This is a genomic window from Nocardiopsis ganjiahuensis DSM 45031, from assembly GCF_000341085.1.
GTDB lineage: Bacteria > Actinomycetota > Actinomycetes > Streptosporangiales > Streptosporangiaceae > Nocardiopsis > Nocardiopsis ganjiahuensis.
In genome coordinates, this window is the sequence record NZ_ANBA01000013.1 from 1 (window position 1) to 56,494 (window position 56,494).

Sequence of the window (56,494 nt, forward strand, 5' to 3'; positions counted from 1 at the left end):
CTGGTGCACAACAAGTGGCGGTTGCGGGTGATCGAGCGGGACCACCCGTCCCTGTTCATGGAGGCCCTGCTCGCCGGCGGCGTCGAGGAGGAGTAACCGTCGGAGCGGGCCGTCCCTGGTCAGCCCGTTCGCGGTTAAGTCACCGGCCCGCCACGGCGTCCGGATTTTCCGGCAAAGCCCGTTCGCATTGTTTACCCCGAGTGAATAGCAGTCACCCGCTGTCGACTTCGGTTCTGTTCGGCGGGTCGAATGGCGTCCCCCTTCGGGGTTGTCGGCCAGGGGCCGCCCGGAAGGGGTGGGCGCGGGCTCCGTCACGTGTGTGAACTCTCGTGCCCGGGGCACATACCCAGGTCCCTGGAGCGGCAGGGAAGGGTGCTCAGAGGTAGGCCCGGGGGCGGCGGAAGCCGTGGCAGAGGCCAAGATCACCGAGTCGAGGGCACCCCGCGTCAACCCTTGTGATCAGGGCGAAGGTAACCTGATGACAGGCCGCTAGGGCGTGTTCGAACACCTGGCCGCACCGGGCTCCGTTCGGGATTGTCCGCATCTGTGAAGTGCGGGCCGAAGAGGTGGGCCGGAGCGGATTCCGCAGGGGTCCGGCGCGCCCAGGGGACCGGTTCAGGAGGCGTGGACCGGCAACGGGAGAACCCCGTCGCCGTCCTTGACGTCTCAGGGCGATCACGGCGTTATCGACGTTCGGCAAAGTCTGTAAATCTTCACTGTGCGGTAATTCTGATCACGTCTGGGTATGTGTTGCATGTCACCTGTTCGTGAATCGGTGAAACTTATATGATTTTGCTTAACAGTCGTTTAACAAAACAGAACAATAACGAGTGAATCAAGAACGTGGCGGCGGATCGCCCCGCGTCTGACGCACCTCACGTATCCCCCGCCTGGAAAGGTTGACCTCGGGCATGAGCGATGACAAAGAGCGCACGGTGGAGCTCCACTACGAGGGCGGCGTGCTGAAGCTGCCGGTTTTCACCGGTACCGAGGGTGAGAGCACCATCGAGCTGAAGACCCTGCTGGGGTCGACCGGTATGACGACCCTGGACCCGGGGTTCGGCAACACCGCTTCGTGCAGCTCGAAGATCACCTATATCGACGGCGCCGCCGGCATCCTGCGTTACCGCGGGTACCCGATCGAGGACCTCGCGGTGCACAGCACCTTCCTGGAGACCGCCTACCTGGTGATCTACGGCGAGCTGCCGGAGCCCGGCCAGCTCAAGGAGTTCTCGGACAAGCTCCGCGACAACTCCGACATCCCGGCCGAGATGGGCGCGTTCATCGACGCGATGCCCCGCAACGGCCACCCCATGGCGCTGATCGCCAGCGCCGTGAACACCCTCGCCGCGTACTACGACGACAGCGTCGACCCGTCCGACGAGAACCAGGTCGAGCTCGCCACGATCCGGCTGATGGCCAAGCTGCCGACGATCGCGGCCCGCATCTACCGCAACTCGATCGGTGAGACGCCGATCGACCCGGACGCCTCGCTCGACTACGTCGACAACTTCATCCGGATGACCTTCGGCGACAAGGCTCCCACCGGTGAGCTCGGCGAGCTGTTCAACAAGGCCGTCGGCATGCTGCTCGTCCTGCACGCCGACCATGAGCTGAACTGCTCCACCGCCACCGTGCGCGTGGTCGGTTCCTCGCAGGCCGACATCTACGCCAGCGTCGCCTCCGGCGTCAACGCCCTGTCCGGCCCGTCCCACGGCGGCGCCAACCAGGCCGTTCTGGAGATGCTCGAGGAGATCCGCGACTCCGGTATCTCCATCGAGGACTTCCTGGAGAAGGTCAAGGCCCGCGAGATGCGTCTCATGGGCTTCGGCCACCGGGTCTACAAGAACTTCGACCCGCGCAGCAAGGAGATCAAGGTTCTGGCCAGCCAGATCCTCGACCGGCACGAGAACCCCGACGAGCTCTTCGCGCTCGCCCTCAAGCTCGAGGCCGCCGCGCTCCAGGACTCGTACTTCACGGACCGCAAGCTGTACCCGAACGTCGACTTCTACACCGGCGTCATCTACCGCACCATGGGCTTCCCGAGCAACATGTTCACCGTGCTGTTCGCCATCGGCCGCCTGCCCGGCTGGGTCGCCCACTACCGCGAGCAGCTGAACGACCCGGCCTTCCGGATCGCGCGCCCGCGTCAGCACTACATCGGCTCCGCCGAGCGCCGCTACCCCGGTCAGGGCTGACCCTCACCTGAGTACCTCGACCGCCCGCCCACGTCATCGACGAGGGCGGGCGTTCGTGCGTCCGGGGCCGGGGCGGCACGCGCTCAGGAGGTGTGCCCGGTTCCGTACCGGGTGCAGAACCTCCCTTTCCTTGCATTTTGCGTACTTTCTGTCATCGGTGTGCGACGTTGAGGGAAGTTGCAAAGGGCGGACCCGCACACGAGCGGGACCGCACGAGGGAGGGGGCCTGACTATGGTCCGGAACGCATTGGCCGGTGACATGCTCGGAGAGCTGAGCCGGAACTGGTGGGTCGTGGTCCTACGCGGTGTCGCAGCGGTGATCTTCGGCCTGCTCGCTCTCATCTGGCCGGGCATGACCATGGTCGCCCTGGCAGTGGTCTTCGGTGCCTTCGCACTCGTGGACGGTGTCGCACTGGCCTTCACCGCCTACCGCTCGGCGCCGGGGACCCGCATGCCCCTGGCCCTCCAGTCGGGGCTCGCGATCCTCGCGGGCCTGCTCGCCCTGATCTGGCCGATGGCCGCGGTGGTCGCACTCGTCTTCCTGATCGGTGCGTGGGCCGTCGTCACCGGTGTCGCCGAAATCGTCACCGCCGTGCGGCTGCGCGCCCGCATCAGCTCCGAGTGGCTGCTGATCTTCGTCGGTGCCCTCTCGGTCATCTTCGGACTCATGCTGTGGTTCTGGCCGCTGGCGGGTGCCGGGGCCATCGTCCTGGTCGTCGGTGTCTACGCGATCGTGTTCGGTGTGGTCATGGTGGTCGCGGGCTTCCGGCTGCGCGGCGCCGCCGACGAGGCCGTGTCCGCGGAGGAGCGCGGCACGGCGGCCGACGCCGGGGACCTCGGCGGGTCGGGTGAGTCCATGGACGCTGCCGGGGAGAACTCCGGCGCTGCCGCCGACACGACCGCCGGTACGGCCGCCGGGGCGACCGTCGCGGACCCCGAGGCCGGGGAGCGGCCGGTGAGCGCTTTCGACGAGGGTTACGCGGGCGGCTACACCGACGGCTACCGGGGAGGGCCGGGGGAGACCGAACAGAGGCCCGGGGACGCCGAGGACGAGACCGCCGCACCCAGGAGCGGCCGCCACCGGGCTCCGAAGGACAGTCCCGACGACCCGGGCAACCTGTGAGACCGGGCAGCGGTGAGCCCGGGCACCCGTAGGGGGCCGGAGGGCCTCATCCCTCGCTGACGAGGAGGGGGCCGAGCCGGTCGACCTGGCTTCCGGGGACGACCAGCCCGGCCTTCTCCTCCTGCCATGCCAGGAAGTGCGGGGTCAGCCGGTGCGCCGCCAGCGCGGCCTCGTCCGCGAACACCTCGTACACCCAGAAGGCGTGGGGGTCCTCGGGATCGCCGACGACGTCGAAGCGCAGGCAGCCGGGCTCGTCCCGCAGGGCACGGGCGGCGTTGCGGGAGATCCCGGCGAGGAACGCGTCACGGCTGCCGGGCCGGACCCGGATCGAGATGACCAGTGAGACGGGGGAAGCGGAGATGATCCGGCTCCGTTTCGGTAGGGGAAGCCCTGAAAAGCGTTGGACGGCCGTGGGAGGCCTGGTCTAGCGTAGAGGCCATGTACTTCCAGCAACTGATCTACGGCTAGGAGCCCGGCGTCCACGACGCCGCGCGCCGTCCCCAGGGGACCGGCGCCCCTCAGCCCTACCCGTAGACAGAACCTGGAGAAGTACTGTGACCCGTCGCCTTCACATCGCCATGGTCGGGGTCCCCGCCGTGAGCCACGTCCTGCCCAGCCTGGAGATCATCCGTGAGCTGGTCGACCGGGGCCACCGCGTCACCTACGCCAACGACCCCGTGGACCGTGTCGGTGACCTGATCGCCTCGACCGGTGCCGAACTCGTCCCCTTCACGACCACCCTGCCCACCGGGGACGAGGAGTGGACCGACGACCCGATCGAGGGCATGGACATCTTCCTCGACGACGCGATCAACTCCCTTCCCGTCCTGCGCGACTCCTACGGCAACGACCGCCCCGACGTCTTCCTGTACGACATCGGCGGCTACTCCGCGCGGGTCATGGCGATCAACTGGGGAATCCCCTCCGTACAGCTCTCCCCGACCTACGTGGCCTGGGCGGACTACGCGGACACCGTCATGGAGTGGCTGCGCACGCAGCCCGGGGCGGCCGAGCACCACGCCAAGTTCGACTCCTGGCTGGCCGAGAACGGGATCACGGAACTGGACCACTCGAACTTCGCCGGGGTGCCGGAGCGGGCCCTGGCGATGATCCCGCGTGAGATGCAGCCGTACGCCGAGACCGTCTCGGACGCGGTCACGTTCGTGGGGCCCTGCCTCGGCCGGCGTGCGGACCAGGGCGTCTGGACCAGGCCCGAGGGTGCGGAGCGGGTCCTGCTGGTCTCCCTGGGGTCGGCCTACACCAAGCTGCCCGACTTCTACCGCACGTGCCTGAAGGCCTTCGGCGACCTGCCCGGCTGGCACGTGGTGCTCCAGGTCGGCAAGTACGTGAGCGCGGAGGACCTGGGGGAGGTTCCGGGCAACGTCGAGGTCCGCTCCTGGGTGCCGCAGTTGGACATCCTCCGCCAGGCGGACGCCTTCGTCACCCACGCGGGGATGGGCGGTTCCAGCGAGGGCCTGTACACGGCCACGCCGATGATCGCGGTGCCCCAGGCCACCGACCAGTTCGACAACGCCGACCGCCTCCAGGAGATCGGGGTGGCCCGTCGGATCGACACCGGGGACGCCACGGCCGAGACGCTGCGCGCGGCGCTGCTCGAGCTGGCCTCGGACCCGGAGGTGGCCGAGCGCCTGGCCGGGATCAGCGCCCGGCTCCAGGACAGCGGTGCCTCCTACGCGGCCGACCTGATCGAGGCCGAGGCGGTCAGCGCCGCCGAGCGGTCCCGCGTCCGGTAGCCCCGGCGGGCCGGCGGCCCTTCCGCAACACCCTTCACCACCACGGCGGTGCGCCCCACCCCTCGCGGGTGCGGCGCACCGCCGTGCCCCCTCGCGACCGAACCCGAGTCCACCAGGAGGAACAACCATGGATCACCTCGTCGTCGTCACCGGTGGCCCGGGCTCGGGCAAGACGGCACTGATCGACCACCTGGCCGGGCGCGGGTACGGGCGCACGGTCGAGGCGGGGCGGGCGATCATCCGCGACCAGCGGGAGATCGACGGCCCCGGCCTGGCCTGGCGGGACGACGCCCTGTTCGCCGAGCTCATGCTGGCCTGGGACATGCGCTCGCACCGTGAGGCCGCCGGGCACGACGGGCTCGTGTTCTGCGACCGGGGCGTGCCGGACACGGTCGGCTACTTCCTGCTGCGCGGCCTCCCGGTCCCCGGACACGTGCGGGCGGCGACCCGCCGGTTCCGCTACCGCCGCACGGTGTTCGCGGCCCCTCCCTGGCCGGAGATCTTCACCGGGGACACCGAACGCCACCAGTCGCCGGAGGAGGCCGAACGGACCTACGAGGCGATGTGCGCGGCCTACCCCGACTGCGGGTACGAGCTCGTCACCCTGCCCCGGGTACCGGTCGCCGAACGCGCGAGGTTCGTCCTGGACCGCGTCGGGGAGCCCTGAGCCCTCCCGGCCCGGACACGTCAGGCCTCCAGCGACATGCCACGGGCGTTCAGCAGGTCGCTCAGGATGTCGGTCCCCGTCGGTCCCATTCCGTGCAGTTCCAGCAGGTCGCTCTCGCTCACTCCGTCCAGCTGTTCCAACCGTGTGTATCCGGCGTGGGCCAGGGCCCGCTGGGCCGGGGCGCCGATGCCGGGGAACTCTTCGTCTGCTCTGTCCATGTGGTTGTCGTACCCAGTGCATGGGATGCCTGAGATGACGTGTGTGTTGCGGTTGTGGCCGTTCATGGCCGTTCACGGCCGGAAAACGCGTAGTCCCTTGTGGTTCGGGGTGTGCCCGGCCACACTCTTGTCCTAGGTAAAGGGAGAGTGTGCGGTGGGACGGTCCGTCGGGGGGTGATTCGTCAGGTGGCGAGGGCTTCTGGGTCAGGTGTGCCGCCGATGAGCTGGGAGGGCATCGACCACGCGCTCAACCGTGTCCGCGGAGAGGCCGACCGCATCGCGCTCAACCTCGCCGACCTGGACCGACATGTGGGGCACCGGCTGCTCAAGGACGCCGACCTGGTCGGCGAGACCAGGAGCCGATGGGAGCGCGCCTCCTTCCACGTCCACAGGCTGTGGAAGGTGCACGGCGTCTTCGCGGCCGTGGTCGACCGGGCGGTCCGGATCCGTGAGAACGGCGGCGGGGACCCGCAGGGCGAGCTCTCGTTCCTGCTGACGGGCGAGTCCGTCCCCCTTCCCCTGGCCGAACAGCCCCTGCACGAGCGCGGCCTGCTCGACTCCGACACCGAACACGTCTCCCTGGCCGAGGCCACCGCGCGCATGTCCGCCGACTACGAGGAGGCCACGGAGGTCATCTCGGCGGCGGAGACCGCCTGGGACGCCCTGCACCCCAGGCTCGGGGAGCTGGAGGCCATGTGGCAGGAGGTCGGCACCCTCTCGGACCTGGTCGAACTGGGCGAGGAGGAGCACGAGGAACTCCGTGAACGGCTGTTCCGGGTGGGCGAGACCGTCCGCCGCGACCCGCTCGCCCTGGTCGTCGACACCCGCGTCGACACCTCGTCCCTGGACCGCCTCAGAGGGCTCCTGGACCGGACCAGGGGCGAACTCCGCGACGCGCTGCGGATGCGCGACTCCTACACCGAGAGCGTCGAGCGCCTGGTCTCGGCCATCGACGACGTCGAGCAGGTCGTCCGGCGCGCCCGGGAACTGCGCGCCCGGGTCGTCGCGAAGGTCTCCTCCCCGCCGGCCGTGGACGTCCCCGACCCGGTCCCGGATCTGCGCGACGCGGTGAAGGAGATGGACGTCCTGCGCTCCCGGGGCGACTGGCGAGGACTGGGCGCCCGGCTGGGACAGATCCAGCACGCCGTCCACCAGGCCCGCGACGACGCGCGCGGACGGGAGCACAACCTGTCCGGGCTCCTCCAGCGCCGGGCCGAGCTCCGCGGCCGGCTGGACGCCTTCCGGGCCCGCGCGGTCCGCCTGGGCCTGGCCGAGCACGAGCGGCTCACCGAACTCCACGGGCGCGCGCACTGGGAACTGTGGAACGCCCCCTGTGACCTGCGGGCAGCCACCGTGGCGCTCTCCGCGTACCAGCGGACGCTCCAGGAACTTTCAGGAACCGAAACCCCGGCGAGCAGAACCACACGGGGAAACGGAGCGTCAGACGGCGAGACTGATGGTGGTGTGAGCAGATGACCAAGTGCACTTCCCCCGGCTGCCAGGGCCAGATCGAGGACGGTTTCTGCGTCGTGTGCGGCCTGGAACCCGTCGAGGCGCGTCCTCCGGTCCCCGGAACGGGTGCCGGGGCGCAGCCGTCCCCCGCGAGTGGTCCGCACCCCGGGTACCGGGGTCCCTCCGGCCCCCAGGCGCCCTCGGGCCAACAGGGTCCCCCGGGGCAGCAGGGGCAACAACCGCCCGCCGGGTACCAGGGAGCGCCCGGACACCAGGGGCCGCCCGCCCCGCGTGCGCCGGGGAGCGGTCCCCAGGGGCAGGGCTTCCCCGGCCCGCCGCCCGGGGTGCCCCAGCAGTGGTCCGGCGTCCGGGGTTCGGGCCCGCAGGCTCCGGCTCAGGGATCAGGCCCCCGGGGGCCGGGTACCCAGGGCTCGGGCCCGCAGAGCTCCCTCGCCTCCGCCTCCACGCCCCCGAGCGGCTCCGGCCCCTCCTCCGCGGGAAGCGGCGGCCCCGACCAGTGGTTCTCCTCCACCCCTTCCACGCGGGACCCTGCGGGCAACGACATGTCCGTGCACTCCCACCCGATCAGCTCGGGCAACATCCGGTTGTCCGGCCGCTCCGGCCCGGGCAGCATCGCCGGATCCATCGGCAGCCCGACCACCGGGACCGGCGGCTCCAGCCGCGGTTCCAAGCGCGGCATGCTGGGCCTGGGCATGGTCCAGGTTCCCCTGGTCCCGGCCCGGGACCCCTCCGAGGCGATCATGACCAACCCGGTCGTGTCGGAGAAGAACCGCTTCTGCGGCAACTGCAGTGAGAAGGTCGGCCGGACCCGCGGTGAGAAGCAGGGCCGCACCGAGGGCTTCTGCCGCCAGTGCGGAACCCAGTTCTCCTTCACCCCCAAGCTGGTCAGGGGGGACATGGTCGGCGGCCAGTACGAGGTGCTCGGCTGCCTGGCCCACGGCGGCCTCGGCTGGATCTACCTGGCCAGGGACCGCAACGTCAACGACCGCTGGGTGGTCCTCAAGGGCCTGCTCAACGCCGGTGACGCCGAAGCGCACAAGGCGGCCGCGGCGGAGCGCGCGTTCCTCTCCGAGGTCGAGCACCCCAACATCGTCAAGATCATCAACTTCTCGCAGCACCCCGACCCGCGCACCGGGATCCCCGGCGGCCACATCGTCATGGAGTACGTGGGCGGCAAGTCCCTGCGGGAGCTGCTCATCGAACGCCGGGAGAACGGGGCCTCGGAGGAGGTCCTCCCGATCGAGCAGGTGATCGCCTACGGCCTGGAGTGCCTGCGCGCCCTCGGCTACCTGCATTCCAAGGGCCTGCTCTACTGCGACTTCAAACCGGACAACGTGATCCAGAGCGAGGAGCTGATCAAGCTCATCGACCTCGGCGGCGTCCGGCGCATGGACGACACGCTCAGCCCCGTCTACACGACCCCCGGCTACCGGGTGCCCGAGGACGAGCTCCGCGGCCCCGGACCCACGGTGAGCGCCGACCTCTACTCGGTGGGCCGCGCCCTGGCCGTGCTCAGCTTCCACTTCAGCTTCATGCGCAAGCACCCGCACAGCATCCCGCCCCGGCACGAGGTGCCCCTGCTCCAGCGGTACGAGTCCTACGACCGCTTCCTGCGCCGGGCCACCAGCCTCGAACCCGAGGCGCGCTTCCACGACGCCGGGGACATGGCCGACCAGCTCACGGGGGTGCTCCGCGAGGTCCTCTCCGAGCAGGAGGGCACCCCGCACCCGGCCGCCTCCGCGCTGTTCGGCGGTGAGAGCTTCGGCAGCGGTTCCACGGGAGGCGCGCACAACGCGGGCCGCCTGCTCAGCCCGCCGTCGCCCACCGAGGCCGCCGGACTGCTGCCCGCTCCGCTCATCGACCCGGCCGACCCGGCCGCCCAGCTCCTGCGCAGCTTCGCGGGTATGCCGCCGGCCGAGCTCATCCCGACCCTGCGCACGGCTCAGTCGCCGACCCCCGAGACCCTGCTGATGCTGGCCCGGGCCCTGATCACGGTCGGACACCACGGCGAGGCCCTGGACGCCCTCCAACAGTTCAGCTCGACGGTCCCCGGCGACTGGCGGACCATGTGGTACCTCGCCGTCGCCGAGCTGAGCACCGGCAGCTTCCAGCAGGCCGGGAACCACTTCGACGAGCTCTACAACCACCTCCCCGGGGAGGTGGCGCCCAAGCTGGGACTGGCCATGGCCTGCGAGCGCATCGGGGATCTCGAGACCGCGGCCCGCCAGTACTCCACGGTGTGGTCCACCGACCACTCCTACGTCAGCGCGGCCTTCGGGCTGGCCCGGATCAGACTGGCCCAGGGCGACCGGGCCGCGGCCATCCAGGTCCTGGACACCGTCCCCGAGCTGTCGAGCCTGTACATCCACGCCCAGACCGCGCTGATCTCCGCGCTCGCCACCGGTGCCACCGACGGCGCCGACTACGTGCGGGCCGGTGAGCGGCTCGGCCGGATCGGGCTGGACAGCGAGTCGGCCGACCGGCTGGCCGCCCGCGTGCTCGAAGCGGCCCTGACCTGGCTCCGCTCGGGCGGCACGCCCCCGAGCGGCCAGCGGCTGCTCGGCGGTGACCTCACCGAGGCGGGTGTCCGCACCAACCTGGAGCGGCGCTACCGGTCCCTGGCCCACCGCGCCAGCCGGACCTCGGAGCGCTACGAGCTCATCGACAAGGCGAACTCCCTACGCCCCGTGACACTGCTGTGAGGATCGAAGGAACGGCGATGACAAAGGTGCGGACCTGCCCTACCTGCGCCGACACGGTGTCAGAGGGAGACGTCTACTGCGAGGGTTGCGGACGGACCCTCCCGCGGGACGCGCGAGCCGAGGCGGACGCGCGGACCGGGACCGGGGAGGCCGGCGAGCCCGACCGCGTTCCCACCGCGCCCCAGGCCGGCCTGTCCGGGGTGTCGCCTGCGGAGGCGGAGACGACGGTGGTCCAACGGCCCGGTCTGACACCGGCCGACGGTGCGCCGACCGCTCCCCAGGTCAGCCTGCACGGTGCCGTCCGCGGCACGGAGGGCGCCGGGGACGCCGGGGAGCCCGAGGAGGTCGAGGACGGACCGGAGTCCGACTGGGACATCGTCGACGCCCAGATCACCCAGCCCGTCCGCCGGGACCCCGTGCCCGCCCGACCCGGACCCGCCGCGCCGCCGCCGGCCAAACTCGTCCCCGACTGGCCGCCGCCCGCCGTGGGCAGCAACCCGGTCGCCGTGGACAACCCCGACCTGTGCGTGTGGTGCCCGGGGAGGGTCGTGGACGGGTACTGCGAGAAGTGCGGTTTCCTCCAGCCCACCGGCCGGGACCACGTCGAGGTGCGCACCGGACGCGCCTTCGGCGTCAGCGACCGGGGCCTGCGGCACAAGCGCAACGAGGACGCGATGGCCATCCGGGTCATCGAGGACGACGCGCCCCGGGCGGCGGGGACCGTCGTGGCGGTCGTCTGCGACGGGGTCTCCAGTTCACCGCGCTCCGACGAGGCCTCCCGGGTCACCGCCGAGACCGGTGCGACCGTGCTCGCCGAACAGATGCGCCAGGGCGCCGACCCGCGTGAGGCCACCGGAGCGGCGATGATCCGCGCCGCCGAGGCGGTCGCGGCGATCGCCGACTCGCCCGCCTCCGCCCCGGCCTGCACCTTCGTGTCCGCCGTGGTGGACCCGGGCACCGGTGCCGTCACGGTCGGCTGGGTGGGTGACAGCCGCGCCTACTGGATCTCCGGAGGGCCCGCCGCCAGCGCCTCGGCCCTGCTCACCAGGGACGACTCCTGGAGTGAGGCCATGGTGCAGATGGGCGCCCTCACCAGGGAGGAAGCGATGCGCTCGGCCAACGCCCACGCGCTCATCGCCTGGATGGGCGCGGACTCGGGGGAGATCGACGCGCACGTCTCGACCGTCACCCCGACCGGCCCCGGCGCCGTCCTGCTGTGCAGCGACGGCCTCTGGAACTACTACCCCGAGGCCCAGGACCTGACCGAAGCGGTACCGGGAGCGACGGGCGCGCCGCTGGAGGCGGCCCGCACCTACGTCAGCCTCGCCCTGAGAGCCGGGGGCAAGGACAACATCACCGTCGTCGTCGTACCAGTGCCCACCGAGCAAGGGGGTCCCCGTGCCGAACAGGACTGACCGCTCCGCCGAGCCCGAGTTCCGCGTCGAGGTCGACCAGAACCCGTACCTGCCCATCGGCGGGACCGAGGTGCACGCCGTCGTGAGCGTGACCTCGAACAGCCCGGTGCTGGTGGGTTCGTCGGTGCGGGCGGCCGAGGTGATCATCATCGACACCTCCGGTTCCATGTACGGCGAGAAGATCAACGCGGCCAAGCAGGCGGCGCGCGCGGCCGTCGAGGCCCTGCGCGACGGGGTCCGGTTCGCCGTGGTGGCCGGGCACCGCGAGGCGGAGATGATCTTCCCCGAGAGCGCCCACCTGGCGGAGGTCGACGACTCGACCCGGGCGGCGGCGCTGGAGGCCGTGGGACGCCTGCGCGCCGACGGCGGCACCCGCATGGGCAGCTGGCTGCTCAAGGCGGCGGAGCTGTTCGACACCGCTGACGACGGCATCAGGCACGCCATCCTGCTCACCGACGGCCAGAACAACGAGATGTCCGACGTCTTCGAGGGGGTGCTCCAGCGGCTCGCGGGCAGGTTCGTGTGCGACTGCCGCGGCGTGGGCACCGACTGGAAGGTGTCGGAGCTGCGCCGGATCGACGCCGCCCTCCTCGGCGGAGGCCCGGGCATCATCGCGGACCCCGCCGACCTCGAGGCGGACTTCAGGGCGATGGCGCAGGCCTCCATGGGCAAGGCGGTGGCCGACGTGGCGCTGCGCCTGTGGACCCCCCGGAACGCCGTGGTGCGCTACGTCAAACAGGTGGCGCCGACCGTCCAGGACCTCAGCGAACGCGCGGTCGAGAGGGTCGCCCAGGCCGGGGACTACCCCACCGGCTCCTGGGGCACGGAGAGTCGTGACTACCACGTCTGCGTGGAGGTGCCGCCGGGCGATCCCGGCCGCCAGCTGCGCGCGGGCTGGGTCCGGGTGGTGATGCCCGGTGAGAACGGCGCCCAGGACCAGGTCCTCGCTTCCGGGAACATCCTCGCCGAGTGGACGTCGGACGAGGTCAGGGCCACCGAGATCAACCCCCGGGTGGCGCACTACACGGGCCAGGTCGAACTGGCCCAGGCGATTCAGGACGGGCTCACCGCCCGCCGCGAGGGAGACGAGGCGACCGCCACCACCAGGCTGGGTCGGGCCGTCGCGCTCGCACACGAGTCGGGCAACGAGGAGACCGCGAAACTCCTCGACCGTGTCGTCGACGTCGTCGACGCGGTCACCGGAACGGTCCGCCTCAAGCCCGGTGTCGACAAGGTCGACGAGATGACCCTCGACACCAACTCGACCCGAACCGTACGGACCCGTCCCCGCCAGAGCGGACCGGGAACCGGCGGTGCCCCCGGACCCGGGTAGGAGGGACCCATGCCGAGTTGCCCTTCAGGGCACCACTCCACGGCCGCCGACTTCTGCGACGTCTGCGGACTGCGCCTCCAGACGCTGTCCGCGACCGTGCAACCAGCCCCCGCCCCCTCCAGACCGAGACCGACGACCCGCGGAGGCCCGTGCCCGGAGTGCGGCACGTCCCGGGCCGGCCGTTTCTGCGAGGAGTGCGGCTACGACTTCGCCTCGCAGTCGGGCAGCCACCAGCAGCGGATCTCCGCGCCCGGCAGCGCGCCGATCGGTGTGCGCTGGAGGGCGATCGTCGCGGCCGACCCCGCCTACTACCAGTACATGGTCGACCAGGGGATGCTCGACCCGAAGCAGATCAGTTTCCCAGCGGGAGGCCGGCAGCGCAGGGTGACGCTCCAGGGCGACCGGGTGCACATCGGACGGCGCAGCAGGTCCAAGGGGTTCACGCCCGAGATCGACCTGGGCGGGCCCGGTGGAGACCCCGCGATCTCCCACATCCACGCGATCCTGCTGGCCCGCCCGGGCGACACCTGGTCGGTCGTCGATCCGGGATCGACCAACGGCACCACGATCAACGGGACGGCCAACCCCATCGCCCACAACGTGGAGGTTCCCCTGAATGACAGTGACCGGATCTACGTCGGCGCATGGACCGTCGTCATCCTCCAGAAGGGGTGAACCCCGTTGATGCCCCCCAACTCGGACCAGCTGGCAGGGAGCCCGGAACCGGGTGCCTCCTCGCTGCCGCCCCCCGTTCCCGCCGGACGTATCCGCGCCTGGTGGCCGCGCGTGCGCGCCTCGATGCGGACCACGCCCACCCGGGTGTGGGCTCTGTCGATCCTGTGCGCGCTGACCATCACGGGCCTGTTCGGTTCCGCGACGGTCACGCTCAACCAGGCCCGTGACGGGCTCCACGTCCTGGGCCGGGACGCCGGTCCGCAGGCCATGGCCACGACCGAGCTGTACCTGTCACTGGCCGAAATGGACGCCAGCGTGGCGGACGTCCTGCTCATGGGAACCGACCACGACCTCGGCTCCGGGCGCCAGGCGGCCCTGGACCGCTACGACACCAGCCGGACCGAGGCCAACGCGGCTCTGCTCCAGGCGGCGTCCCTCACCGAGGGCGACACCGTCGAGGAGCTCAACGTCCAGGCGGTCCTGGACGGCATGGGCGCCTACGACCAGAAGGTCAGCGAGGCGCGCCTGCTCAACGACGAGGCCCAGGCCCCGCCGGGGGAGGTGGACCCCGAAGCCCTGGAGGCGTACCGGGAGGCCACCCAGCTGATGCACACCGAGCTCATGCCCAAGGCGTTCAACCTGGGGCTGGACTCCTCGGCGATCGTGCGCGCCAACCACGAGGCCGGACAGTCCTCGGTGGCGCTCGGTCTCGTGTGGGTCGGCGTGGTGGGTGCGGCGACCGTGGCCGCGCTCATCGGGCTGCAGCTCTACCTCCGGGTGCGGTTCCGCCGCCGCTTCAACGCCCCGCTCCTGGCCGCGACGGCCGGGACGGTGGTGCTGACCCTCGGCGTCATCCTGGCGCTGAACAGCAGCGGGACCCACCAGAGCGAGGCCAGGAACGAAGGGCTGGCCGCCGCGATGGCGCTGGCCCGGGCCGGGGCGATCGCGACCGACATGCAGGCGGACCAGAGCCGCTACCTCGCGGACGAGGACCTCGCGGACAACTACCAGCAGGTCTACCTGGAGCGGGCGCAGCAGGTGCTGTTCCGCCCGGCCAGCACGTTGACGGACTACTACGAGGCGGTCGGTGAGGTCCCGGACGCCTATCCGGAACTGCCGGGGTCGAACGGGGAGGACCCCGACGACCCGGGCACCCTGGGCTACCTGGGAGAGAGCGCACAGGACTCGCTGCTGCAGGGGGAGGAGGACTCCCTCGCCGAGGTGCTCACCGCCTACAGCGCGCTCCAGGAGGAGGACCAGCGGATGCGCGCGGCGGCGGAGAGCGGTGACCTGGCCGGGGCGATCGACATCCGGATGGGGGTGGCCGACACCGAGGACGGGGTCTTCCGCGTCTACACGGATGCCCTGGGCGGGTTGATCGAACTGCATCGGGACGCGTTCACCGCCGGGATCGAGCGCGGCGACGCCGTGCTGTCCCCGTGGTCCTGGGGGTTGCCGGTCGGTGCCCTCGTCCTGTTCGCGCTGGTGGTGGCCGGGGTCCGTCCCCGACTCGCCGAGTACCGCTGACCCCGAGAGACAAGGAACAGGCCGATGTGGTTTCGACACCGTCGCGGCGTGGCCGCGGCAGCTCTGGGCTCCGTGGTGGTGATGGCGCTGTCCGCCTGCTCGGGGGAGCGGGCGGAGTCCCTGGTCGACGCGGACTCGCTGACGATCGGGGTCAAGGCCGACCAGCCCGGACTGGGGCTGGACGAGGGCGGCGAACTGGTCGGGTTCGACGTGGACGTGGCGAACTACGTCGCCGCGCACCTCGGGATCGACGAGGTGGAGTTCGTACCCATCACCTCCGCCGAGCGCGAGGAGAAGCTGGTCAGCGGTGAGGTGGACATGGTGGTGGCGACCTACTCCATCACCCCCGCGCGCAAGACCGAGGTGACCTTCGGCGGCCCGTACTACGTGGCCAAGCAGGACATCCTGGTGCGCGCCGACGAGGAGGAGGTGGCGAGCGTGCGCGACCTGGAGGGCCGCAGCGTCTGCCAGGGCGCGGGCTCCAACTCGGCCAACCGCATCACCGACGGCCTCGGCATCGACGTGCGGGAGCTCCAGGAGGCGGAGAGCTACAGCGCCTGCATCGAGCGGCTGAGCGACGGCACGGTGGACGCGGTGTCCACCGACAACCTGATCCTCGCCGGGTTCCTGGCCGAGGACCCCGACTCGTTCCGGTTCGTGAACAACCCGTTCACCGACGAGAAGTACGGAGTGGGCCTGCCGCACGGCGACGTGGCGGCCTGTGAGGCGGTGAACAAGGCGATCAGCGAGATGTACCAGGACGGGACCGCGGCCGGCCTGTTGGAGGAGTGGTTCGGTGAGACCGACCTCGAGGTGGTCGAGAGCGTCCCGCAGTTCGAGGGGTGTGACTAGGACGGCGCGAGAAGCAGGTGAGGGAGCCCGGGTGCCCGGTGTGACGGCTGGGGACACCGGGCGGTTTCCACCCGGATCGGCGGGGTTCTCCGGGTGGCCCAAGCGGGTCGAATGGCTGATACTGAACCGTATGTAGGGCATTGGGGGTAGAGAAGAGGAGTTGTCCCTTGACCATCGTCGAGTTCCTGAACGCGCGTTTGGACGAGGACGAACGTGCGTCCAAGGCCGTCCCCGTGGGTTCACGCGGCCGGGAGCGCGCGCTGGCCGAGGTGTCGGCCAAACGCAAGATCGTCCGCGGGTACACCGAGGCGCACACCGCGAGCATGCGCATCCTCGACACCTCCGCGCAGGCGGTGAAGGTCAAGGGGGACCCCTGGTCCGAACTGCTGGCCTGGCGGCTCGCGGTGAAGTACCTGGCCGCCGTCTACCGGGGCCACCCCGAGTACGACCGCACCTGGGAGGACTAGGTCTTGTTCCTTCGAAAGCATCCGCGGAACTCTCCCTAGGCGGGTTCCGGGAGGGCGAGCAGGAGCTCGACGGTCTCGGCCAGGTCCCTGCCCTCGACGTCGGGGCGCGCGAAGACCGACGGGAAGCGCCCCTCCAGGTGCGCCGACCACCCCGTCACCAGCCCCGCCCCGCGGCCGCCCGCCGCGTCCCATCCGTGCGCGGTGACCAGGCCCAACCGGCTCGGGGGAACCCCCAGGGCCCGCGCCGCCGCGAGGTAGGGCTCACGGGCCGGCCGCCACACCCCCGGCGCGTCCCCGTGCCCGGCCGGCGGGCTCTCCAGGGGGAGTCCGGAGCGCTCCAGCAGCAGCCGGACCTCCTCGCCGTCCCCGTGGCCGAGCACCGCCGTCCGCACCCCCGCCCCGCGTGCGGCCTCCAGCGCCGACGCGGCCTCCCGGCGGGGTTCGAGTTGGGTGAGACCGTCGATGATCAGGTCCTCCGCCGCCGGGACGATCTGGTTCCCGGTGATGTCCCGGAGGGAACCCCGGGCGACGTCCCCGAAGGTGCGCGCCTCACCCAGCAGGGACAGCGCGAACGCGTCCCGCAGCAGGTGGTCGCACCACCGGGGCATGAGAACCCGCGGGATCCCGGCCTCGCGGAAGCGCCACTCCAGCGGGCCGAGCGGGAAGAGCGTGTCGAGGACGTCGAAGACCAGGGCCGCGGGACGGACGGGTGCGTGCGGTTGAGGGGGCATGGGGTGCGCTCCAACTCCTGAGGGGTCGGTGCGTACCTACCCCGTCGGAGGCCCGGACGCTCGGATGCCGGACCTCAGGTCCCGGCGGTTCCGGTCTTCGGGCCCCCGGCCGCGGCCAGCTGCGGGATCTGCACGGCGGCCCAGGGGCTGATCACCCAGGGGGTCCGCTCGGCCAGCGCCACCACGTCCGCCCACGGCACCCAGGCGAACTCCGCGATCTCGGCGGGGTCGGGGGCGGGGACGTCCTCGGTCCGGGCCCAGAACACCGGGCAGAACTCGTTCTCCACGATCCCCTCGGCCGACACCGCCCGGTAGCGGAAGTCCGGCAGGGCCTCGGCGACCTCGGTCAGCCCGATCCCCAGTTCCTGGCGGACCCGGCGGCGCACCGCCTCCGCCATGGACTCCTCAGGGGCGGGGTGGCCGCAGCAGCTGTTGGTCCACACCCCGGGCCAGGTGGTCTTTCCCAGCGCCCGGCGGGTGACCAGCACCCGGCCGTCCGGGCCCAGCACGTAGCAGGAGAAGGCCAGGTGCAGCGGGGTGTGCTCCGTGTGCACGGTGGCCTTGTCCGCCACCCCCACGCGCTGGTGATCCTCGTCCAGCAGCACCACGAACTCACGCATCGACTCTCTCCACCGGTCCTTTTCGCTGTGTCGCTCCACCGGTTCCCTTCACCGGACCCTCGCAGCTCCCATGGTCGCCCGTCGCACGGACCGCTTCGCACCGACAGTCCGGTGCCGGAGTGCGCATAAAGTTCCTGAGGGCCCGGCAAGGCGGCCATCGGAACAGCGGCGGGATGCGGTGATGACGGAAACGGTGACGCGGTCGACGGTCGACGGGATCGACCCGGACAGGCTTCGGGTGTGCCTGGAGGTGCTGGCCGAGGCTGAGGGCCTGCCCATCGACCACGACGACTCCAAGACCCTCCAGCGGGGCACCGCCCGGTTGTTCAAGGCGCTCAAGGAACGGCGGCGCAAGGAGCGCAACGCCGCCCGGAGGGCCCACGACGAGGCGGTGTTCGCGGCCACGGCCACGGCCGCGCCGGACCGGATCGACGACGAGACCAACGGCCGCGCCCTGACCAGTCGCGCCCTGGCCGCCGACGGGGACGGCGCGGCGGCGGAGACCGGTGCGGAGGAGACGGACACCACCGGAGGCGAGGGCAGGCAGCTCGCCGGTGTCCTGCGCAAGGCCCGCCCCTGCTACGTCTGCAAGCAGAAGTACAACGAGGTCGACGCCTTCTACCACCAGCTCTGCCCGGAGTGCGCCGCCTTCAACCGGCAGCGCCGCGAGGCCCGCACGGACCTCACCGGGCGGCGCGCCCTGCTCACCGGCGGCCGGGCCAAGATCGGCATGTACATCGCGCTGCGTCTGCTGCGCGACGGCGCCCACACCACGATCACCACGCGTTTCCCCAACGACGCCGTGCGCCGGTTCGCCGCGATGCCCGACAGCGACGAGTGGATGCACCGCCTGAGCGTGGTCGGCATCGACCTGCGCGACCCCGGCCAGGTGGTGCGGCTGGCCGACTCGGTGGTCGAGCAGGGACCGCTGGACATCCTCATCAACAACGCCGCGCAGACCGTCCGCCGGTCTCCGGGCTCCTACGCGCCGCTGATCGCGGCCGAGGCCCAGCCGCTGACTGGGGAGGGCCTGCCCGAACCCCTGGTGCTCGGCGGGGTCCGGCCCCGGGAGCTGGAGGGCGCCGCCGAGTCCGAGGTGGCCGAGGCCGCCCCGCACACGCTGACCCCCGAGATGCTCACGTCGCTGGCGCTGACCACCGGCGCGGCCCACCCGGACCGGATCCGCGAGGGCGGGGCGATCGACGCGGGCGGTCTGGTGCCGGACCTGGCGCCGGTCAACAGCTGGACCCAGAAGATCGGCGGGATCGACCCCGTCGAGATGCTGGAGGTACAGCTGTGCAACGTGAGCGCGCCCTTCCTGCTGGTGGACCGGCTGCGTCCGGCGATGGCCGCGTCTCCCGCGCGGCGTACCTACATCGTCAACGTCTCCGCGATGGAAGGCGTGTTCGGCCGCGGGTACAAGGGCCCCGGCCACCCGCACACCAACATGGCCAAGGCCTCGCTGAACATGCTCACCCGGACCAGCGCCGAGGAGATGCTGGAGTCCGACGGCATCCTCATGACCAGTGTGGACACGGGGTGGATCACCGACGAGCGGCCGCACCCGGACAAGGAGCGGATGGCCGAGGCCGGGTTCCACGCACCGCTGGACCTGGAGGACGGGGCCGCCCGCGTGTACGACCCCATCGTCCGCGGCGAACTCGGCGAGGACCTGCACGGCTGCTTCCTCAAGGACTACCAGCCCTCGAACTGGTAGTCAGCGGGCGCGGAACGGCCCGGTGAACGGCCCGGGGGCACGCCCCGGGTCAGGGCTGGAGGACCAGGCGGACCGGGGATCCGGTCCGCCTCTCCAACTGCTCCACGGCCTTGGGCGCGTCCTCCAGGGTGAACGTGCCGCTGACGGAGCGGCTGAACTCCAGGCGGCCCGCCCGCACCAGGTCCACCAGCTGGGTCACGTGCTCGGGCTCCGAGCCGTAGTGGCCGAGGATCTGCTGCCGCAGGTAGCTGAACCGGGTGCCGTCCCTGACCTCCAACGGCTTGTCGGTCAGGCCGACCAGCACCAGGCGGCCGTGCTCGCCGAGCACCTGGACCGCCTGGTCGCGTACGACCGGCACCCCGGCGAAGTCGAAGGCGGCGTCGAGGCCGCGGCCGTGGGTGAGCTGGCCGATCCGGGTGAGGAAGTCCGGGGCCGTGGAGTCCAGGGCGACGTCCGCCCCGTACTCCAGGGCCCGCGCACGGGCGTGTTCGTCGGGGTCGGCCGCGATGATCGGGGCGGCGCCGACCATCCTCAGGAGCTGGACGGCGTGCGCGCCCAGGCCGCCCGCGCCCCACACGCACACGGCCTCGGCCGGGCGGACGTCCCCCGTGGTGGTCACCGCGGCCCACGGCGTGGAGACGGCGTCGGGGATGATCGCGGCCTGCTCGAAGGACAGCTCGTCCGGGATCGGGACCAGGGTCTCCTCAGCGGCCAGCGCGTACTCGGCCCAGCCGCCGTCGTAGTCCACCCCCCGGGTGAGCACGCGCCCGTGCCGGTCATGCTCACCGGCCTGGAGTGCCACCCGTTCGCCGACCTCGGCGTCGAACACCCCGGGCCCCACCTCCTCGACGACCCCGGACACCTCGTGCCCCAGGGTGACCGTGTCGCCCTTCAGGTGAAGAGGGCTCAGGGTGCCGTCGATGAGGTGGATGTCGGACAGGCACACACCCGCGGCCCTGACCCGGACGAGGACCTGTCCCTGGCCGGGGGAGGGCTTGGGGACGTCGGTGACCTGGAGGGTTCGGTCGGTGATGTTCAGCCGGGCCGCACGCATGGTGGCCATAGGTCATTCCTCGCAGTCGTGTCGTTGGCGCCCATTTCCTCACCGATCATCACGCTTGGTGCGGGTGTGTGGAGGCGGACGACACGGGCGATACGGGTCAGAACCCGCTCACTTTTTCGTCAAGCAGGCAGGGGATTCAGGGTGATACGGGCGGAATGCGGCGTCGGGTCGGGGGAGCGCTCTCAGTCCATGAGCCCGCTCTGGTAGGCCCAGGCGGCGACCTCCACCCGGTTGCGGGCGCCCAGTTTCTCCTGGACCCGGGCCAGGTGCGTCTTGACCGTGCTCACGGTCACGTGCAGTTCGGCCGCGGCCTCGGTGTTGGTCAGCCCGCGCGCCACCGTGCGCACGGTGTCCAGTTCGCGCGCGGTCAGTCCGGAACCGGAGTGGCCCCGCCGGGGAGCCCGGGCCGCGGAGTAGTGCCGGAGCAGGCGCACCGTGATCTGCGGTGAGACCATCGCGTCCCCGCGCGCGGCGGCCCGCACCGCCTCGATCAGCAGCGCGGGGCCCGCGTCCTTGAGCAGGAACCCGACCGCTCCGCCGGTCAGCGCCGCGTGCACGTACTCGTCCAGGTCGAAGGTGGTCACCACGACCACCCGGAGCGGGTCCGCGAGCCCCGGGCCGGCCAGCCGCCGGGTCGCCTCCAGACCGTCGATCCCGGGCATCCGGATGTCCATGAGCACCACGTCCGGGCGCAGCCGCTCGGCCAGCCGGACCGCCTCCAGGCCGTCACCGGCCTCCCCGACCACCGAGATCCCGTCCTCGGCGTCGAGTATGTAGCGGAAACCCGTCCTGACCATCTGCTGGTCGTCGGCGAGCAGTACCCGGACCGTCTCACCCGTCGTCGTCCCTGTCGTCAACCCCGGCCGTCCCCTCCGCGCTGGGCGGGGATCGTTCCCCGCACCGTCCAACCCTGCCCCATGCGGTCCGGTCCGGCGGTCAGATCGCCGCCGAGGAGCCGGGCGCGTTCGGTCATGCCGGTCAGTCCGTGGCCGCCGCCCACCGAGAGACCGGTGCCCCGGCCGTCGTCGACGACCCGGATCCCGACCTCGTCCTCCTCGGCCGTCACCACCACGCTCACCCGGGTGGCGCCCCGGGCGTAGCGCAGCGCGTTGGTCACCGACTCCTGGACGATCCGCAGCACCGCCGTACCGACCTCCGGTGGCAGGTCCGCGACCGGACCGGCCACGTGCACCGTCACCTCGGGCCGCCCGGGGCCGGCCGGGGCGGCGAGCGCGTCCAGGCCCTCGGCGGGTCCGGGGGCCAGCGGGGCCTCATCCGGTTCGCGGAGCCGGGCGACCATCCCCCGCATGGACTCCAGGGCCCGGGTGCCCGCCGCCTCGATCTCCGGCAGGGCCTCCTGGACGGCCGCCGGGTCGCGTTCGGCGATGTGGCGCAGGGCCTGGGCCTGCACGACGATCCCGGTGACCTCGTGGGCCACCACGTCGTGCAGGTCGCGGGCGATGGCCAGCCGCTCCGCCGCGCGGACCCGCTCCACGCGGGCCTCCTGGTCGGCCCTGCGCCAGCGCAGGTACAGGCCGGGGGCCAGACCCGCCACGACCATCAGCAGCCAGCTGGAGAGGTAGAGACCGGTGGGTTCGCGGAGGTAGTCGGAGGAGAAGGCGGCCAGAGCCAGTACCGACACCGCGGCGACCTGCCAGGCGCGGCAGCGTAGCCCGGCCAGGGCCAGGAGCACGAGCAGCCCGGCCGTCTCGGCCATGGTGGTCGGGAAACCGAACAGCCCCTTGGGCAGGGGCCACAGCAGCGCCGACACGACCATGACGGACACCGGCACGGCGGTCCCGGCGGCCAGCGTCGCCCAGGGTCCGGCCGAGGGCCGGACAGCCAGGGCGACGAACACGACGCAGAGCGCGCCCGAGACGCATCCGGCCAGGTCCATCGGGGAGGACGGCGGCCCCGGCCACTCCGGGATCGAGGGGATCCGCAGCGCCGTCCGCAGGTCCAGAAGCCACAGGACGAGCATCGCTCCGGTCAGGCCGAGGGCCACGAGCCGGGCCGGCTCCCGAGGGCTGCCGCCCACGGAGGTGAAGAGCCTGCTCAGGGCCGCGGGCAGGCCGGTGGAGTGGAACATGCCGACCAGGCTAGACCGCGGCCCCCGCGGCGGGCATCGGTCAAAGGGACGACTCGCGGAGCAGCCGCGCGGTGCCGGGGTCGGCGGGCAGGAAGGTCTCGACGGCCGGACCGGCCACGGTGGCGTCCACGGCGGTGCCGAAGGCCGCGACGGTGCTGAGGAGGGTGAGACCACAGGCAAGGGGAGCGGATCGGGGAGTGCGGTCGCGGGTCCCGTCGGGGCCCGGGGGCGCTCACAGGGTCGGCCAGGGGGTCGCCGGGGCGGACGGGGGTCGGCCGAAAGGCTGACCCGGGGCCCGCGGGGGTTCGGCTGTTCGGGCGATGTGCGGGCGGGTCCCGCCGGGAGAGGCTGTTCCGGTATCCATCAGGGAGGACCCCGTGACCACAGCATCCACCTCGGCAGAGGAACCGGTCGAGAGCCCGGACCGCGCTCCGGCCGCAGCAGCGCGGGAGGGCGAGACCGCCCGGGCCCCGGCCCGGCGGGTCGCCTTCCTGGACGCGGCCCGCGCCCTGGCGATGATCGGTGTGGTGGCGATGAACGCGCCCACCGTCGTCTTCGCCGCGGAACGGCTCGGAGAGCGCGAGCAGAGCACCCTGGCCTCGGTCGTGGACACCGGGCTGAGCGTGCTGATGTCCGGCAAGGCCCGTGCGCTGCTCATGCTGCTGCTGGGCGTGGGCGCCGTCCTCGCCTGGCGGGCGGCGGCCCGGCGCGGGGGACGGCCGATGGTGCTCATGCTGCGCCGCTACGTGTTCCTGGGCCTGCTCTTCGGGGCGCCGCACCTGATGGTGTTCCACGGGGACATCCTCACCCACTACTCGCTCACCGCGCTGCTGCTCGCCCCGTTGATGCCGTTCCTGCTGTCCGGCTCGCGGGCCCGGCCGTTCTGGTCCGCGGTGGCCCTGTTCGCCGCGGCGCCGCTCCTCGGGTACGGGGCGGGCGAGCTGCTCCCGGGCGGCGCGGGCGAACTGGTCCGGCTGATCCCGCAGACCCTCGGGTTCTTCTGTGTGGGCGTGTGGCTCGCCCGCAGGCCCGAGCTCTCGCCGGAGCGCGTCGGCGGACCCGCCCGTCTCCCACGGCGGCTGCTGTGGGTGGGACTGGTCGGGCAGGTACTCGGCATGGCCGTCATGCTCGGCGCCGACCTGTTCTTCCCCATGGAGTTCGACGCCCAGGGCGTCCCGGTGCTGGGACCCGACGGCATGGTGGTGGTCCACCCCGGCGCGGACATGCTGATGTCCCTCGGAGGCAGTCTCTCCGGCCTGGGCGGAGGCCTGTTCTTCCTGGGCCTGGTGTGGTGGCTGTTCACTCGTGACCGGACCGCCGCCAGGGCCCTGGGTGCCCTGGTCCCGCTGGGGCGGATGACGCTCACCGTCTACCTGGGCAGCACCGCGGTGTTCCTGTTGACCATGAAGCCGTTCGAAGGGGTGATCCCGATCCTGGCGCAGTACGGGATCGCCGCCGCCTACTTCGTGGTGATGGCCCTCTTCGCCCGCTGGTGGCTGGGCAGCTTCAGGCTCGGCCCCCTGGAATGGGTCTGGCGGAGCCTCACCCACCTGCGTCCCATGCCGATGCGCCGCACCCGGGCGGAGGGCACCCGGACCACCGGGGAGCCCGGGCGTTCGGAGGCCACCGAGCACACCGGGTAGCGCACGGCGGACCTGCGCCGAGGGGTACGGGGGAAGGGTTCGGCCGGTCGGGCCCCGGAGCAGGTGCTCCGGGGCCCGAACCCGTCGTTCAGCCCCCGGCGACCGAGGGGAGCAGGCGGACGTCCGCGCCCTCGCGGACGGGGGCGTCCAGGCCGCCGACGGCGCGGCACTCGTCCTGGTCCACGAACACGTTCACGTACCGGCGCAGCTCGCCCCGTTCGTCCCGGATCCGGCGGTCCAGGCCGGGGTGGCGGGAGGCCAGCTCGTCCAGCACCACGCGCAGTGCGGCACCGTCGCCGACCTCCACCGGGACGTGGGTGGCACCGTCGGCGTCGGCCCGCAGCACGCTGGTCAGGTGCACGGTCACACGCATCTCACACCTCCGCGGCCCGGACGCACAGCACGTCGGGCAGGTGCGCGGCCACCTGGTGCCAGCTCTCGCCGTCGTCGGTGGCCGCGTAGACGTCCCCGGAGCGGGTCCCGAAGTAGAAGCCGGGGACCTGCGCGCCGTCGGTGCAGGCCGCGTCGCGCAGCACGATCCCGAAGTACGCCTCCTCCGGCAGCCCCTGGTTGACCGCCCGCCACGACTTCCCGCCGTCGTCGGTGCGGTAGGCACTCAGCCTGTTCCCCGGCGGGAAGTGCACCTCCTGGCTGACCACGGGGAAGTTCAGTGCGGACTCGGGCCGGTGCGGATGGGCGACCATCGCGAAGCCGAAGTCGGTGGGCAGCCCTTCCTCGATCCGGCTCCACCCGTCTGCGGCCGGGTCGGCGCTGCGGTAGACCCCGTGGTGGTTCTGGGCGTAGAAGGACCCGTCCGGGGCGGCGGCGACCTTGTGCACGCACTGGCCGTACTCCGGCTCCTCGTCGGGCAGGAACCCCGCGGAGATGCCCCGGTTCGCCGGTACCCAACTGGCCCCGTCGTCCTCGGTCTGGTAGACACCTCCGGTGGACATGGCCACGGTGACGGCCTCGGGCGAGCGCCGACCCGAGCCGAGCGTCCCCGGCAGGACGGTGTGGATCGCGGCCCCTCCGGCTCCGGGGAACCACTCGGTCCGGTGCGGATGGTCCCACAGCGCGCGGACGAGTTCGAAGCTCGTGCCGCCGTCGGAGGACCGGAACAGGGCGTGCGGCTCCACCCCGGCGAACACGGTGTCCGGGTCGGCGCCGAAGGCGAACTGCCAGGCGCGGGTGAGCGAGGCGCCGGTGTCCTCGGGGAAGGCGATGGGCGGGGCCCCGGGCTCGGACCAGGTGCTGCCGAGGTCGTCGCTGTGCCAGACGCTCGGACCGAAGTGCCAGCTCTCCGTTCCGGCGAGCAGGCGCTTGGTGTGCGGGTTGATCCCGACGGTGTAGACAGGACTCATTCCCGCGTCGTTGGCCTCGTCGAGACGGTGCGGACCGGTCACCTCCCACTCGCGCCGATCCTCGCTGCGGGCCGTGAACAGGCCCTTGCGTGTGCCGATGACCAGGAGATATGCCATGAGGAACCCCAGAGTGTGAGCTGAGTCTCCACTCTGGCACAGGGGTGCGACATTCGTGGGAAGACGTGTCGGGCGGCCCGGGAAGGCGGCCCGGTGCGGCGGTCCGGTGTTCGGCGGGCCGGTGTGCGGAGGGGTTCCGGACGTCTCGGTTTGTTAATAGTTAGGAACCCGAAAGATTGACTGCGGGTGGCTAATTCGTGCCGTTCGGAAATGGTGGCCCCGTGGGTGGGATAACTTTCGTGAGGAGGGAACCCTTTCCGGGCAAGGGTTCAGCGGTGAGTGGAAGGCGGTTGTCAGTACCAGATCTCTTTGCAATAAACTCCCGGGCCAACCGGTGTTTGCCCCGAGGGCCACCCAGGCCTCGGGTTGCCGGTCACCACCAGTCATCCAGCCCGGACGACTTCCCGCTCCCTCGGTCTCCCGGTCCGTTTCGGGACCACCGTCCCAATCGCCGGTCCCGCGTACCAAGGAGAACCGAGTTCCCACTCGATAGGGTCGCCTCATGCACCACCCCCCGGACACGCTCCACGCTCGCAAACGTCGTAAGGCGAGGGCCACGATCGTGTCAGCAGCCTTCCAACTCTTCGCCGAACACGGATTCGACAACGTCACGGTCGCGGCCATCGCGGAACGCGCCGAGGTCGGCCGCACCACCTTCTTCCGGTACTTCGGCGACAAACAACAGGTGCTGTTCGCCGACGACAGCGCCGAGGTGGACCGCATGTGCGCCTACGTGCGGGAGAAGGCGGACCGCCCGCTGGGCAACGACCTCGGGGCGGCGCTCGCCCTGCTCCGTGAGGCCGGCGTCGCCACCAGGCCCTACGCCTCCCTGTCCCCGGCCCACTCGACGGTGCTGGTCAGACTCCTGAGAGAGAGCGTCGACCTCCGGTCCCGCTACCTGCTCACCCGGCAGCAACGGGCGCTCCGCCTGGCCGGGGCCCTGACCGAGGCGGGAGCGGCGGAGAACGTCGCCCTCCTCGCCGCCCACGCCGCGATGGCCTGCGAACTCACCGCCATGCGGCTCGCCGACAGCCCGGAGGCCTTCCCGGCACGCATGGACGAGGCCCACGGGATGCTCCGCTCCCTCGGGAACTGAACGGGTCGGGGCGTGACCCTCCTGCCCCGACCCGTTCTCCTCGGACACCCCCGCCCGGGTCCCCCGTCCCGGACCACGAGGGGGAGACCCCGGCAGGGGCTCAGACGTCGTGCTCGCGCACCAGACCGGCGAACCTGCGTCCGAAGCACACCACCACCGCCAGACTGACCGCGCTCACCAGTGCGTAGGGGGCACGGAGAGCGTCGCTCTGGCCCAGAGCGGACGTCAGAGACGACACCAGCACACCGCCGGCCGCCATGCCCACGGCACTCATGCCCCAGCTGACCGTGCGCATGGCGGCATTCACCCGGCCCAGGACATGGTCCGGGGTGACGCGCTGCCGAACCGACGTCATCGCGACCCCGTAACCCATGACGAGACCGCCGGAGAGGAAGTACGCCGCGGCCACCACCGGAGTGGACGGGAACAGCGCCACCACCGCGTACAGCAGGCCGCTCCCGGCCAGACAGACCACGGGCAGGGTCCCGTGCGGCAGGACGGAGCGCAGCCGGGAGACCAGCTGCCCGCCGACCACCGAGCCGACCGCGGCGAAGGCCATCAGCAGTCCGAACCCGGCCGAGTCCAGCCCCAGGGTGTCCCGGACGAACAGGACCTGGGTGGAGAGCAGGGTCGCGTAGGCGGTGTTCACGAACACCGCGACGACCGCCACCGCGCGCAGCAACGGCTGGCTCCACAGCGCCCTCACCCCCTCGACCACGTCCTCCCACACCCCGCGCAGCCCGCGCAGCCCGCGCAGCCCGCGCGGCACGCTCGGAGGGGAACCGGAGCCGGGCTCGGATGCGCTGTCCCGGGCCGGTCCGGGGCCGCTGTCCCGCGCTGGTGCCGTGGCGCGCACTCGCAGCAGGGCCGCCACCGACACCAGCAGCGCGGCGATGTTCAACAGGAACGGCACGAACAGGCCCAGGGCCAGGGCGAAACCGCCCAGCGGACGCCCGGCGAACTCCTGCGCCACGACGGCCCCGGAGCGGATGTGCCCGTTGGCGCGCTCCAGAGCCCTCCTGGGAACCAGAGCGGGCACCGTGGTCTCGGCGGCGGTGTCGTAGCAGACCTCCAGGGCGCCGAAGCAGAAGGCGAAGGCCGCCAACAGGGGGACCGAGGCCCAGCCGGAGAACACCAGCAGGGCCAGCAGCGCCCACAACAGCACCCTCAGGGCGTTGGCGGAGACCATCAGCGTGAAGCGGGGGACCCGGTCCGCCAGCACCCCCGCGGGCAGCGCCAGGAGGAGCCAGGGCAGCCGCCCCGCCGTGGCCACGGCGGCCACCAGGGCCGCGTTGTCAGGTGCGAGTGAGGACGCCAGCCAGGGCACGGCGATCATCGCCACACCGTCGCTGAGGTTCGATGCCAGGGACGCGGACCAGAAGGCCCAGAACCGTCCCCCGAGCGGCGCCGTCGACGCCCGGGTCGTGGAGTCGGACAAGGGGGATCACCGACCTTCCGCGCACCGGTGCCTCGAGTCGGTCCCGAGCGGGGAACCGGAACACGGTGACAGGCTAGGGGTCGGCCCCGAAGGACGCGTCGAGAGTCCGGACGGGGCGATCTGAAGCCCGAGCGGGCCCTCCGGTTCCACGGGGGCACGGCCACCTCGCCGAGTACGGCACTGAGAAGATCGTGCGCGACCTGCGGGTGCACCGAATCCTGGAAGGAACCGACGAGACCATGAGCCCCATCACCGCTCGACGACTCACCGGGGCCGCCTGATGGCCGGCGAAGAGACCCTCGCGGGCGGAAGCGCCCCGGACGCCACGGTGCTGCTGAGGGTGGAGGGCGCACTGGCCCGCGCCACGCTCAACCGGCCGCGCGCCATCAACGCCCTGGACCACGACATGGTCCGCGCGCTCGCGACCGCCCTCACCGCCTGGGAGAAGGACGAACGGGTGGCCGTGGTGCTGCTCGACGGCGCGGGGGAGCGCGGCCTGTGCGCGGGCGGCGACATCCGGGCGATCCGGTCCAGCGCCGTGAACGGTGACCGGCGGGCCGCCGACTTCTGGCGGGACGAGTACCACCTCAACGCCCAGATCGCCCGCTACCCCAAGCCCTACGTCGCCTTCATGGACGGTGTGGTCATGGGCGGGGGCGTGGGCCTGTCGGCGCACGGAGCCGTGCGGGTGGTCACCGAGCGCTCCGAGGTGGGCATGCCGGAGACCACCATCGGGTTCGTGCCCGACGTCGGCGGGACCTACCTGCTGTCGCGGGCGCCCGGCGAGACCGGCACCCACCTGGCGCTCACCGGCTCCCCGGTCGGCGCCGCGGACGCGGTGTACACCGGCATGGCCGACCACTACGTGCCCGCCGAACGCCTGCCCGACCTGGTCTCCGCGCTCTCGGAGGCGGGCACGGAGGCCGACGTCGCCGAGGCGGTGGGCCGCTTCGCGGAGATCGCCCCGGCCGGGTCCCTGGGGTCCCAGCGGCAGTGGATCGATTCCTGCTACTCCGCCGACACCGCCGAGGAGATCGTGGCGCGGCTGCGGGGGCACGGTGCCCCCGAGGCGGCGAAGGCGGCCGACACCATCGAGGCCAAGTCACCGACCGCGGTGAAGACCACTCTGGCGGCGCTGCGCCGGGCGCGCGGCCTGGCCACCCTGGAGGAGGTCCTGGAACAGGAGTACCGGGTCTCCACGGCCGCGCTGAACTGGCCCGACCTGGCGGAGGGCATCCGGGCGCAGGTGATCGACAAGGACCGCGACCCGAAGTGGGCTCCGGCCGTGCTGTCGGAGGTCGGCGACGCCGACGTCGCCCGTGCCTTCGAACCCGCCCCCGGCGGCCCGGTCGGCCTCGCCGAGCCCGCCGGGCCCGGCGGGACCGGGAGCGGAGGCAGTCGGTGACCGCGATCGCGGCGCCCGCTCCGGAGTGAGTCCGGGGCGGGCTCAGCGGGGCGTGCGCCCCGTGCGGTGCGGGCCCGGGCGTCCTGCGGTGACGGGGCCCGGGCCCTTCCCCGGCCGATACCGGCCCTGCCCCGGGGGTGATGGGTGTCGGGACCGGTCTGTATCCTCCGACTCCGGCACGGACAGACCCGAGTTTCGGGTCTGCTGACCGGCAGTCCCACCGCCCTGTGACGAGGAAGTTCCCCCATGAGTACGAGCCCCGTGCCCCGTGCGCTCACCGTTGTCCGCACGCTGATCTACATCAGAGTCGTCTTCGCGCTCATCATCCACACGCTGGCGCTCATCGGGTTCGCTGTGATGACGGACGCCCAGGTCTACGAGGAGATGGAGATGAGCAGGGCGGCGTCGATCGCCTTCATGCTCGTGCTGCTCGCTCTGACCCTCTTCGAGTTCTACGTCGCGGCGACCCTGCGCCGGGGCGGCAGAGCCCGGCAGTGGTGCGTGCGCGTACTGGCCGGGATCTGGCTGCTGACTGCCCTGTTCGGCCTGCTGGCGGGCGATCCGAGCCTTCCCGACGCCGCGATCGCCGTCGTGGTCCTGGCGTTCCACGAGAGCCGGTCCGCCCGGACCTGGTACCGGTCCGGGGCAGCGGCTGAGGCAGTCGCGGGTGAGGCTCCCGGTTCCGAGGTTCCGGAGGTCCCGGAGGCTTCCCGGGCTCCGAGGCCCTGACCCCGGTTCACAGGCGCGCCCCGGGCACCCCCGCTCCCATCAGGCTTGGGGTGTCCGGGGCGCGCGTCCGTGGTCGGCCCTTCCCAGCGGGTTCCTAGAAGGGCGTCAGGGTGATCTCCAGGCCCGAGGGGCCGTGGTCCTGGACGTAGGACGCGAAGTCCTCGACGTCGTCGAAGGCGAACCCGTACGCCTTGCCGTCCTCGGTGTACTCGTGGAAGACCCCGGCGTAGCGGTTGGCGATGTCGGCCAGGTAGAACCCGGCCGGGTCGTCGGTGGGCTGGGCGGCGTGGTCCAGCAGGGTGGCGCGGTTGAGCGCCGCGCCGACGATCGCCGCGACGGGGCCGGTGATGCCGTCGTTGGGTGCGTCCAGGGCACCGTCGCAGAAGAACACGTCACGGGTGCTGGGCCGGGGGATGGGGGCGACCCCGCCGTCGAACAGCAGCTCGCCGCCCTGCACCCGGCCGGTGAAGGTCCCGGCGTTGGTGGTGACGCTCAGGTCGGTGCCCGCGTAGTGCGACCACACCTGGTCCACGTACGGGTCGAAGTAGTCGGTGGGGAAGATCCCGGAGTCGAGCCCGTGGCCCGGGGCGACGATCCGGTGGTTGCCGAAGACCAGCGAGGAGAAGTCCGGGTCGGCGGCGAGCGTCTCGAAGATCGCGTCGCGTCCGCCGGGCAGGAGGAAGCCGGTGCTCTGGTCGTCGTCCCCTGTCAGCCGGATGCCGATCGGCACGCTGAACTGGTCCACCATCGAGGTGTTGCAGAACATGCCGTCCTCGTTGTGGGTGAACTCCACCGAGTCGTGCAGGACGTCGAACCCGTGGTCGTTCTCGACCCAGCCCGCCGGGAGCTGGAGTGCGGGGTTGCCGTTGCCGTCCTCGACGATCCGGATGCCGAGCTTGCCGCCGAGGGCGAAGTAGATCCGGCCGGACATGTACGGGAGCGTCATGTCGGAGGGGAGGGCGTCCAGCGGGATCGAGTAGTCGGTGTACCCGTCATCGGTGTTGTCGTCCACGCTGACCTGGTGCGGCGTCCCGTTCGAGTCGACCCAGCAGTGGACGTTGTCCACGAGGTCGGTGCCGACGATGTACACGAGGACCTCGTCGTCCCCGTAGGCGCCGCTGTTGTTGGTCACGCTGACCGGGAGCGCTCCCAAATTGGCCGCGCCCGAGGCGGGGGTGATGTTCTGGGGGCCGGGAGCGCAACCGGCTGCGCCCAGCAGGGGGACTCCGACGGCGAGCGAGGCGCCGCCCAGGAAGAGCCTGCGGTTGATCATGCTGAGAACTCCTCAGTAGCGGGTGTGAAGAGGTGCGCCCCATGGAGCCAGTTGTGAGCGTCCGCGTCAACAGGGGGAGCGGGGTGGATTCGGGTGTTGATCGCGTTACCCGTGGTGACAGAAGTGCCATGTGACTCAAGTCACCTTGGGTGGCCGACGGTGAACTCCAGGAGCTCGATTCCGTGCGATTCGTGGTTCCCGGCGAGACTCAGTCCCGCTTCCGCCGCCAGGGCCGCGATCTCCTCGGCGCTCCGCTCCCGGCCGTTGAAGTACGCGAGCATCCGCACGTCGAGTTCGAACACCGCCGGCCCGCCGTCGTACTCGGCGACCAGGACGACCCCGGCGGGTCCGGCCGCCTCGGCGCAGCGGCGCAGGATCGCCCGGGCCGAGTCGTCGTCCCAGTCGTGCAGGACCCAGGACAGCAGGTAGGCCTCCCCGCCCTCGGGCAGGGGGTCGAAGAAACTGCCCTCGACGGCGTCGGCGCGGTCCGACAGGGCGGCCCTGCGGAAGGTCTCGCGTGCGGCCGCCGCCGGTCCGGCCAGGTCCACCACGGTTCCGCGCGGATGCGAGAACCGCTCCAACAGGGTGCGCAGCAGGGTGCCGTCCCCGCCGCCCACGTCCACCAGGTGCTCCAGCGCCTGCCACTCGTACATCCCGGACAGGGTCCGCGCCTGCGCCGCCATGCGCGCCCCCATGATCTCGTCGAAGGAGGCGGACAGGGCCGGGTCCGCGGACAGGTCCTCCCAGAACGACGTCCCCTCGAAGTGCAGCCCGTAGGCGGACTCCCCGGTGCGCAGCGCCTCGGTCAGCTCGGACAGGCACAGGTCGGCCCGTCCGTGAGCGCTGTCGGCCGCGAACCAGTGCAGCCGCGAGTAGGGGTGGTCCGAGCGCAGCGCGGCACCGGTGTCGGTGAGCGCGAACCGTTCGCCGTCCCAGGTGAACAGGCCCTCGGCCACCAGGTGACGCAGGACCCGGGCCAGGGAGTCGGGGTGCGCGCCGACGGCCTCGCCCAGTTCCGGGGCGGTGCGCGGGCCCTCCGCCAGGCGGTCGGCGACCCGTAGCGTCGCCACCGCCCGGATCGCCATCGGCGTGACCAGACTGGCCTTGGCCCAGAGCTGCGACGAGGCCGCTCTCGCTTTCTCGATGTCCCGTTGTTCCCTGCTCATCGAGCGCACTCCACTCCTCTGGTCGCCGTGGCCGCCTCCGGGGAGATTACCCGGACGGGAGGGATTCAAAGGGAGGAACACGGGACCCTCAGGGCTCTTCGGGCGCAGCGGCGTCCGGTTCCGGCCGGGTGTCCGGGCCGTTCCGAGAGAACCCACAGGTGAGAGGCGCCGGGTGCTCCCAGCGTCCTCCCCGGGTGTTTTCGGAGGGCGGTGAGGGATGTTCCGGGCACATCGCCCCACTCCGGCGGATCCCTTCCCCCGATCCCCTTCCCGACAGCGGCAGGGTGTCTAGAGTCGGTGGGAACACTGGCGCGGGGGCGGACGAGCGGGAGAGAGCCATGCCGGAGATCGATCTCAGCGACCTCACCCGGGGCGGTGACGGTTCACCGAACCTGCGCGCCTACCTGGCCCTGCCCGAGGGCGAAGGACCCTGGCCCGGGGTGGTGGTGGCCCACGAGGCCTTCGGGGTCGACGAGCAGATGCGCCTGCACGCCGACAGGATGGCGCGGGCCGGGTATCTCACGGTCGTCCCCGACCTCTACAGCGACGGCGGGATGCTGCGCTGTGTCCGAGGGGTCATGCGCGCCCTCGGCGCCGGACACGGACGGGCCTTCACCGACCTGCTCGCCGGACGCGAGTGGCTGCGCGCCCGGGGCGACTGCACGGGGAAGGTCGGGGTCATCGGATTCTGCCTCGGCGGCGGCTTCGCCATCGCCGCGGCCCCCGACTTCGACGCCTCCGCGCCCAACTACGGTTTCCTGCCCCGGGACCTCCAGGCGGTCGCGGCCCGTTCCTGCCCCGTGGTCGCCAGCTACGGAGCCAAGGACCGGCAGCTGAGAGGGGCCGCCAACGAGCTGCGGGGCGCCCTCTACGAAGCGCAGGTGCCCAACGACGTCAAGGAGTACCCGCACGCCGGGCACTCCTTCCTCAACGAGGCCCCCAACGGACCGAAACCGCTGCGCGTGGTGATGCGCGCCATGGGAACCGGCCCGCACCCGGAGTCCGCCGCCGACGCCTGGCAGCGGATCGAGGCCTTCTTCGCCGAGCACCTGGGCGAGGACGGAGGACCCGGAGGCCGTGCGGCCGCCGGCGGCGACCGGGCCGGTGGCAAGGGGCCGGTCGGTGAGATCCGCACCGCCGGTGACAGGGGGCCCGGCATGCAGGGATCCGGGACGCAGGGACCCGGCACGCAGGGATCCGGGACGCAGGGTGCCGGTGCGAAGGACGAGGGTCTCCCCGACCTCTGATCCTCCCGGTGCCGCGGGAGCGGCCCCCCGTGCCGGAAGCCGGACGCTGACCCGCAACCGGCCGGTGCGGATCCGTGGCCGTCCGCCGGGGTACCGCCCGCCTCGGAGCTGTTCGCGGGCCGCCGGGAGCCGCACGGGCCGCGCTCTCCGGGGTGGTGGACGACTACTCGCGTCGCCCGTCCCCGTCCCTGACCTCGTCCCCGCCTCCGTCCCCGTGCGCCGGCAGGCGCATCAGCAGGCGGCCGTGGCGGAAGGGCCGTTCCCCCTCGACGGGCTCGCGCAGCGTCCGGCCGAGCTCCACGAACCCGGCCTCTCCGGCCAGCTCCGCCAGCCGGTCGATCGGCCACCGGTAGGCCGTCACCACCTTGTGGTCGAACTCCGTGACCGGGTCGCCCGACGACTCGAAGAAGGCGAGCAGCAGGTGGCCGCCGGGCGCGAGGACCCGGCGGAACTCGGCGAGGTACGCGGGCAGGTCCTCCGGCGGGGCGTGGATGACCGAGTACCAGGCCACGACCGCGTTCACCTCGTCCTCGGCCAGGTCCAGGGCGTCCATGGAGCCGACCTCGAACCGCAGGTCCGGGTAGGTCTCGCGGGCGATGCCGACCATCACCGGCGACAGGTCGACGCCGAAGGCGTCCAGCCCCAGGTCCCTCAGGTGCGCGGTGATCCGGCCGGGCCCGCAGCCCAGCTCGACGACCGGACCGGCGTCGGCGCCCCGCACGTACTCGGCGAACGCGGCGAGCAGCGCGCGGTCCAGCGGATGGGCGTCCAGTTCGTTCCTGGCGAGCTCGGTGTAGAGGGCCGCCACGGAGTCGTAGGCGTCCGCCGTCGCGCTGAGGCGCGAAGCGACCGGAGAGGGCGGGGAGGGCGGGGATGTCGGGAAGGGTTCGTTCACGGGCCGGGACAGTAGGCCCCTCGGCGCGCGCCCGCAAGCGGCCCTCCGACACGGACACGCGAGCCCGCCGACCCGGACCGGGAAATCCCCTGACCGGACCGGAACCCCCGGTCCGGTCCCGGCATCTCCTCCCGTATGAACCCCACGCCCGCACCACCGAAGCCCATGGGCTGTGTCAGCCAGGTCTTCGTCTGGACGATGATCACCCTCCTGTCGGTGTTCACCATCGCCGTCGGCCTGTTCTTCGTCACCGACGGCCTCTCCGGTCGCGACACCCTGGCCACCGGTCCGGCGGGCACGTTCACCGCCGAGGACAAGACGTGCGGTAGGGGCGGCTGTGCCCTGAAGGGGGTGTTCACCAGTGATGACGGAACGATCATCCGCCATGGCGTGGACCTGAGGGACGCGGTGCGCGTCCGTTCCGGCGCCCCCCTTCCGCCCCCGATCGAGGCGGTGCGTCTGGACACCGGAGCTGACAGGCCGACCGCGTACACGGCTGATTACTCGTGGCAGTGGGCGGTGGTGAAGGGGGTCGGGTTCGCCGTCCTGGGGCCGGTGTCCTCGATCGCTCTGGCCGTGGGTACGAGGCGCCACCAGGCCAGAGCGTTCGCTGCCCACGGTCACGGCCACGGTCACGGCCACTGAGCCGGGCCCACGGTCACGGCCACTGAGCCGGACAGACGGACCGCGGGACCACCACGGCGTCCGCTCGGACCCGTCCCGAAGGGCCGGCCAGGCCGGACCGGCCGCTGAGGAGCTGCGCGACCCTCTCCGGACAGACCGGACAATGCGGGTTAATTCTCTTGTGTCCGGGCGGACCCGGGCTGTAGAAAGCTTGAATGCTCAGAGGCAGCAAGGTCGGGCTCAGGGCCCGACACGAGGAAGACGTCCCGGTCCTTCAGGCCGATCTCTACGACGACCCGGTGGTCCACTCACGGGCCCAGGGCAGTCCCTGGCGGCCGATGACGCCCGGTTCGCAGAGTTCCCCGGTCCAGGTGGACGACACCGCACAGGGGCACGTCGCGTTCTCCGTGGTGGACCTGGAAAGTGACGCACTGGTCGGAACGGCGACCTTCTGGGGGATCGACAACCACAGCCGGTCCGCGCACATCGGCCTGGGGATGCTGTCCACCGCCCGTGGCAAGGGCTACGGAACCGACACCGTCGCGGTGCTGTGCCACTACGGCTTCGTCCTGCGCGGCCTCCACCGGATCCAGATCGAGACGCTCGCGGACAACACGGCGATGCTGCTCGCCGCCGAACGCAACGGGTTCGTGCGCGAGGGCGTCATGCGCTCCTCGGCCTGGGTCCTGGGCGAGTTCCTGGACGAGGTCGTACTCGGTCTCCTCGCCGACGAGTGGAAGCCGTCCCCGGAAGGGTGAGGCCCCGCCGCGTTCGAGCGGTTCCCTGAAGACGCGGCCGGCCTCCGGCGCGACCCGCGGGGACGACCGGAAACAGGCCCTGTTCAGGGGCAGGTCCCGTACTCCACGGAGGCGGTCCCGGCCGGTGCGTCGTAGCACTGGCTGACCGGCGGGATCCCGGAGACCCCCGGGGCGAAGTCGGGGTCGCCGAAGGTGAGCGGGCCGTGCCCGGGCGCGTTCGGGAAGGTGAGCACCAGTTCGTCACCGATGGCGACCGGACCGGGTTCCTCCTCCGGACGGATCGGACCCTCGGAGGTGGGGACCGTGAACAGCTCGGCGACCGGGGTGTCGTGGCCTTCGACCAGGTTCTCGACGAGCACGGTGAAGCGCACCCCCTCGGGAACCTCCGCCACGGAGCTCACGGACAGGTGGAAGAGCGTCTGGTGGGAGTCGGGCGTGGCCTGGAAGGTGGGCATGCCGTTCGACGAGGTGATCACCTCGGCCAGCCATTCGGCGTTGGTGTCGAAAGGGGTCGGCTCCGGCATCACCCAGTCCTCGCCGGACTCCGCGGCGCCTCCTTCGCCGGTTCCACCTCCTTCCTCCGCGCCCTCCCCGGTGCTCTCCGCCGCGGTCCCCTCTCCGGATCCTTCTCCGGTTCCCTCGCCGGTCCCGTCGGCCGGGTCGCTGCCGGGGGAGAGAGCCCGGGCTGCCAGGACCCCTCCGCCCACCGCGCCCAGCAGCAGGACGGCGGCGCCCACGATCACGAGGGCCTTGGGCGTCCGGTTCGGCGGGACAGGCGGACGCGGGGCCCGGACCCCGCGCCACTCCCGGTCCAGCAGGGCACCCACCGCGCTCGGCAACACGGCCTCGTCCAGAGGAACGGCCTGTTCCCGCCCGAGGGTGACCAGGGCGTGGGCGGCCCGGGCCGCCGTGGGGCGTCGCCGGGGGTCGGGATCGAGCGCGGCGGCCACCAGGGGCAGCAGCGGTTCGGGCACACCGGTCAGGTCCGGCGGTCGGCTGAGCACCCGGTGGGCGAGCGAGTCCGTGGAACCCGAGCCGAAGGGCGCGCGGCCGGTGGCGGCGTAGGCCACCAGGGCGCCCCAGGCGAACAGGTCGGCTGACGGTGCCGCCGAGGCCCCGCGCAGCACTTCGGGGGCGATCCAGCCGGGGGTGCCGACGAGGCCGCCGGTGCGGGTCAGCGCGGTCTCGTCGACGGCCCGGGCGATGCCGAAGTCCAGGACCTTGGGGCCGTCGGGGGCGAGCACGACGTTGCCGGGTTTGAGGTCGCGGTGCACGATTCCGGCCGTGTGCACGGCGTGCAGTGCCTCGGCGACTCCGGCGGCCAGCCCGAGGAGGAGGTTCGGGGACAGGGGACCGTGCTGCTTGACGTGCGCGGACAGGGTCAGGCCGGGCACGAACTCGGTCGCCAGCCACGGACCGTCGGCGTCCTGGCCGGAACCGAGGAACTCGGGGACCGACCGGCTGCGGACCCGGCCGAGGAGGCGGATCTCGCGGGTGAACCGGGCGTGGAAGTCCGGGTCCTCGGTGAGCTCCTCGCGGATGACCTTGATCGCCGTGTAGCCGTCGCGGGCGCGCCTGCCGGGGCGCAGCCCCGCGTACACCGTGCCCATGCCGCCCGTGCCGACCCTGCCGACGACGCGGAACCCGCCGAGCGTCTCGGGATCGTCCGGACGCAGGGGGGAGAAACCGGTGCCGGTTCCCGGGGCCGATCCTGGGCGTGAGCCCGAGCCGGACGGTGCCGACCCCGGGCCGGCGGTCCCCGGGCCACCGGGGCGGGGAAGGTCGTCGCGGTGCTCACTCACTCGGGGGCTCCTCCGGACAGGGCACGAACTCCTCGTCGGTCATGTCGACCGGCGGGTACGGGTGCCAGTTCATGTAACAGGCGTAGACACCGCGGACGGCGGCGTCGTCCCCGCCGCGGGCCGTGGGTGCGGGCAGGTAGGCGAGCAGCCCGCTCTCGGGCGCGTCCGGGAAGTGCGCCTCGAACTCGGCGCCGGGTGATTCCGGAGTCACCGTGGCCAGGACCTCGTCCGGGTCGGCGGTGTGGGCGGGCCGGCCGTCGGCGGTGGGGTCGTCGGGGAGCGGGTCCAGCCCCTCACCGACCTCCAGGAGGGTGAAGTCGCCCGAGCGCAGCGTGAACTCGCCGCTGTCCGCCACGTACTCGACCTCGCCGGACACCGTGGTCCCGCTCCGGGCCGCGGTGTCGGAACGGACGGTCGTCACGCGGACGGTCGCCACGGCGTACTCGGAGCGCCCGACCCCCTCCGGCAGGGCGGGGCCGACCCCGTCGAACCCCGGAGTGATCCCGAGCTCTCCGGAGTCGTCCGCGTGCACGGTGAACAGGCCGTTCCCGGAGACCTCGACCGCGAGTGCGCCGCCGGTGCCCGTGTTCGCTCCCTCTCCCGACCCCTCGCCGCCACCCCCGGTGCCCTCCGTACCCCCGTCTCCTTGGGCGCCCCCGGCGTCCGGGCCGTCGCCCGCGCCGAACCGGTCGCCCACGAACCAGCCGCCCCCGGCCACCAGCAGTACGGCTGCGGCCGCCGTCGCGACCGACGTCCAGGGCCGCTTCCGTGGTCGTCGTCCGGCCGGTGGAAGCGGGGTGACGGTTCGGGGCGAGGTGATCGCGGTGGGCGGCGGCGCCTCCCAGCCGTCCCGGAGCACCCGGGTGACCAGGGCGGTCGCCTCCTCCGCCGCGCAGGCGCCACCGATCAGGGTGAGTTCCGAGCCGAGCAGCTCGGAGAGCACCTGCTCCACGGTCGGCCGCCGTGCGGGATCGCCGCCGGTGGCGGCGGCGACCAGCGGCATCAGGTCCTCGGGCACCCCGTCCAGGTCGGGCCGACCGTCCAGTACCCGCACCGCCACGGTCTCGGCGGAACCGGTCCCGAACGGGCTCCTCCCGGTGGCGGCGAAGGCGACCAGCGCGCCCCAGGCGAAGAGGTCGGCTTCCGGGCCGGGCGGCCCGCCGCGCAGGAGTTCGGGGGCCACCCAGCCGGGGGTGCCGAACAGCCCGCCGGTACGGGTGATGGCGGTTTCGGCGAGGGCCCGGGCGATGCCGAAGTCCAGGACCTTGGGGCCGTCCGCGGCGAGCACCACGTTGCCGGGTTTGAGGTCGCGGTGCACGATCCCGGCCGCGTGGATCGCCCGCAGCGCCTCGGCCGCCCCGACGGCGAAGGCGCGCAGGCCGGTCCCGGTCAGCGGGCCGTGTTCGCGCACGTGCTGGCGCAGGGTGGGCCCGGCGACGTACTCGGTGGCCAGCCAGGGTCGGCCGGTGTCGGTGTCGCTCGCCAGGAAGCGGGGCACGCAGGGGCTGGAGACCCGGCGGACGAGGTCGGCCTCGCGGTGGAAGCGGGCCCGGAAGTCGGGGTCCGCCGCGAGGTCGCCGTGAACGAGCTTGATCGCCACGAGGTCGCCGGAGCGGTCCCGGGCGGCGTAGACGGCACCCATGCCGCCCGCGCCGAGCCGGCCCACGGTCCGGTATCCGCCGACGGATTCGGGGTCGCGGGGCCGCAGGGGCTGGAAGGCCTGGGCCGGTGGTTCAGGAGAGGTCACGTACGCTCCCGAGGAGCTGGTGGCTGGTACACGGGGGCGGGCGCGCCCTGAGCTTAGCCACTATGACCCGGTTCGGACCGTTCCGGTTCTGATCAGGTTCCTGATCCGGAGCTTCCTGCTCCGTGTGTCCCCCGCCGGGCCGGGCCCTCTCCGGCAAGGAGAGGAGAAGAGGTGCCGCCCCTCCCGCTGAGGAGGGCGGCACCGCGGTGTGTCGGTGAACCAGCGTGCTCGGGGTCAGCGCGGGGGAGCGCTCGGGGCGGTCGGGTAGTGATGGGGAAGGTTCTGCGCCTGCCTGGCGGCCAGGTCCCGGTAGGCCCGGGCCCGGTACTCGCTGAGCAGCCGCCCCCTGTGGTTGCCGCGCCTGATCCCGACCGTGACCAGGAGGACCACCGACAGGAAGAACCCCAGCACGGTCGAGAGCATCATCGTCCCGAACCCGAGGAACATGGACCGGTCGTACTCGACGGCGACGGAGGTGTCCGCGACCGCGTACTCCAGCGAGGCGGGCCCCGTGCACTCCAGTTCGTACTCGCCGGGGGCTCCGAGCGCGAGGGACTCGACCAGCCGCCACTCCTCGTGGCTGTAGCCGACCACCTTCTCGGTGAGCCGGGGGTATCCGGGGCCGGACAGGTCGCAGTGGAAGAGCTCCCCCTCGTCGGGTTCGGCGGTCGAGTACAGGCCCAGCGAGTCCACCTGGTCCTCGGTCACCTCGAATTCGAGGGTGCCGCTGCCGCGGAGCGTCTGGGAGGCGAAGTCGGGGGATGCGTCGGAGGCACTGACAGCGATCACACCGAAGACAGTCGCGCCCACCGCGAAAGCGGTCGGCCAGGCGAGGGCGCCGACCACCAGCCACCGGCGTCTGGGACGCACGTCCTTCGAGGGGATCTCGATCGGGGGGAGGGGCGGGGCGTAGCCGGGGCCGCCCGTGAAGGCCGGACGCCCGGGGTAGGCCGGGACAGCGCCGGCCCCGTGTGCGCGCTGAGCCCGCTCCACGCGCTGCCGGGACAGCCGGCTGGTCCGCATGACGAGCACGGTCACGCAGATGACCAGCGAGACCACGAAGGTCAGCATCGGGGTCAGGATGCCGCCGACGATCAGGGCGGGGGAGGCCTCGGGGTTGTCGCTGAGCAGCAGGATGCTGATCAGCAGGTTCACCGGGAAGACCGCGCCGCCCACCCAGTACCAGAACCGGGCGGGCCGCACGTCCGGGAGGGGCTCCTCGGAGTCCGCGCGGGCTGCGGGCGGGGGCTGCGGCGGAAGGTACTGCGGGGGCGGCGGGGGAGGAGCGCCCTGCGGTGTCTTCGGCAGTTGGAAGTCAGCCGGCGGCGAAGCGGACGGCGCAGGGGGACTCTGGGGCTCACCGGACGGTGAGCCCTCCTCGGAAGTCGGCATACGGGATCCTACGGATGCTCAGGGAAGGGTGGGTACGCAGTGTTGCAGAACCCGGGGGCGGCCGGGGGACGGGTGCCGGGGCCGTGGGCTCCGTTCCCGGAGGGCGCGTTGGGGCATATAGGGGTTGTGGCTGGGGCAACTCGTCAGTAGTTCTGGCCGGACCCCTTGTCAAGGCCCCGGTGCGCGGATTGACTCGGTGCCCCGGGGCGGGCGCTCGCCCCGGATCTCAGCCGTCGCGACGAAGGGACGCACCGATGTCCAGGGCATGGAACGCGTGGTCATGGGACACCGACCCCGACGCCCTGCGCCGGGACGTGGCCGTGGCACACGAACGCTTCACCGGGTCCGGCCGGCTCAGCGGCAGGGTCCGGCCGGTGGTCGGCGAGTCCTGGCGGCGCAGCGCCATGCACGGGGTGGACCCCGACCGCACCCTGCCCCGGCTCGAACTCACCGGCCCGGACCTGCGCGCCCAACGCAGCGCCCACCCGCTCGCCGTGGCCATGCCCCTGCTCCGCCGCCTCCTCCTGGACACCGCGCCCGGACCGCAGATCGTGGCCGTCGGCGACGCCTCCGGGCGCCTGCTGTGGGTGGAGGGCGATCACCAGCTGCGCAGCAGCGCCGAGGCCATGCACTTCGTCGAGGGCGCCAACTGGCACGAGCGCTCGGCCGGAACCAGCGCCCCCGGGATCGCCCTCGCCCTCGACCACGAGGTGCAGGTCTTCGCCAGCGAACACTTCAGCCGGGGCGTCCAGCGCTGGAGCTGTTCGGCGGCGCCGCTGCACGACCCCGACACCGGGGCGCTCATCGGTGTCCTCGACCTCACCGGTGAGGACCACCTGGCCTCACCGCAGGCCCTGGCCCTGGTCCGGGCGGCCGCCACCGCCGCGGAGATGGAGATCCGGGCCCAGCGCATCAGCGGTCTGCTGCCGGCGCCCAGGACGGCCGCGGACCGGGCCGAGCCCACTGCGCCCGCCCCGGGCCCGGCCCGGCTGCGCGTCCTCGGCCGCGACCAGGGGCTGCTCGAACTGGACGGGGTGCCGGTCGAGCTCAGCGGCCGCCACTCCGAGATCCTCCTGCTGCTGGCCCGCCACCCGCGCGGCCTCACCGGCGAGGCCCTCGGCGCCCTGCTGCACGAACGCGACGCCTCCCCGGTCACCGTCCGCGCCGAGATGTCCCGGCTGCGCCGCCTGGTGGGTCCGGGGCTGCTCGCCTCCCGCCCCTACCGGCTGCGCCGCCCGCTGGACACCGACCTCGACGAGGTGCGCCGCCACCTGGCCGAGGGCTGTTACCGCCAGGCCGTCAGCGTCTACGAGGGGCCGGTGCTGCCCCGCTCCGAGGCGCCGGGGGTGGCCGAGGCCAGGGACGAACTCCAGGCGGAGGTGTGCGAGGTGCTCGCCGCCAAGGCCGACCCCCAGGTGCTCCTGAGCTGGTCGGAGCATCCCGAGTGGCGTGAGGACCCCCGGGTCCTGGCCGCCGCCCTGCGCTCCGTCGACCCGGACTCACCCCGCCACGCCGGCCTGCGCGGCCGTCTCCGCCGGCTCGGCCGCTGAACCGGTCCCGCCGCCGGACCGCCACGGCTGCAACGTGGTCGCAACCTCGGTGTAACTAGCGTCACACTCCACTGCTCCTCGTGGCGCCGGGCAGGCGTCCCGGCGCACCGCGCAGCAAACAGAAGGAGGACGAGCACCATGGCGATCTACGCTCCCCCCGGTGAGTCCGGAAGCGTCGTCGACTACGCGCCGCGCTACGAGAACTGGATCGGCGGCGAATGGGTCGAACCGGTCAAGGGGCGCTACTTCGAGAACCCCACCCCGGTCACCGGCCGGACCTTCACCGAGGTCGCCCGGAGCGGGTCCGAGGACGTCGAGCTCGCCCTCGACGCCGCGCACGGGGCCGCCCCCGCCTGGGGCCGCACCTCCGCCTCCGAGCGGGCCGTGGTCCTCAACAGGATCGCGGACCGCATGGAGGAGAACCTCGAGAAGCTCGCGGTCGCCGAGTCCTGGGAGAACGGCAAGCCGGTCCGCGAGTGCCTGGCCGCCGACATCCCCCTGGCCATCGACCACTTCCGCTACTTCGCCGGGGCCATCCGCGCCCAGGAGGGCCACAGCTCCCAGATCGACGGCGACACCGTCGCCTACCACTTCCAGGAGCCGCTGGGCGTGGTCGGCCAGATCATCCCGTGGAACTTCCCGATCCTCATGGCGGTCTGGAAGCTCGCCCCGGCCCTGGCCGCGGGCAACGCGGTGGTCCTCAAGCCCGCCGAGCAGACCCCCACGTCGATCCTGGTGCTCGCCGACCTGATCGCCGACCTGCTCCCGCCCGGCGTGGTCAACATCGTCAACGGGTTCGGGGTCGAGGCGGGCAAGCCGCTGGCCTCCAGCTCGCGGGTGCGCAAGATCGCCTTCACCGGTGAGACCACCACCGGCCGCCTGATCATGCAGTACGCCTCCGAGAACCTCATCCCGGTGACCCTGGAGCTGGGCGGCAAGAGCCCGAACATCTTCTTCGAGGACGTCGCCGCCGAGCGCGACTCCTTCTACGACAAGGCGCTCGAGGGCTTCACGATGTTCGCCCTCAACCAGGGCGAGGTGTGCACGTGCCCCTCGCGCGCCCTGGTGCAGAGCTCGGTCTACGAGAGCTTCATGAGCGACGCCGTCGCCCGGGTCGGCCGCATCACCCAGGGCAACCCCCTGGACACCGACACCATGCTCGGCGCCCAGGCCAGCAACGACCAGCTGGAGAAGATCCTGTCCTACATCGACATCGGCCGTAAGGAGGGCGCCAAGGTGCTCACCGGCGGCGGCCGGGCCGAGATGGAGGGGGACCTCGCCGGCGGCTACTACGTCTCCCCGACCGTGTTCGAGGGCCGGAACACCATGCGGATCTTCCAGGAGGAGATCTTCGGCCCCGTGGTGTCGGTGGCCCGCTTCGACGACTACGCCGACGCGATCAAGACCGCCAACGACACCCTGTACGGGCTCGGCGCGGGCGTGTGGGCGCGCAACGGCAACACCGCCTACCGGGCCGGCCGCGACATCCAGGCCGGGCGCGTGTGGGTGAACAACTACCACGCCTACCCCGCGCACGCCGCCTTCGGCGGGTACAAGCAGTCCGGGATCGGGCGCGAGAACCACAAGATGATGCTCGACCACTACCAGCAGACCAAGAACCTGCTGGTCAGCTACTCGGAGCAGGCCCAAGGGTTCTTCTGATGGACACCTCCCGCGACACCACCGGCAGCGCCGCGCGGAGCGGCGGGGAGACGGCGGAGCGGGTCACCCTCACCGAGGAGGCGGCGGCCCTGCTCCGGGAGCTGTACGCCGACCACGGCCCGCTGATGTTCCACCAGTCCGGCGGCTGCTGCGACGGCAGCTCACCGATGTGCTATCCGCTGGGCGAGTTCCGTACCGGGGACTCCGACGTGCACCTGGGCGACCTGGACGCGGGCCTGCCCGAACCGGTGCCGGTGTGGATGTCGCGGTCCCAGTTCGCACTGTGGAGCCACACGCACCTGACCATCGACGTCGTCCCCGGACGGGGTTCGGGTTTCTCCGTGGAGGCCCCGACCGGGAACCGGTTCCTGATCAGGTCGCGGCTGATGAGCGACGAGGAGGCGGAGAGGGCGGACGGCGCCGAAGGCGTCCGTTGAGGGTGGCCGGGGGCGACGGGCGGGCGTTCGGAACGGACCATCGCAGGAGGGGAGAGCCGGGGGCCGGTCGGGTCGAGGGGACCGACCGGCCCCCGGCCGCGCCCGGGGTCCGGTCCTCCGCCCGGGTCCGTCAGCCCCGGCCCCCGCGCACCGGACGGAAGAAGGCGCACACGTCGCCCACCAGGGTGTCCGGGACCTCCATCGAGGCGTAGTGCCCTCCGGTCGGATACTCGGACCAGTGGACGATGCCGGCGTTGTCGCGGTCGGCGAACGTCCGGATCGACTTGAAGTCGTCGGCGAAGACCGCCACCCCCATCCGGCCGTGGTTGACGGCCGGCGCCGCGTCCGCGTGGGCGTCCTCGTAGTGGAAGCGTCCCGCCGAGGCGGAGGTGTTGGTCAGCCACTCCAGCGTCACCTGCGCCAGGATCTGGTCGGGGGTCACCAGCGAGGTGCCGTTGCCGAACGAGTTGAACAGCTCGTTCCACGCGAGCTGGCCGACCGGTGAGTCGGAGAGCCCCGCGGCCACGGTCTGCGGCCGGGAGGCGTTGACGGCGTTGTAGCCGCCCACCGACTGGAACCACTGGGCGTGCGCCAGGGCAGCGTGGTCGCGCTCGGTGAGGTGCTCGAACTCGGCCGGGTCACCGGAGGGGAACGAGAACGCCTGCAGCACGTGGGACCCCAGGAACCCGGGAGGGTCCAGCAGGCCGAGTTCGCGGCTCACGATCGCCCCGCTGTCGCTGCCGTGCGCACCGTAGGACCCGTACCCCAGCCGCCGCATCAGACGGTCGAAGACGCGTGCCACCCGGCCGAGCGTCCAGCCCCGGTCGTCCACCGGGGTGGAGAAACCGAAGCCCGGCAGGGAGGGCACCACGACGGAGAACGCGTCCTCGGCCCGGCCGCCGTGCGCCACCGGGTCGGTGAGCGGCGCGATCATGTCGATGAAGTCCAGGACGCTGCCGGGATAGCTGTGCACGAGCAGCAGCGGAACGGCGGCGGGTTCCTTCGAGGGCACGTGGAGGAAGTGCAGCGGTTGGCCGTCGATCTCGGTGAGGTACTGGGGGAAGGCGTTGAGCCGTCCCTCCACCGCCCGCCAGTCGAAAGCCTTCCAGCGCTCGACCATGTCCGCGAGGTAGTGGTTCGGGGTGCCGTACGTCCAGTCGTCGGGGCCGGCGACCGGGCGCGGCAGGCGCGTGCGGTCCAGGCGCTCCCCGAGGTCGTCGAGGTCGCTCTGCGGGAAGGAGACGGTGAACGGGCGCACGTCGTCGGGGGACTGCGTGGCGTGGCCCTGCGTGGCGTGGGACTTCGGGGACCGGGTGCTCGTGTCTGTGCTCATGACTCCAACCTAGAGAGCATTCCGGCACGTTTCTTTCCGCTTATCCTGGCGGAATGCGATCCACCTCGACCCGTCTCCTCGAACTGCTGGTCCTGTTCCAGACCCGGCGGGACTGGCCGGGCCGGGACCTGGCCCGCCGCCTCGACGTCACCGAGCGGACCCTGCGCAACGACGTCGAGCGGCTGCGGGAGCTCGGCTACCAGGTGGAGTCCGTGCGCGGGCGCGGCGGGTACTACCGGCTCGCCGCCGGCAGCACGCTCCCGCCGCTGCAACTGGACGACGAGGAGGCCGTGGCGGTCGCCATCAGCCTGCGCACCGGTGGTGATCTCGCGGGCATCGAGGAATCGAGCGCCCGCGCCCTCGCCAAGCTCGAACAGATGCTGCCCCCGCGGCTGCGGCCCCGGGTGCGCGCGATGGCTCGGGCGACCAGCCACGGCCCGGAGAACACCGACAGCAACGTCGAGGACCCGGTGGTCGGCGCCGACGTGCTCTCCCGGATCGCGGACGGCATCGACCGGCGGGAGTCCTTGCGCTTCGGTTACCGGGACGCCGACGGAGCACCGACGACGGTCGACCCGTACCGCCTGGTCAACTGGCAGCGGCGCTGGTACCTGGTCGCTCGGGAGAAGGGGACCGCCCGGTGGGGGACCTACCGGGTCGACTGGATGGACCTGCGGATGCGCACCGGCCTGCGGTTCGCGCCGGACCCGATGGCGGAGTCCGAGTACGCCGACTTCGTCGTGCGCCGCGTCGCGTCGACCGGGTGGAGCGTGCACGCGCGCATCCGGGTCCTGGCCCCGGCGGAGGAGGTCCTCGCCCGGATCAACCCGGCGGTCGGGGTCGTGGAGCCGGTGGACGAGCGCACGAGCGTCCTCGTCACCGGCGGGGACAGCCACGAGGTGGTCGCGGTCTGGATCGGCATGCTGGGTCTGGACTTCGAGGTGGACTCGCCTCCGGAGCTGGTCGACCACCTGCGGACGGTGGCGGCCCGCTACACCCGCGCGACCTCCTGAACACGCGTCGGACGCCGGAGGACGGATCCTCCGGGGCCCGCGCACGGCTCGGTCGGGGAGTTACGGGGCGCTTCCGCCGTTCTGCCGGGTCCTCTCGGCCTGGCGCCTGGCGTCCAGGCGGTCCTCCAGCTCGTCGGTGACCACCAGGTCGTGGCGGATACGGCCGGTCCTGTACCCCACCCGGGCCGCGATGTGGCCCGCCACGGGGACGGTGATGACCTGGAAGAGCCCGACCAGGATCAGGGTGCCGAAGTCGAACACCCCGGTCTCCTCCACCGGCATGATCCTCAGGCCGATACCGAGCAGCACCAGCAGCATGCCCAGAACCTGCGGCTTGGCCGCTGTGTGCATGCGGGAGAGGAGGTCGGGAAAGCGGATCAGGCCCACCGCGGCGACGAAGGACAGCATGGCCCCGGCCAGGATGCACAGGATCGCGATCCAGTCCAGGACGCTGACGAACAGCTCACTCACGGCTTTCCCCCTGCTCTGTGGTCGCCGGGTGCACGGTCTCCTCCGGCCGGAGGTGCTCCTCGGGACGTCGGGCGACGAACTTGGAGATACTGATCGATCCGACGAAGCCCAGCAGCGACAGCACCAGCAGCGTCGGCAGGATCGTGGGGTCGCGGTTGAAGGCCGCGTAGGCTCCCAGGCCGGTGAGCGCCGAAGCCAGCAGGACGTCGACGGACAGGGCCCGGTCGAGGATGCTCGGTCCCATCAGGAGGCGGGCCGTGCCGAGCAGTGAGGCCACACCCAGCAGGACGGCGGTGACGGTCCACAGCGTGTTCACGCGTTCTCCTCCACGGCCGCCGAGGCGGCCTCCAGGTCGGCGACGTTCTCACGGGTGCCCAGCGCTCGGACGATCCGCTCCTCCAGGGTGAGGATGACCTGCTTGGACTCCTGGACCCCGGCCTCGCTCTCCACCCCCAGCATGTGCACGTACAGGACGTATTCGGGCTGGGAGACCTCGACGATCACACTGCCGGGGATCGCCGAGGCGGTGATCGCGGTGCACACCAGCATCAGGTCGGAGTCGGTGCGCATCGGCACGGCCACCACCGAGCTCCGCACCGGGCCGGGCCGGAACACCTGCGCGGTCACCTGGAAGCTGGCGACGACCATCTTCCCCAGGACGTGGCAGAACAGCCGGAGGCACTGCACCGGCCGGAAACGGAAGCCGGGGACGATCGGCGGCATCGGGAAGACCATCATGATCACCGCCGACACCAGGAAACCCAGGACCGCGATGCCGAGGGACTCCGGCCGGGGCTCGAACCCCTTGAAGAGCAGCATCCACACCAGGGTCATCCCCAGGGCGACCGGGATCTGCACCTTGCCGAGGCGGCGCCGGAGCGCTCTCAGCCCCTGGTTCTTCCTGGCCTTCAGGTCGTTCATCGGGAACCTCCCAGGACCGCTTCGACGTAGGGCCACTGTGCCTGGAGCTCGACGGCGGCCTCGAAGGCGTAGCCGATGAGCGGACCGGCGAACACGGTCATGGCGATCCCGAACCCGACGAGCGCGATCGTGGCACCGACCATGCTCTTCGGCAGAACCACCGAGGTCACCACCGGGGCGATCGCGGTCGTGGTGTCACCCAGCCGCGAGGAGGGGCCGACCGCCTCCTCCGAGGGGCCCAGCGCCGCGGTCGAGGTGTCGTCGGCCTCGGAGTCGTCCAGGACGGTGCCGGGCTCCGCCACCATGCCCTCGGCCGGGGTGCGCCAGAAGGCGTAGCTCCACACCCGCGCGATGACGTACAGGGTCAGCAGGCTGGTCATGACCGAGGTGCCGACCAGCGTGTAGGAGAGCGGGGTGCCCACCTCCAGACCGGCCTGCAGCAGGCCGACCTTGCCGAGGAAGCCGGACAGCGGCGGGATGCCGCCCAGGTTCATCGCGGGGATGAAGAAGAGGATCGCGAGCAGGGGGGCGATCTTGGCCAGACCGCCGAGCCGGTCCAGGGAGGTGGACCCGCCACGGCGTTCGATCAGACCGGTGACCAGGAACAGGGTGGTCTGCACGGTGATGTGGTGGGCGATGTAGAACACCGCCCCCGCCATGCCCTGCTCGGTGCCCAGCGCCACGCCGAACACCATGTAGCCGATGTGGCTGACCAGGGTGAACGACAGCAGACGCTTGATGTCGGTCTGCGCCACGGCCCCCAGGATGCCCATCACCATGGTCGCCAGGGCCACCCACATCAGCACGTCGTTGAGCTGGGTCCCCGGGAAGAGGAGGGTCTGGGTGCGGATGAGCGCGTACACGCCGACCTTGGTCAGCAGGCCCGCGAACACGGCGGTGACCGGGGCGGGCGCGGTCGGGTAGGAGTCCGGCAGCCAGGCCGCCAGCGGGAACACCGCGGCCTTGATGCCGAACGCGAGCAGCAGGACCAGCTGGAGGACCAGGGCCAGGTCCGGGGAGATCCCGGGCAGGCGCTCGCCCAGCTGGGCCATGTTGACCGTGCCGGTCGCACCGAAGATCAGGGCGATGGCGATCAGGAACAGCACCGAGGAGACCAGCGAGACCACCACGTAGATGGCGCCCGCCCGCATCCGCGACTGGGTGCCTCCCAGGGTCAGCAGCACGTAGCTCGCGGTCAGCAGGATCTCGAAGCCCACGTACAGGTTGAAGAGGTCACCGGCCAGGAAGGCGTTCGAGACACCGGCCACCAGGATCAGGTAGGTGGGCTGGTAGACCGACAGCGGCGCGACCTCGGCCTTGCCCGCCATCCCCTGACCGATCGAGTAGACCAGGACGGCGAGCGTGATCGCGGCCGAAACCGTCACCATCAGCGCGGACAGCCGGTCGGCCACCAGATTGATGCCGACCGGGGCCTGCCAGCCGCCCACGTGGACGACCTGGGGGCCGAACATGTCGGCGCCCACCATCAGCGCGGCACCGATCACCAGCACCAGCGCCAGGGTGATGACGCTCAGCCACTGCTGGACCCGCGGCCAGCGGATGCCCATGGCGAGTTTGACCCCGGCCGCGAAGAGCGGCAGCACCACCGGCAGGGGGATGAGGTAGTGCAGGATCCCGGCGAAGTAGTCCCATCCCATGGTCAGTCGTTCCCTTGCAGTTCGCTGTCCTCGGCGCGCGCCAGGCGCTCCCGCTCCGCCCGCATGGTCTGGCGGGCCTGCCGCCGCTGGGAGCGGATACGGCGGCGGAGTTCACGCCACAGCTCGCGTTCGGCGGCGCGGTCGGCCCTGCGGTGCTCGCGCAGCCGCTTGCGGCCCAGGCGGATGCGCCCTCTCAGCTCCGTCACCTGGTTGACCATGTTCTGCTGGCGGTCGGTCAGGCGTCGTACGGTCTCCTCGGAGTGCTCGTCGGACCGGCCGTCCTCGGCCGCGACCTCGAATCTGGCCAGCTCGGCCTGGGCCGCCGCGATCTCGGCCTTGATACGCGCCTGTTCCGCCAGTTCCTGGGCGTCGGCCGCGGCGATGGTGGCCTGGAGCTCGGCCCGCTGGCGGCGGATGTCCGCCCTCAGCCGGCGGCGTTCCTTGAGGAAGCGCTGCCGCACCGCGCGGCGGCCCTCGCCCTGGGCGATGCGCAGGTCCTCCGCGTCGTCCTGGACCTCGTCGTTGCCCTCCAGCTGCCAGCTCCGGTAGGCGAGCGCCAGGAGGAACGCCGTGATGCCGAGGGTGATGACGATCGCTGTCAGGACCATCGCCTGCGGCAGCGGGTCGGTCATCTCGTCCGCGTCGTTGAACCACAGGATCGGAGGGCCGCCGGGCTCGCCGGCCATGGCCATGATCATCAGGTTCACGCCGTTGCTCATCACGATGAACCCCAGCAGCACGCGGGTGAGGCTGCGTTCCAGCAACAGCACGACGCCGACCGCGATCAGCACCCCGATGACGACGACGAGGGTCAGACTTGGTGAATCGTTCACGAGGTGACCTCCTCCTCGGCCCGTGCCAGGCCCTCGGAACCGGTGGTCTCCCTCGTGAGTGTCGCGTCCCGCTCGATCTGTTCGTCGATACGGGCGCCGAGACTGCGCAGGATGTCCAGGATCAGTCCGATCACCAGCAGGTACACGCCGATGTCGAAGATCAGGGAGACCGTGAGGTGCGCCTCGCCGAGGAAGCCGAAGCTGACGTAGGTGTCTCCGCCGGCGAGGACGTCGCCGCCGAAGACGGCTCCGCCGAGAGCGGTACCCGTGGCCAGGGCCAGTCCGGCGCCGATCAGGGCACCCGGCTGGACCCACGCGGTGGCGTACAGCTCGAACCTGCCGCCCGCGAGGTAGCGGACGATGAACGCCAGGCCGGCCACGATGCCGCCCGCGAAACCGCCGCCGACGTCGGTGTGGCCGGTCAGCAGCAGGTACACCGAGAGGATCATGATCACCGGGAAGAGGAAGCGTGAGACGACCTCGAACATGATCGACCGGCGCTCGGTCGGGAGGCTGTCGGCCCCCGGCAGCCAGGTACGGTTCCACAGCGGTTTGACGTGCATGTTCCGCGGCGCGACCCGCAGCTCGCCCAGCTCCACGGCGCCGTGCCCGTTGGTGGGCTTCGGGGGCTGGGTGACGGACACGGCCATCACACCGCCCGGGGCCTTGCGGGGCTGGGCCCGGCGGCGGACGAACATCAGGCTGGCCACGCCCGCGGCAGCCGCGGCCAGGACCGAGATCTCACCCATGGTGTCCCAGGCGCGGACGTCGACCAGGAGCACGGAGATGATGTTGTAGCCGCCGGCCTCGTGCGCCGCGGCCTCGTAGCCCTCCGACACCGACGGTTCCTGGCGTCCGGCGAGCGCGAACCAGGTCATCGCGGCCATCACGAGACCGGTGCCCGCTCCGATGGCCATGTTCCAGATACGGCGTCCCCGTAGGGCGGGAGAGGAGAAGTGGGTGGGGAAGCGGCGCAGCACCAGTACGAAGACCACCAGGCTGACGGTTTCGACGAGGAACTGGGTGAGCGCGATGTCCGGGGCGCCCTGCAGGTAGTACAGGGCCGCCACGCCGTACCCCCCGATACCGACGAGGATGACCGCGAAGAGCCGGCGTCGCACGAACAGGATCATCAGACAGGTGATCACGATGATCAGGGCCGGGATGATCTGGACCGGGGTGTCCCAGAGGCGGATCCCGGGGTTGGGCCCCTCCCAGAGCCGGCCGGTGACCATCGGGATCCCGGCGGCCACCACCAGGACGACCAGGATGGTGCCGAGGTAGACCGGCAGCGAACCGCGCTGGGTGCTACCGGTGACCTGGAGGGCCAGGTTCTCCAGACCGGCGAGCATGCGCCGGTAGTTGCGCTCGGGGTTGACGAAGGCCAGGCGGGTGCTCAGCCACGTCACGCGGTTGCGGAAGTAGAAGAGCACCAGGCCGACGGCCACGCAGACCGCGGACAGCAGGAGCGGCAGCTCCCAGCCGTGCCACAGCGCCAGGTGGGTCGTGTACTCCTCGTGCGGCCCCGGCGGGACCGTGTCCGCGTAGACCGCCAGGAAGGGGTCGGCCCAGCTGGAGAGGGGACCGCCGACGAGGCTCAGTCCGGCCAGGACCACCGCCGGCGCCAGGAACAGCGCGCCGGGGGCGTGGACCGGGGTGGGCCGCACGCCCTCCTTGTCGAGGAAGGCGCCCCAGAGGAAGCGGAGGCTGTAGGCGACCGTGAAGGTGGAGCCCAGGACCAGGCCGACCAGGACCAGGGTGTCGAGCGTGCCGCCGTGGGTGAAGGCGCCGAAGGCGAGTTCCTTGGCGGCGAAGCCCGCGGTGGGCGGCAGGCCGGACATGGAGGCCAGCACCACGACCGAGACCCAGAAGGTCGTCGGCATGGACCTGCGCAGGCCGGACAGCTCGCGCAGGTCCCTGGTCCCGGCGCTGTGGTCGATGATGCCGACCACGAGGAACAGCGGGGCCTTGAACAGCGAGTGCGCGATGAGCATCGCGATACCGGCCAGGGCGGCGGCCCGGGTCCCCGTGCCCAGCAGGGCGATGAGGAAACCGAGCTGGCTGATGGTGCCGTAGGCCAGGACCAGCTTGAGGTCGTACTGGCGCAGCGCCTTCCAGCCGCCGAAGACCATGGTGACCACACCGAAGAACAGAGCCATGCCCTGCCAGACGGCGGCGTCACCGAAGGCCGGGGTGAGGCGGGCGACCAGGTAGACGCCGGCCTTGACCATCGCCGCGGCGTGCAGGTAACCGGAGACCGGCGTGGGAGCCTGCATGGCGGCGGGCAGCCAGAGGCTGAACGGGAACAGCGCCGACTTGGACATCGCGCCGACCATGATCAGCACGAGGGAGGCGTTGACCACGGCACCGCCCGCGGGCGGATCGGCGACGATCTCGGAGATCACGTAGGTCCCGGCGGCCTCGCCGAGCATGATCATGCCGACCAGCATGGCCAGACCGCCGAAGGTGGTGACGGTCAGGGCCGTCATCGCCGCTCGGCGGCTCTCCTTCTTCTCGGCGTTGTGGCCGACGAGGAGGTAGGAGAAGACCGTGGTCAGTTCCCAGTAGACGAAGAGCTGGATGAGGTCGTCGGCCAGCACGAGGCCGAGCATGGCCCCGGCGAAGGCGACGAACACGCCGGCGAAACGCCCGAGGCCGGGCTCGGAGTCGTTGAAGTATCGCGCGCAGTAGAACAGGATCAGCGTGCCCACGCCGGCGGCGATGAGCGTCATGACCAGGCCGAGGGCGTCCATGTGGAGGCCGAGCCGGAGCGAGAACTGGGGTGCCCACTCGACGGACTCGGAGAGCGTCCCGCCGTTCAGGACGGTCCGGAGCTGGAAGAGGGCCCACACGGTGGCCAGGCCCGGGACGATCGCCAGCGCGTAGAAACCGTTACGGCCCCAGAGGCGCACCACTAACGGCGCGACCGCAGCTGTGATGAAATGCGCGACCAGCACTGTTGTCAATGCGCCCCTCCCGGACCGGTCCGGGCCCACCCGGGTGTTCGGGCGGACGTCCACTGCCCCCGCAGCAGATGACTCCAGCCACAAGCGGACCAGTGGACGGGGTGTCGTTACCGTTTCGAGGGGGCATGGAACTACTTGAACTTGCGTGCGCAAGCTATTTAATAGCTAGGCTATACAAACGTCAAACCACCGCGCGGGTCAAGGACCTGCGTCACAGCCCAGCCTGCGAGGACCGTTTCGTGCCCGACGAGAGCCGTGAGCCCTGTTCCGATCAGCAGGAGTCGACCGAGCCCACCTCCGCGGAACTCGAGGAGTTCCAGCGTGTGTGGACCGAACTGATCAACGCGGCGCTCCATGCCCGTTCCCGGGGCGGGCACGGGCATCGCGGCGCCGAGGAACTCACCCTGACACAGTCGCTGCTGATGGAAGCGGTGCGCGGCATGGACACCCCGAGTGTCGGTGCGGTTGCTCACATCGTCGGCGTGTCGTCTCCCTCGGCCACCCGCATGATCCAGCAGCTCGAACGCAAGGGGATGATGGCCCGGCGCCGTTCCGAGCGTGACGAACGCAGCACCGTCGTCACCATCACGGAGGAGGGCGAGCGGGTCCTGGCCGAGCGCCGCAAGTACATGGAGCGGAAACAGCGACAGGTCTTCGACGCTATAAGGCCGTCACTGCGCCCCGTCGTCCTCGACGTCCTGCGCGACCTGCGCGAAGCCATAGACGACACCTGATCCGCACTCCGGAGCACACCCTGGAGCGACCCCTGACCCGCCCCGGCCCCGAGGGCGGGTCTGCCGACGGCAGATCTGCCCCGGGCCGAAAAGGTGGAGGTCGGAGCACTCCCCGGCGCAGGCTGGGATCACCGGCCGGAACGGACGCGTAGTCCGTCCCAGAGGCGCCGGGTCACCTGCTGACTCATGGGGAGCTCATGCCGATCCACCAACGGTCCGTCGCGGAGCACGCGCCGGGCGGGACCTTCGACGACCAGCTCGCCGCACGGCTGTTGCGCAGCCGTGTCGTGCTGCTGGGCACACAGGTCGACGAGGACAGCGCCAACCGGGTGTGCGCCCAGATGCTGCTGCTCGCCGACGAGGACCCGCACAAGGACATCACGCTGGCGATCAACAGCCCCGGCGGTGTCGTCTCCGCCGGACTCGCCATCTACGACACGATGAACTTCGTCCCCAACGACGTGTCCACCCTGGTCATGGGGTTCGCCGCGAGCATGGGCCAGTTCCTGGCCTGCACCGGCGCCCCCGGCAAGCGGTACAGCCTGCCGCACGCCCGGATCATGATGCACCAGCCGTCCGGCGGGCTCGGCGGCACCGCTGCCGACATCGCCATCCAGGCCGAGAACCTCGCGCACACCAAGCAGACGATGATCAGGCTCATCGCGCAGCACAGCGGGCAGAGCGAGGAGACCATCGCCAAGGACCAGCACCGGGACGCCTGGTTCACCGCCGAGGAGGCGCGCGACTACGGGTTCATCGACCACGTGGTCGAGAGGGTCGGGCAGATGGAGGGCGGGATGCGCCTGGGCGGGACCTCGCCCGGGTTCGTGGCACAGGCGGGAGGCACCAGGTGAGCGGGCGTTACACGGTACCGATGGTCGTCGAGCGGACCCCGAACGGGGAGCGTTCGTTCGACGTGTTCAGCCGACTCCTGTCCGAGCGGATCGTCTTCCTGGGCACCCCGATCGACGACGACGTCGCCAACGTGATCATGGCGCAGATGCTGCACCTGGACTACGAGAGCCCGGACATGGACATCCAGCTGTACATCAACTCGCCGGGCGGCTCGAACACCGCCCTGACCGCCATCTACGACACCATGCGCTTCGTCCGCGCGGACGTGGCCACGGTCTGCATGGGGCAGGCGGCCTCCGCCGCGGCCGTGCTGCTCGCCGCCGGGGCACCGGGCAAGCGGGCCGCGCTGGAACACGCCCGGGTGCTGCTGCACCAGCCCTCCACCGAAGGCCGGGGTGAGGCCGCGGACCTGGAGATCCAGGCCGCCGAGATCCTGCGGGTCCGTTCCCAGGTGGAGGAGATCCTGTCCAGGCACACCGGCCAGACCCAGGAGCAGCTGCGGGCCGACACCGACCGGGACAAGATCTTCACCGCCCAGCAGGCCAAGGAGTACGGCCTGGTGGACGGGGTCATCACGACCCGTGAGGTCTCCCCGGTCGCCGCCTGAGACGGCTCCGCGGGAGGCTGGACCTGATGGGGGCGCGGCCCCGGGAGAAGAACCCGGGGCCGCTGTCAGCGCACGGCTGGGACGGGCCGGACGCGATGCCGTCCGGGAGCGGGGCGGGGGGAAGGCCCGGTGCTGGG

General features: G+C 71.7%; 51 protein-coding genes. 28 read left to right on the forward strand and 23 right to left on the reverse strand.

Annotation, left to right across the window (positions count from 1 at the left end; genetic code table 11):
* Positions 1 to 911: 911 nt before the first annotated feature.
* Complete coding sequence (locus D458_RS0117905) at positions 912 to 2,198, forward strand: citrate synthase (protein ID WP_017588127.1); 1,287 nt, start codon at positions 912 to 914, stop codon at positions 2,196 to 2,198.
* 232 nt (positions 2,199 to 2,430) lie between these two features.
* Positions 2,431 to 3,321, forward strand: coding sequence for a DUF308 domain-containing protein (locus D458_RS0117910; RefSeq protein ID WP_026119424.1), 891 nt, complete (start codon positions 2,431 to 2,433; stop codon positions 3,319 to 3,321).
* A gap of 46 nt (positions 3,322 to 3,367) precedes the next feature.
* Here D458_RS0117910 and D458_RS0117915 read toward each other — a convergent pair whose 3' ends face one another.
* Positions 3,368 to 3,685 carry an antibiotic biosynthesis monooxygenase gene (locus tag D458_RS0117915; RefSeq protein ID WP_026119425.1) on the reverse strand — a complete coding sequence of 106 codons (318 nt, stop codon included), beginning with the start codon at positions 3,683 to 3,685 and terminating at the stop codon, positions 3,368 to 3,370.
* Between the two features lie 214 nt (positions 3,686 to 3,899).
* Here D458_RS0117915 and D458_RS0117920 point away from each other — a divergent pair, with 214 nt between their 5' ends.
* The gene (locus tag D458_RS0117920) at positions 3,900 to 5,075 is read left to right on the forward strand and encodes a macrolide family glycosyltransferase (RefSeq protein ID WP_017588130.1); all 1,176 of its coding nucleotides are present in this window, start codon (positions 3,900 to 3,902) and stop codon (positions 5,073 to 5,075) included.
* Between the two features lie 127 nt (positions 5,076 to 5,202).
* A complete protein-coding gene (locus D458_RS0117925; protein WP_017588131.1) occupies positions 5,203 to 5,742 on the forward strand; it encodes an AAA family ATPase in 540 nt (179 codons plus the stop codon).
* A gap of 20 nt (positions 5,743 to 5,762) precedes the next feature.
* Here D458_RS0117925 and D458_RS0117930 read toward each other — a convergent pair whose 3' ends face one another.
* The gene (locus D458_RS0117930) at positions 5,763 to 5,960 is read right to left on the reverse strand and encodes a helix-hairpin-helix domain-containing protein (protein WP_026119427.1); all 198 of its coding nucleotides are present in this window, start codon (positions 5,958 to 5,960) and stop codon (positions 5,763 to 5,765) included.
* A 219-nt stretch (positions 5,961 to 6,179) separates the two neighbouring features.
* On the opposite strand from D458_RS0117930, the gene D458_RS0117935 reads away from it, so the two are divergent.
* From D458_RS0117935 to D458_RS0117970, 8 genes are all read left to right on the forward strand, one after another.
* Positions 6,180 to 7,436 carry a hypothetical protein gene (locus tag D458_RS0117935; protein ID WP_017588133.1) on the forward strand — a complete coding sequence of 419 codons (1,257 nt, stop codon included), beginning with the start codon at positions 6,180 to 6,182 and terminating at the stop codon, positions 7,434 to 7,436.
* A complete protein-coding gene (locus tag D458_RS0117940; RefSeq protein WP_239647996.1) occupies positions 7,433 to 10,135 on the forward strand; it encodes a serine/threonine-protein kinase in 2,703 nt (900 codons plus the stop codon). The genes D458_RS0117935 and D458_RS0117940 overlap by 4 nt, the downstream gene beginning before the upstream one ends.
* Positions 10,136 to 10,152: 17 nt before the next feature.
* A complete protein-coding gene (locus D458_RS0117945) occupies positions 10,153 to 11,550 on the forward strand; it encodes a PP2C family protein-serine/threonine phosphatase (RefSeq protein ID WP_017588135.1) in 1,398 nt (465 codons plus the stop codon).
* Positions 11,534 to 12,883, forward strand: a complete 1,350-nt coding sequence (locus tag D458_RS0117950) for a VWA domain-containing protein (protein WP_017588136.1) — start codon at positions 11,534 to 11,536, stop codon at positions 12,881 to 12,883. Before D458_RS0117945 ends, D458_RS0117950 begins: the two co-directional genes overlap by 17 nt.
* Positions 12,884 to 12,892: 9 nt before the next feature.
* The gene (locus tag D458_RS0117955; protein ID WP_017588137.1) at positions 12,893 to 13,558 is read left to right on the forward strand and encodes an FHA domain-containing protein; all 666 of its coding nucleotides are present in this window, start codon (positions 12,893 to 12,895) and stop codon (positions 13,556 to 13,558) included.
* Between the two features lie 9 nt (positions 13,559 to 13,567).
* Positions 13,568 to 15,085 (forward strand): hypothetical protein, encoded by a 1,518-nt coding sequence (locus D458_RS0117960; RefSeq protein ID WP_017588138.1) that lies wholly within the window; start codon positions 13,568 to 13,570, stop codon positions 15,083 to 15,085.
* Between the two features lie 24 nt (positions 15,086 to 15,109).
* Complete coding sequence (locus D458_RS0117965) at positions 15,110 to 15,937, forward strand: transporter substrate-binding domain-containing protein (RefSeq protein WP_026119430.1); 828 nt, start codon at positions 15,110 to 15,112, stop codon at positions 15,935 to 15,937.
* Positions 15,938 to 16,104: 167 nt separating this feature from the next.
* Positions 16,105 to 16,404: a DUF6221 family protein gene (locus tag D458_RS0117970; protein ID WP_017588140.1), complete on the forward strand. Its 300-nt coding sequence runs from the start codon at positions 16,105 to 16,107 to the stop codon at positions 16,402 to 16,404.
* A gap of 35 nt (positions 16,405 to 16,439) precedes the next feature.
* Here the strand turns inward: D458_RS0117970 and D458_RS0117975 are convergent, their stop codons facing one another.
* Both D458_RS0117975 and idi read right to left on the reverse strand, forming a co-directional pair.
* Complete coding sequence (locus D458_RS0117975) at positions 16,440 to 17,135, reverse strand: HAD family hydrolase (RefSeq protein ID WP_017588141.1); 696 nt, start codon at positions 17,133 to 17,135, stop codon at positions 16,440 to 16,442.
* A 74-nt stretch (positions 17,136 to 17,209) separates the two neighbouring features.
* The gene (gene idi, locus D458_RS0117980; protein ID WP_017588142.1) at positions 17,210 to 17,755 is read right to left on the reverse strand and encodes an isopentenyl-diphosphate Delta-isomerase; all 546 of its coding nucleotides are present in this window, start codon (positions 17,753 to 17,755) and stop codon (positions 17,210 to 17,212) included.
* A gap of 181 nt (positions 17,756 to 17,936) precedes the next feature.
* On the opposite strand from idi, the gene D458_RS0117985 reads away from it, so the two are divergent.
* Complete coding sequence (locus D458_RS0117985) at positions 17,937 to 19,472, forward strand: SDR family oxidoreductase (protein WP_017588143.1); 1,536 nt, start codon at positions 17,937 to 17,939, stop codon at positions 19,470 to 19,472.
* A gap of 49 nt (positions 19,473 to 19,521) precedes the next feature.
* Here D458_RS0117985 and D458_RS0117990 read toward each other — a convergent pair whose 3' ends face one another.
* The 3 genes from D458_RS0117990 to D458_RS0118000 all read right to left on the reverse strand — a co-directional run bounded on the left by D458_RS0117990 (position 19,522) and on the right by D458_RS0118000 (position 22,624).
* A complete protein-coding gene (locus D458_RS0117990; RefSeq protein WP_017588144.1) occupies positions 19,522 to 20,535 on the reverse strand; it encodes a zinc-binding dehydrogenase in 1,014 nt (337 codons plus the stop codon).
* Between the two features lie 182 nt (positions 20,536 to 20,717).
* The gene (locus tag D458_RS0117995) at positions 20,718 to 21,392 is read right to left on the reverse strand and encodes a response regulator (RefSeq protein ID WP_017588145.1); all 675 of its coding nucleotides are present in this window, start codon (positions 21,390 to 21,392) and stop codon (positions 20,718 to 20,720) included.
* The gene (locus D458_RS0118000) at positions 21,389 to 22,624 is read right to left on the reverse strand and encodes a sensor histidine kinase (protein WP_017588146.1); all 1,236 of its coding nucleotides are present in this window, start codon (positions 22,622 to 22,624) and stop codon (positions 21,389 to 21,391) included. Before D458_RS0118000 ends, D458_RS0117995 begins: the two co-directional genes overlap by 4 nt.
* Positions 22,625 to 23,001: 377 nt before the next feature.
* On the opposite strand from D458_RS0118000, the gene D458_RS0118010 reads away from it, so the two are divergent.
* Positions 23,002 to 24,267, forward strand: coding sequence for a DUF418 domain-containing protein (locus D458_RS0118010; RefSeq protein WP_017588148.1), 1,266 nt, complete (start codon positions 23,002 to 23,004; stop codon positions 24,265 to 24,267).
* 88 nt (positions 24,268 to 24,355) lie between these two features.
* Here D458_RS0118010 and D458_RS0118015 read toward each other — a convergent pair whose 3' ends face one another.
* Both D458_RS0118015 and D458_RS0118020 read right to left on the reverse strand, forming a co-directional pair.
* Positions 24,356 to 24,640, reverse strand: a complete 285-nt coding sequence (locus D458_RS0118015) for a MoaD/ThiS family protein (protein WP_017588149.1) — start codon at positions 24,638 to 24,640, stop codon at positions 24,356 to 24,358.
* 1 nt (position 24,641) lies between these two features.
* Positions 24,642 to 25,745 carry a WD40/YVTN/BNR-like repeat-containing protein gene (locus D458_RS0118020; protein WP_017588150.1) on the reverse strand — a complete coding sequence of 368 codons (1,104 nt, stop codon included), beginning with the start codon at positions 25,743 to 25,745 and terminating at the stop codon, positions 24,642 to 24,644.
* Between the two features lie 502 nt (positions 25,746 to 26,247).
* Here D458_RS0118020 and D458_RS0118025 point away from each other — a divergent pair.
* On the forward strand, positions 26,248 to 26,841 hold the full coding sequence (locus tag D458_RS0118025; protein ID WP_017588151.1) for a TetR/AcrR family transcriptional regulator: 594 nt from the start codon (positions 26,248 to 26,250) through the stop codon (positions 26,839 to 26,841).
* A gap of 100 nt (positions 26,842 to 26,941) precedes the next feature.
* On the opposite strand, the gene D458_RS0118030 is transcribed toward D458_RS0118025, so the two are convergent.
* Complete coding sequence (locus tag D458_RS0118030; RefSeq protein WP_017588152.1) at positions 26,942 to 28,279, reverse strand: MFS transporter; 1,338 nt, start codon at positions 28,277 to 28,279, stop codon at positions 26,942 to 26,944.
* A 191-nt stretch (positions 28,280 to 28,470) separates the two neighbouring features.
* Between D458_RS0118030 and D458_RS36425 the strand changes: the two genes are divergently transcribed.
* From D458_RS36425 to D458_RS0118040, 3 genes are all read left to right on the forward strand, one after another.
* Complete coding sequence (locus D458_RS36425; RefSeq protein ID WP_239647997.1) at positions 28,471 to 28,560, forward strand: hypothetical protein; 90 nt, start codon at positions 28,471 to 28,473, stop codon at positions 28,558 to 28,560.
* Entirely contained in the window at positions 28,560 to 29,684 is a 1,125-nt protein-coding gene (locus D458_RS33695; protein WP_017588153.1) for an enoyl-CoA hydratase/isomerase family protein, read from the forward strand. Before D458_RS36425 ends, D458_RS33695 begins: the two co-directional genes overlap by 1 nt.
* 246 nt (positions 29,685 to 29,930) lie before the next feature.
* Positions 29,931 to 30,413 (forward strand): hypothetical protein, encoded by a 483-nt coding sequence (locus D458_RS0118040; RefSeq protein ID WP_017588154.1) that lies wholly within the window; start codon positions 29,931 to 29,933, stop codon positions 30,411 to 30,413.
* A gap of 94 nt (positions 30,414 to 30,507) precedes the next feature.
* Here the strand turns inward: D458_RS0118040 and D458_RS0118045 are convergent, their stop codons facing one another.
* A complete protein-coding gene (locus D458_RS0118045; protein ID WP_017588155.1) occupies positions 30,508 to 31,686 on the reverse strand; it encodes a beta-1,3-glucanase family protein in 1,179 nt (392 codons plus the stop codon).
* A 140-nt stretch (positions 31,687 to 31,826) separates the two neighbouring features.
* Positions 31,827 to 32,852, reverse strand: a complete 1,026-nt coding sequence (locus tag D458_RS0118050) for a methyltransferase (RefSeq protein WP_017588156.1) — start codon at positions 32,850 to 32,852, stop codon at positions 31,827 to 31,829.
* A 338-nt stretch (positions 32,853 to 33,190) separates the two neighbouring features.
* On the opposite strand from D458_RS0118050, the gene D458_RS33700 reads away from it, so the two are divergent.
* On the forward strand, positions 33,191 to 34,099 hold the full coding sequence (locus D458_RS33700; RefSeq protein WP_017588157.1) for a dienelactone hydrolase family protein: 909 nt from the start codon (positions 33,191 to 33,193) through the stop codon (positions 34,097 to 34,099).
* 163 nt (positions 34,100 to 34,262) lie between these two features.
* Here D458_RS33700 and D458_RS0118060 read toward each other — a convergent pair whose 3' ends face one another.
* Positions 34,263 to 34,994: a class I SAM-dependent methyltransferase gene (locus tag D458_RS0118060; protein ID WP_017588158.1), complete on the reverse strand. Its 732-nt coding sequence runs from the start codon at positions 34,992 to 34,994 to the stop codon at positions 34,263 to 34,265.
* A gap of 135 nt (positions 34,995 to 35,129) precedes the next feature.
* On the opposite strand from D458_RS0118060, the gene D458_RS37620 reads away from it, so the two are divergent.
* Together D458_RS37620 and D458_RS0118070 are read left to right on the forward strand one after the other, a co-directional pair.
* Positions 35,130 to 35,639 (forward strand): hypothetical protein, encoded by a 510-nt coding sequence (locus D458_RS37620; protein WP_239647998.1) that lies wholly within the window; start codon positions 35,130 to 35,132, stop codon positions 35,637 to 35,639.
* 194 nt (positions 35,640 to 35,833) lie between these two features.
* Complete coding sequence (locus D458_RS0118070; RefSeq protein WP_017588160.1) at positions 35,834 to 36,376, forward strand: GNAT family N-acetyltransferase; 543 nt, start codon at positions 35,834 to 35,836, stop codon at positions 36,374 to 36,376.
* Between the two features lie 83 nt (positions 36,377 to 36,459).
* On the opposite strand, the gene D458_RS0118075 is transcribed toward D458_RS0118070, so the two are convergent.
* From D458_RS0118075 to D458_RS0118085, 3 genes are all read right to left on the reverse strand, one after another.
* The gene (locus D458_RS0118075; protein WP_083936355.1) at positions 36,460 to 38,178 is read right to left on the reverse strand and encodes a protein kinase domain-containing protein; all 1,719 of its coding nucleotides are present in this window, start codon (positions 38,176 to 38,178) and stop codon (positions 36,460 to 36,462) included.
* Complete coding sequence (locus D458_RS0118080; RefSeq protein WP_017588161.1) at positions 38,171 to 39,925, reverse strand: serine/threonine-protein kinase; 1,755 nt, start codon at positions 39,923 to 39,925, stop codon at positions 38,171 to 38,173. Before D458_RS0118080 ends, D458_RS0118075 begins: the two co-directional genes overlap by 8 nt.
* Before the next feature lie 234 nt (positions 39,926 to 40,159).
* A complete protein-coding gene (locus tag D458_RS0118085; RefSeq protein ID WP_239647999.1) occupies positions 40,160 to 41,317 on the reverse strand; it encodes a hypothetical protein in 1,158 nt (385 codons plus the stop codon).
* 254 nt (positions 41,318 to 41,571) lie between these two features.
* On the opposite strand from D458_RS0118085, the gene D458_RS0118090 reads away from it, so the two are divergent.
* From D458_RS0118090 to D458_RS0118100, 3 genes are all read left to right on the forward strand, one after another.
* Positions 41,572 to 42,867 (forward strand): helix-turn-helix domain-containing protein, encoded by a 1,296-nt coding sequence (locus D458_RS0118090; RefSeq protein WP_017588163.1) that lies wholly within the window; start codon positions 41,572 to 41,574, stop codon positions 42,865 to 42,867.
* A 138-nt stretch (positions 42,868 to 43,005) separates the two neighbouring features.
* Positions 43,006 to 44,529, forward strand: coding sequence for an acetaldehyde dehydrogenase ExaC (gene exaC, locus D458_RS0118095; RefSeq protein WP_017588164.1), 1,524 nt, complete (start codon positions 43,006 to 43,008; stop codon positions 44,527 to 44,529).
* Positions 44,529 to 44,966: a DUF779 domain-containing protein gene (locus D458_RS0118100; RefSeq protein ID WP_017588165.1), complete on the forward strand. Its 438-nt coding sequence runs from the start codon at positions 44,529 to 44,531 to the stop codon at positions 44,964 to 44,966. The genes exaC and D458_RS0118100 overlap by 1 nt, the downstream gene beginning before the upstream one ends.
* A gap of 130 nt (positions 44,967 to 45,096) precedes the next feature.
* On the opposite strand, the gene D458_RS0118105 is transcribed toward D458_RS0118100, so the two are convergent.
* Complete coding sequence (locus tag D458_RS0118105; protein WP_017588166.1) at positions 45,097 to 46,299, reverse strand: epoxide hydrolase family protein; 1,203 nt, start codon at positions 46,297 to 46,299, stop codon at positions 45,097 to 45,099.
* 53 nt (positions 46,300 to 46,352) lie between these two features.
* Between D458_RS0118105 and D458_RS0118110 the strand changes: the two genes are divergently transcribed.
* On the forward strand, positions 46,353 to 47,312 hold the full coding sequence (locus tag D458_RS0118110) for a helix-turn-helix transcriptional regulator (protein WP_017588167.1): 960 nt from the start codon (positions 46,353 to 46,355) through the stop codon (positions 47,310 to 47,312).
* A gap of 60 nt (positions 47,313 to 47,372) precedes the next feature.
* Here the strand turns inward: D458_RS0118110 and mnhG are convergent, their stop codons facing one another.
* The 6 genes from mnhG to D458_RS0118140 are packed head-to-tail and all read right to left on the reverse strand — an operon-like array spanning position 47,373 to position 54,152.
* Positions 47,373 to 47,783, reverse strand: coding sequence for a monovalent cation/H(+) antiporter subunit G (gene mnhG / locus D458_RS0118115; protein WP_017588168.1), 411 nt, complete (start codon positions 47,781 to 47,783; stop codon positions 47,373 to 47,375).
* Entirely contained in the window at positions 47,776 to 48,099 is a 324-nt protein-coding gene (locus D458_RS0118120; protein WP_017588169.1) for a monovalent cation/H+ antiporter complex subunit F, read from the reverse strand. Before D458_RS0118120 ends, mnhG begins: the two co-directional genes overlap by 8 nt.
* On the reverse strand, positions 48,096 to 48,704 hold the full coding sequence (locus D458_RS0118125; protein ID WP_017588170.1) for a Na+/H+ antiporter subunit E: 609 nt from the start codon (positions 48,702 to 48,704) through the stop codon (positions 48,096 to 48,098). Before D458_RS0118125 ends, D458_RS0118120 begins: the two co-directional genes overlap by 4 nt.
* Complete coding sequence (locus D458_RS0118130; protein WP_017588171.1) at positions 48,701 to 50,362, reverse strand: Na+/H+ antiporter subunit D; 1,662 nt, start codon at positions 50,360 to 50,362, stop codon at positions 48,701 to 48,703. The genes D458_RS0118125 and D458_RS0118130 overlap by 4 nt, the downstream gene beginning before the upstream one ends.
* Before the next feature lie 2 nt (positions 50,363 to 50,364).
* Positions 50,365 to 51,195 (reverse strand): Na(+)/H(+) antiporter subunit C, encoded by an 831-nt coding sequence (locus D458_RS0118135; RefSeq protein ID WP_017588172.1) that lies wholly within the window; start codon positions 51,193 to 51,195, stop codon positions 50,365 to 50,367.
* Positions 51,192 to 54,152, reverse strand: a complete 2,961-nt coding sequence (locus tag D458_RS0118140) for a Na+/H+ antiporter subunit A (protein WP_026119433.1) — start codon at positions 54,150 to 54,152, stop codon at positions 51,192 to 51,194. The genes D458_RS0118135 and D458_RS0118140 overlap by 4 nt, the downstream gene beginning before the upstream one ends.
* A 248-nt stretch (positions 54,153 to 54,400) precedes the next feature.
* On the opposite strand from D458_RS0118140, the gene D458_RS0118145 reads away from it, so the two are divergent.
* The 3 genes from D458_RS0118145 to D458_RS0118155 all read left to right on the forward strand — a co-directional run bounded on the left by D458_RS0118145 (position 54,401) and on the right by D458_RS0118155 (position 56,357).
* The gene (locus tag D458_RS0118145; RefSeq protein WP_017588174.1) at positions 54,401 to 54,895 is read left to right on the forward strand and encodes a MarR family winged helix-turn-helix transcriptional regulator; all 495 of its coding nucleotides are present in this window, start codon (positions 54,401 to 54,403) and stop codon (positions 54,893 to 54,895) included.
* Positions 54,896 to 55,092: 197 nt separating this feature from the next.
* Complete coding sequence (locus D458_RS0118150) at positions 55,093 to 55,749, forward strand: ClpP family protease (protein ID WP_017588175.1); 657 nt, start codon at positions 55,093 to 55,095, stop codon at positions 55,747 to 55,749.
* Positions 55,746 to 56,357: an ATP-dependent Clp protease proteolytic subunit gene (locus D458_RS0118155; RefSeq protein WP_026119434.1), complete on the forward strand. Its 612-nt coding sequence runs from the start codon at positions 55,746 to 55,748 to the stop codon at positions 56,355 to 56,357. Before D458_RS0118150 ends, D458_RS0118155 begins: the two co-directional genes overlap by 4 nt.
* Positions 56,358 to 56,494: the final 137 nt, after the last annotated feature.

What these genes read in the sequence shown, in the direction of transcription:
- D458_RS0118070 (WP_017588160.1), top strand. Translation starts at nt 35,834, where the DNA reads ATGCTCAGAGGCAGCAAGGTCGGGCTCAGGGCCCGACACGAGGAAGAC.
- D458_RS0118125 (WP_017588170.1), bottom strand. Translation starts at nt 48,704, where the DNA reads ATGAACGACCTGAAGGCCAGGAAGAACCAGGGGCTGAGAGCGCTCCGG.
- D458_RS37620 (WP_239647998.1), top strand. Translation starts at nt 35,130, where the DNA reads ATGAACCCCACGCCCGCACCACCGAAGCCCATGGGCTGTGTCAGCCAG.
- D458_RS0117945 (WP_017588135.1), top strand. Translation starts at nt 10,153, where the DNA reads ATGACAAAGGTGCGGACCTGCCCTACCTGCGCCGACACGGTGTCAGAG.
- D458_RS0118045 (WP_017588155.1), bottom strand. Translation starts at nt 31,686, where the DNA reads ATGATCAACCGCAGGCTCTTCCTGGGCGGCGCCTCGCTCGCCGTCGGA.
- D458_RS0117930 (WP_026119427.1), bottom strand. Translation starts at nt 5,960, where the DNA reads ATGGACAGAGCAGACGAAGAGTTCCCCGGCATCGGCGCCCCGGCCCAG.
- D458_RS0117920 (WP_017588130.1), top strand. Translation starts at nt 3,900, where the DNA reads ATGGTCGGGGTCCCCGCCGTGAGCCACGTCCTGCCCAGCCTGGAGATC.
- D458_RS0118085 (WP_239647999.1), bottom strand. Translation starts at nt 41,317, where the DNA reads ATGCCGACTTCCGAGGAGGGCTCACCGTCCGGTGAGCCCCAGAGTCCC.
- D458_RS0118130 (WP_017588171.1), bottom strand. Translation starts at nt 50,362, where the DNA reads ATGGGATGGGACTACTTCGCCGGGATCCTGCACTACCTCATCCCCCTG.
- D458_RS0118150 (WP_017588175.1), top strand. Translation starts at nt 55,093, where the DNA reads ATGCCGATCCACCAACGGTCCGTCGCGGAGCACGCGCCGGGCGGGACC.
- D458_RS0117905 (WP_017588127.1), top strand. Translation starts at nt 912, where the DNA reads ATGAGCGATGACAAAGAGCGCACGGTGGAGCTCCACTACGAGGGCGGC.
- D458_RS0118100 (WP_017588165.1), top strand. Translation starts at nt 44,529, where the DNA reads ATGGACACCTCCCGCGACACCACCGGCAGCGCCGCGCGGAGCGGCGGG.
- D458_RS0117935 (WP_017588133.1), top strand. Translation starts at nt 6,180, where the DNA reads ATGAGCTGGGAGGGCATCGACCACGCGCTCAACCGTGTCCGCGGAGAG.
- D458_RS0117925 (WP_017588131.1), top strand. Translation starts at nt 5,203, where the DNA reads ATGGATCACCTCGTCGTCGTCACCGGTGGCCCGGGCTCGGGCAAGACG.
- D458_RS0118110 (WP_017588167.1), top strand. Translation starts at nt 46,353, where the DNA reads ATGCGATCCACCTCGACCCGTCTCCTCGAACTGCTGGTCCTGTTCCAG.
- D458_RS0117985 (WP_017588143.1), top strand. Translation starts at nt 17,937, where the DNA reads ATGACGGAAACGGTGACGCGGTCGACGGTCGACGGGATCGACCCGGAC.
- D458_RS0117990 (WP_017588144.1), bottom strand. Translation starts at nt 20,535, where the DNA reads ATGGCCACCATGCGTGCGGCCCGGCTGAACATCACCGACCGAACCCTC.
- D458_RS0118000 (WP_017588146.1), bottom strand. Translation starts at nt 22,624, where the DNA reads ATGTTCCACTCCACCGGCCTGCCCGCGGCCCTGAGCAGGCTCTTCACC.
- D458_RS0118090 (WP_017588163.1), top strand. Translation starts at nt 41,572, where the DNA reads ATGTCCAGGGCATGGAACGCGTGGTCATGGGACACCGACCCCGACGCC.
- D458_RS0118025 (WP_017588151.1), top strand. Translation starts at nt 26,248, where the DNA reads ATGCACCACCCCCCGGACACGCTCCACGCTCGCAAACGTCGTAAGGCG.
- D458_RS0118050 (WP_017588156.1), bottom strand. Translation starts at nt 32,852, where the DNA reads ATGAGCAGGGAACAACGGGACATCGAGAAAGCGAGAGCGGCCTCGTCG.
- idi (WP_017588142.1), bottom strand. Translation starts at nt 17,755, where the DNA reads ATGCGTGAGTTCGTGGTGCTGCTGGACGAGGATCACCAGCGCGTGGGG.
- D458_RS0118105 (WP_017588166.1), bottom strand. Translation starts at nt 46,299, where the DNA reads ATGAGCACAGACACGAGCACCCGGTCCCCGAAGTCCCACGCCACGCAG.
- D458_RS0117955 (WP_017588137.1), top strand. Translation starts at nt 12,893, where the DNA reads ATGCCGAGTTGCCCTTCAGGGCACCACTCCACGGCCGCCGACTTCTGC.
- D458_RS33700 (WP_017588157.1), top strand. Translation starts at nt 33,191, where the DNA reads ATGCCGGAGATCGATCTCAGCGACCTCACCCGGGGCGGTGACGGTTCA.
- D458_RS0118040 (WP_017588154.1), top strand. Translation starts at nt 29,931, where the DNA reads ATGAGTACGAGCCCCGTGCCCCGTGCGCTCACCGTTGTCCGCACGCTG.
- D458_RS0117975 (WP_017588141.1), bottom strand. Translation starts at nt 17,135, where the DNA reads ATGCCCCCTCAACCGCACGCACCCGTCCGTCCCGCGGCCCTGGTCTTC.
- D458_RS0118015 (WP_017588149.1), bottom strand. Translation starts at nt 24,640, where the DNA reads ATGCGTGTGACCGTGCACCTGACCAGCGTGCTGCGGGCCGACGCCGAC.
- D458_RS0117960 (WP_017588138.1), top strand. Translation starts at nt 13,568, where the DNA reads ATGCCCCCCAACTCGGACCAGCTGGCAGGGAGCCCGGAACCGGGTGCC.
- exaC (WP_017588164.1), top strand. Translation starts at nt 43,006, where the DNA reads ATGGCGATCTACGCTCCCCCCGGTGAGTCCGGAAGCGTCGTCGACTAC.
- D458_RS0117940 (WP_239647996.1), top strand. Translation starts at nt 7,433, where the DNA reads ATGACCAAGTGCACTTCCCCCGGCTGCCAGGGCCAGATCGAGGACGGT.
- D458_RS0118020 (WP_017588150.1), bottom strand. Translation starts at nt 25,745, where the DNA reads ATGGCATATCTCCTGGTCATCGGCACACGCAAGGGCCTGTTCACGGCC.
- D458_RS0117910 (WP_026119424.1), top strand. Translation starts at nt 2,431, where the DNA reads ATGGTCCGGAACGCATTGGCCGGTGACATGCTCGGAGAGCTGAGCCGG.
- D458_RS0117965 (WP_026119430.1), top strand. Translation starts at nt 15,110, where the DNA reads ATGTGGTTTCGACACCGTCGCGGCGTGGCCGCGGCAGCTCTGGGCTCC.
- D458_RS33695 (WP_017588153.1), top strand. Translation starts at nt 28,560, where the DNA reads ATGGCCGGCGAAGAGACCCTCGCGGGCGGAAGCGCCCCGGACGCCACG.